We start from the raw sequence: 57,671 nt of genomic DNA on the forward strand, positions 1-57,671 counted from the left end.
AATACAGCAACCACTTTGCGGTTGTTGTTCTGATTTGTCTGAAAGAAATTAAATTTTACATTTCGTGTCGCTTATATTTTTGTGTCTGCAAATGTACGAACTTTTTCTTTTAGCACCGTCGTTTTTAATATGGCAGGTAACTTATTTTTATGACCCCTTTCTGTCTATTAAATGACCCAAATTTGGTACAATAGGAAGACATTTTGTCTTTTTACTGAAGTTTTCATGTATTGTTTGTTTTTGTTTCATTTGTCAAAAATAATTAAATTTCCAAATCATCCACCCAGGCCATATCTTTCAGAGCCTCAAAAATGCTGTTCAGTTTAAAATCGCTTTGGGCAATGTACCAAAAGCCCCGGCTTTGGCTCCAGGCAGCTCCTTTGAGCGTTTTTACTTTGGCGATGAGCGTAAAATCCTTCTCAAAACTCAGGCGCACCGCTGATGTGCCGTGGTGAAAGTCGTTAGCCAATGTGATGACAGGAGCCTTCATTTGCCTGGTTAATTTAATTGCGCGGTAAATGTACAACTATTTCGTTTGGATGGATTCTAAATTTCATGTTGGGAGGCATGGCGCATGGCGCAAAGAGCAAAGCGTATGACGCAACTGATTCAAGGGTTGGCATCCCTTTGTCTGCCGATGTGGATGAAGAAAGCGGCCAGCCACCAATTATATTTCGCTTTGCCATATTTCCGGCGCGACTCAATTTGTCAAAAACGGTTACATCAGGAAGGTTAATGAATGGTTGTAATATTCAGTGCGGAAATGGTGATTAAGCCCAGATGTTCCCAATGTTTAAAAGAGTAGGGATAGGGCATAAAATGTCAGAGTTTTGAGGCTTCTTATTTACCTATGTTTGCGCACTTTTAAAACATACGGTTAAGGAACATGAGACGAGTTGTTGCTGCAATATTATTTGCATTTCTTTTTTTACCAAACATCCTTCTGGCGCAGGATGCATTCCCTACTGTTCGATTGAAATTCGATACCCGGTTTGACTTTACCGCTAAAGTTCCATCGCAGGATAGCTTATCCGCCTTGTCGAGTTTTGATGGTAAGTATTTAAATATCATACTTCAAGGAGAAATCACTAAAAAATTCTCTTACAACTATCGCCAACGAATGATTTTGGACAGCAAGCCTACTTACCAGAGTTTCTTTAATGCAACAGATTGGCTATTCCTTACCTATAAAATAAACAAAAACTTCTCAGTCTCCGGGGGGAAACAAGTGGTTGCCATTGGTGGCTTCGAATATGATTCTGCACCGATTGATTTGTACTTCTGGTCAACGTTTTGGAACAATGTTACCTGCTATCAAATTGGAGGTACGGTAAACTATAAAACGACGGATGATAAACACACCATCGGGTTTCAAATCACGAATTCGCCTTTTACAGCAGAAACATTGCAAAGTCTCTATTCCTACAACCTGATATGGTACGGAACTTTTAACCGATTTAATACTATTTATTCTCTCAATAGAATAGAGGTGGAAAAGGGGCATTACATCAACTACATTACTTTAGGAAATAGATTCAGCGTAAGAAACTTTTCTGTTGAAGTTGACCTAATGGACAGATTCTCGGATCACCAGAAGAATTTGTTGTCGGATTATTCTGTTATTGGCAATTTCAAATGTTCTGTAAAGAACAAAATAAAAGTATTTGTAAAAGCAGGATATGATGAAAATAACGCGCAAAAGCCAACCGACCCTTTTATTTACGATCGTTATGTTGTGCCCGGCACGGAGCATTTTTACTATGGGGCAGGGGTGGAGTACTTTCCTATAAAAAACAGTAACGATCTGCGAATACATGCTGTTTGGTCTTCAAATAACGACCAGGTGCAATACCAAACATTTAATGTTGGTGTTCGTTGGCAAATGGATGTTTTGAAAAAAAATTAAACTAATAATACCGGTTTATGGAAAAGAAACCATTGAAATTTACGACTAAACGAAGAACAGAGGCTGGCGTATTCTTAATCATATTCTTCGGAACCTTCACGTTCATTGGGAGTAGGATGGGTTTGCCAAACATGCTTAATACCATTATGCAAACCTCCTATAGCTTACTAATCGACACTGTTTTTTACATCATGGCCATAACAGTGCTATCGGGGGCTTTGGGAAAACTCTTAACAGAATTCGGAGTAGTGCGCCTGCTCGAAGTGATATTAAAACCATTGATGAAACCGCTTTACAATCTGCCGGGAGTTGCAGCATTGGGCGGATTATTAACATTTTTATCAGACAATCCTGCAATTATTAGCCTGGCTAAAGACCAAAACTTCAATCGATATTTCAAAAAATACCAATTAATATCCCTCACCAACTTTGGGACTGCGTTCGGAATGGGATTGGTTGTGATAATTTTTATGGCTGGCAGGGGCTTTGGTTCTGCCGCTGTTGTCGGATTAGCAGGAGCTGTTATTGGCAGCATTATTTCGACAAGATTAATGCAAAGGTTTACCGTTAAACAGTTCCCTGAATTGGAAACGGAACAAGTTGAAGGTGGAGATGAGCAGAAGATTTCTTTTAAATCCGAAGGCAGTGTTTTTTTAAGGGGATTAAACGCAATACTCGACGGAGGAAAAACGGGTGTAGATCTTGGGCTTGCTATTATTCCAGGAGTACTTATTATCTCAACATTTGTAATGATACTTACCTTTGGCCCCAGCCCTGAAGGTTTTACAGGAAAAGCATACGAGGGGATAGCCCTGCTTCCCTATCTTGCTCAAAAAGTTAATTTTGTATTTGTTTGGTTATTCGGATTTCAGCATCCAGAGTTAATAGCCTTCCCAATAACCTCTCTCGGAGCGGTTGGTGCTGCACTTGGTTTGATTCCAAAATTTCAAAATGCCGGTTTACTTGATGGCAACGCTATAGCAGTATTTACTGCAATGGGAATGTGTTGGAGTGGATTCTTAAGCACCCACACGGCAATGCTCGATTCGCTGGGATACAGAAAACTTACAGGAAAAGCCCTTCTTTCGCACACCATAGGCGGACTTTTTGCCGGAATATCAGCACACTGGCTCTTTTACCTATTAGGCCTGTTATTTTAATGTGATATCGTTTTATCTCTGTTTCCCCATTACCACTCGGGGAAACAGAGCGTTTTACAGGGTTAAGACCTGAAACCAAATAGTAACCTAATCAACCGAAAAGAAGAGCGCAAAACAGGAACTATCAGGCTATGGCTTTTTCACCTAAGACATGCTTATTTTCTACTTCTACACTGGTATTATTGAGTCTGGCCAATACTCGGGGCACAAACCATTTGGAGAGGGTTACAAGGGTTAAAGTAGGAGGCCTTGAAGGCGCACCGGGAATAACGCTTATGTCGCAGGCAAAGAGATTTGGAATTGGGGATTCAAGGGTGTTATCCAGAACCAGTCCTACCGGACACGATCCGCCCGGATGACCAAAGGTTACCCCGCCTTGGTGGTGGCTCATTCCGACATGATGAGCGGAGCCAGGCTCACATCCCATCTTATAAAGTATCTTCTCATTCACATATCTGCAGTAGTTCATATGCTGCTCATCGAGCGGGGTAAGCGTTTTGGAAACCTTGCGGTCCCAGGCTATCCGCCCAACTCCTTCGTCGTGGATCTTGTTGAAGATGCCTACCTTGCGCTTATGCAGTTTGTAAGCTTGAATGGCAGGCTTTACTCCGCGATTCATAATCTGATACATAGCCCAGAACCCGCGTCCCCAGGCCAGGTCCGATTGAAAAAGGCAGCCGTGCTCATCATCAACGAACCCTACCGAAGTTCCGTGCTCATAGTTGGTTCCAGGGTCCTTGCTGTCTTCGGGCAAAAGAGCCCATGATGAAAAACTCGGGTCTCCGAACATGCGTATTCCGGCATGGGTAATTCCGGAATGCTGCAGAATACTCGCCGTACCAACGCCGCCAGCGGAGCAGATGATCATTTTACCGCGAATCTCGTAGAGTTGGTCGTCTTTTTCACCCCTGGCATAGAATCCAACAGCTTTTCCGTTCTCTACAATTACTCTGTCCACCTTGGTATGTAATTGCAGTTCAGCACCGTATTCCACGGCTTCCTGGGCAGCATAATAGCCCATCCACTTTGCGCCAAAGGCACAACCCATGGGGGCTGTTGTACAAGCATACTTACACTTTTCAAAGTTTATGTGCCGATGGGATTTCACAAAGGGATAGCCAAGCTCATTGGCGCTTTCCATCATCCGTCTATTGATGGGGCCTATAAACTCGTCAGGTGTTTCACTCACCCAACTCTCTTTCTTTGCAGCATCAAGATAGGGTTTGAGATCCATGCCTTGATCCTCCCAGGCAGAAAAATCAGGAAAGACTGCGATACCTGCGTAGAGGTATGAGCCTCCGCCGATGCCCTTACCCAGAACGATACCGTTGCCCTCAATACTCATCGACCAGGTTTTGCCTTTGTCCGATGTCATGTGTTCGCCGTTAAGCATTCCCTTTGAGGTGCCAATGCCTTTGAGCGAGTTGCCGCCCTGCTCAATGAGAAGCACTTTTTTGCCTGCCTTGGAGAGGTCTTTTGCCAGAACACATCCACAGGGTCCGCCACCGGCGATAACTACATCATAGCCGTCCTTAAATACCGTTTTCTTCATAGTTGCGCGATTTATTTATCAGTTTATCAATACTTCCATGATACGTAAAATATCGGTTGCTTTTATTTAAAATAGCCTAAGTTGACTTGCAATTTTTTATCCTTTGCCAATAAAAATTTACTTTCTTCAAAAGTAGGTTTTGCAAATTTGGGTTTCACATTATTCGAAAATGCAAATGGTTCTTTAGGAATTCCTAATAAGTTCTGGTTTAATTTACCATCAGAATTTTTATCGTGATAGAGCAGAAATGCGTATTCGCCCTCTGGCAAATCATCAATAATTATTGTTACAATAGTATCATTAGCAGCTATTACGTAATTTTTGAAGGTAAAACCTTGTTTTAAAAACTTTTCGCTTGTGTTAAAAACACCAATTCTAATATTCCCCTCAAGGACTTCAATATTTTGAATTTCGATAGTCAATTGAGGATTTTCGGTGGTAACAAAACCTGTTAAAATCGAAAGACACAAGAGCAGGATGTACATGGTTCTAATTTTTAATTATTTCTTTATTACTACTTTCAAAAGATGCGTTTACACAGCCGGCTTGAAAGAGGTGTGTGTACCTTTTGCAAACTTAGCCGAAAGATGAGCCCTTGATCCTTCCCCAAGCTCATGCCCACCGCCGGAGTGCCGTGGTAAGATTCAAAAGCCCATGCGATCAGAGGATTCATCATTTGCTGCGTAAATTTGATTGCACGACAAATGTAGTAGATATTTCATTTGGAATGCTTCTGAATTTTGATATGTTGCGCTCTTATTCAAAAAAATAAGGGCTGGCATCCCTTGCGCAGGAATCCTTGAACCGCAGTAGCTCGTGCTTTTGTAGTTCTATTCAGCTTTTAGCTCAATCGACAATCCGAGGGCATTCGCGACCAGGGCGAAGTTCGATAAACGAATATCTTCCCCGTTTTCGATCCGTGAGATATAGGGTCGTTTTTTCCCAATTTTTTCAGCCAAATTTTCCTGACTCATTTGCAATTCTTTTCTGCGATTCTTTATAATCTCGCCAAAATAATAGGAAAAAGCCTCTTCCCGGAATTTCTCACGTTCTGCTGACCCCTCTTTCCCATAGCGATTGGCAATCAGTTCTTTTGCATTTATTGTTTTTCCCATGATGATTATTCTTTTAGGTATTCTTCTAATATTTTCTCAGCTTGCTTTATAGCTTTTTTGTAATCGTTGGTTGATTTTTTCTTAAATCCACAGAGGCACACAGCTTTAGTACACTCAGCAAAATTCAAATGATCAATTGCAAAAATTACTATTCGATATTCATTGCCTGCTTTAATCCGTAATTCATAAAATTGGGTCGATTGTAGCTTTTTCAGAAAGTTGGCATTTATGACTTTAATCTCTCCAATAACTTCAATGAGTTGGAAGATTTTCAGCGAAAATCTTTGGTCTTGATTGTCTATAAATTCCAGACATTCTTCTGTAATATCGATTTCTCTCATATTAGAGGGTGTAACGAATTAGTTTCAATTTAATTTCGTTTAGAAAATATTTCATTTGGAATGCTTCTGAATTTTTAAAGCATGGCGCAGGGCGCAAGGCGCAGGAGAAAGGGTTCGCAACCCCACAGGGGATGCAACGCTTAAGTGTTCCTAAAGATAATTCCAGAAGGCTGAAAAAAAACATGGCGCGTGGCGCATGATGCAGATGCAATAAATCCAGGGTCGCCATCCCTTTCAGGGCTGGCATCCCTTGCTCCGCTGATTGTTGGCTATGGCCTGAGAACGGCCGACTGCGGACTGCCTGCTTCCTGCTACCGCACAACAATCTCGTCGGCAAAAATCCAGGTGGTGTCGCCGGCGCCCGGATGCCACGCGGGGCAAACGCCGCCATTGGTGGCCTTTACGCGGATAAAGCGTGCGGGAGTTTCGGTAAACTGAACCTTAAGCTCTTCCCTGAAGGCGAGGTCCTTTTTGCGGTCGGTGGTGGTTGTAGCTGTGCCAGCCTCCGAATAATTGATGCCATCTTCCGAAAGGGAAACTTCCATGGTTTCCGGCAGGAAAATCCAGACGTTCTGAAATTGCATAAACGATCCTGTTACACTGCTGATGGTTCGCGGTGCACCCAAATCTATCTCCACTTCCATATCGTCACCATAAAACCCTTGCCAAAAGCCGTCGTGGTGGCTCATGCTTCCCTGTAGCCCGTCCACCAGCGTGGTTGTGCCTTGGCCGGGATATTTGTTGGAGGGCGGGCGGGTATATTTTACCGTTGCGCCAAGCGCCTGCTGATAGGCAATCCTTTTTTCCGAGAAGGTCTCATTTATCACGCCACCGATAAAAATTGCTGCACGCAAAGTTACCGAGCTGTCGATGGCCAGTGGTTGTTTGTAAAGTTTCGATTGCAAAGTCGGTACCGAGCCGTCGGTGGTGTAGCGGATTTCGGGCGAGAGCTGTTCGGTAGCAAATCCGATGGTAAGTTTCCCATTGATGGTGTCGTAGTTGGTTTTAAACTCTACCGCATACGATCCTTCGGAATAATTAACACCCATAACATCAAAACGGTCGAACTGTGTCTCGAGGCGCTCTCTGAAGCTGTCCCAGCATTTTTGTTGTGGTGCCGTCCAGAGTGCTTCGGCCAGCGCTGTCATACGTGGTACCGCCATGTATTCGGCGTGTTCAGGCGTGGGAATATATTCTGTCCACACATTTCCCTGACCTCCCAAAATATGTTTTGCTTCTTCGGCGGTAAGATCGGCAGGAACGGGATCGAAGGAGTAAGACCTTTTCAATGTGGTGAGGCCACCAATGGCGGTGGGTTCAAAGTCTGCATTGGCCTGGTAGTAGTCGAGGTAGCAATGCGTAACCGGACACATCACCACATCGTGGCCCTCGCGGGCAGCCTGAATGCCGCCATCGATGCCGCGCCACGACATTACCGTAGCTTCGGGTGCCAGGCCGCCTTCGAGGATTTCGTCCCAGCCGATGAGTTTTTTGTCTTTGCTGATCAGATACTTTTCGATGCGTTTTACAAAATAGCTTTGCAGCTCGTGGGTGTTGGCAAGCTTCTCGTCGCGTATGCGCTTTTGGCATTTGGGGCATGTTTCCCAGTGCGTTTTGGTGGCTTCGTCGCCGCCGATGTGGATGTATTTCGCCGGAAAAAGTTCAACCACTTCGTCGAGCACTCCTTCGAGCACCTCGAAAGTTTTTTCGTTGCCGGCACAAAAAATATCTTCAATCGGCCAATAACCGCCGGGCATTACAAAGAAAGGGCCGTCGGTACAAGCCAGCTCAGGATAAGCAGCCATGACGGCAGAAGCGTGGCCGGGCATCTCTATTTCGGGCACCACCATGATGTGTCGCGCTGCTGCGTAGGCCACCACTTCGCGAATCTGATCCTGTGTATAAAAGCCGCCATAAGTAGCTTTTTCGCCGGGCTGTGGTGGCGTGGCATCATTCCAAGGCAGCGATTCCCGATTGACGCGCCAGGCGCCCACTTCTGTGAGTTTAGGATATTTTTTTATCTCAATGCGCCAGCCATTGTCGTCGGTGAGATGCCAGTGGAAAACGCTCATCTTGTGCATGGCAATCAGGTCGATGTATCGTTTTACGAAATCAACATCGAAAAAGTGGCGCGAAACGTCCAGGTGCATGCCTCGCCAGCCAAAGCGTGGCTTGTCGAATATTTTTATGCTGGGAATTCTCCAGGATATGTTGTGCGCATCGCTACCGTAAATTGCCGGTGGCAGGAGTTGATAAATCGTTTGTATGGCGCGGAATAATCCGGCAGGTTGATGGGCTGAAATATTTACCACATTTTTGCTTACATCCAGCAGGTAACCCTCGTCGCCAAGAGTATCGGCGGCAGCCAGCAATTCAAAAACAAAAGCCTGCTCACCGGCATATTCGTCCGCAGAAATAGTTTGTAACAGCATGCCTGAGCTTTTACTGATCTGTTGCTGTAACATATCCACCGTGGCGGCTACATTGGCATCTGCCTCAGCAAATACGAGTTTCGTTTCAGGAGTTATTTCAAAATACCCCTTTTGAATTTCAACCTGCAACGGTTGCGGAATGATATCGACAGGAAGCTGATCATTACCAGATTTGCACCCTGACATAAAAAGCGTAGCTACAAAGGTCGCCACCAAAAGCCATGTGAGATTTTTCATTTTCTTTTTTAATATTAAAATATGATTTGCAAAAATAAGCCGAAAAAGTGAGGTGTGGAAAACAACTTGTCGGGGGTGCTGGCAAAGAAGAAGTTGTAAGATTAGCGGGTTCGGCTTAGCTTTTCAGATTTGAAAATAGAAGATGCCTTTTCTGGTGATTGTTTAGGTGGTCGATTTTAAAAAAAGCTATAAATGATAAATCCAATAAGTTTTGGAAAATCCATCGCATCCCCCCAGCCCCATGAAGGGGGAGTTGCCAACGCACAATCAAGTGTGAGCTGGCTTCTCCGCCAGCTGGCGGAAATGAGGGGTAGCGTGGGGCATTTCGAAAATATAAATTCTTATCTGAAAGTTGAGTTTTAAAGAACATCAGCTAAACAGTTACTTTTTTTAAAAACCTTAACAGACCTCCTTCTGGGTAAAGTGGTAATATTGCAGCCAAAACAAGACAATGGGGATTTTTGCAAATTTATTTAAAGGAAGTGGCAAGGCCTCCAAGGCTGACATGTCGGCCATCGGCACCGACATGCACTCGCATCTCATCCCCGGCATCGACGACGGCTCCTACAATCTGGAAACCTCCATCGAACTCATCAAAGGCATGCAGGCGCTGGGTTACAAAAAGCTGATCACCACGCCACACATCCAGGGCGAATTTTATTGCAACACACCGGAAACCATTTTCCCGGGTCTGCAGCGCGTGAAGCGTGAGTTGGTGCGGCAGCAAATTCACATCGAGTTGCAGGCTGCTGCCGAATATCTCATCGACGACAAGTTTGAGCGGAAATACAAATCGGGCGAGCTGCTCACCTTTGGCCAGAAGCATCTGCTGGTAGAGTTTTCGTTTTTCAATGAGCATCCGCGTTGGCGCGATTTCTTTTTTGATTTGCAAATTGCCGGGTACAAAATCGTCCTGGCGCACCCCGAGCGCTATTCCTATTTTTTCAGAGATTTCGGTAAATTTGAAGAGATCAAAGACCGTGGTGTGCTTTTCCAAATTAACATCAACTCGCTCACGGGTTACTATTCAGGGGAAGTAAAAAAGATGGCCGAACGTTTCATCGACGCAGGTATGGTCGATTTGGCTGGCAGCGATCTGCACAACGAACATTATCTTCAGGCTTTGCAACAAGCCGTTTCTAATAAATATTTGCGCAAGCTTATCGATTCCGGGAAGCTGAAAAATAATACACTTTAAATTGATCAATTTCACTGGCTTTTAAAGGCCTTTCTCAGTAACTTATTTTGAGGAAGGTTTTTCATACTACCCAACGTTTTCAATCATTGTTGTCCGGTAAACATAATTTCCTTTGAATAGATTCTTCTCCGCCAGTTGGCGGATCAGAATGACAGGCCGTTAGGGTTTTTGGGAGGGCTAAGTCGGCGGCTCCGCCGCCGACTTAGCCCTCCCTCCTCTAAACCATCGCAAACCATTGTCTTTCTGAGCGTAGCGAAGAATCTGTTGTTTTTAACCAGACGCCAATATTTTAGAATTAAAACCCGGCAACTGACTTGTTCCTGTTCGCAACGAACTATCATTATTCATTGGTGATATTAACAAATGATTAACAATTCGTTGGCAAACAATCATTTTCTGTTGGGTGTTAATCAGGTTCAGTATTCATCCAAAAAAAACCTAAGCAGTATGAAAATGAGCATATTTACATCCTTTATTATTTTGTTGTTCACTATTCCGGTTTTCGGGCAGTTGGCTGAGCCAACAAACAGAATCATTGTGAAATTAAAAAACGACAGGATTCCTGAAAATTATGCCGGAGAAAAATCACTAACCGGAAGTAGTAAAATCGACAACCTTTGCATCGATTTGAATGCTGTCAAAATTCAAAAACTTATTACAGGCCGGAAAATAACCAACCAAAGCTTTGTGGTTCAATTCCCGGAAGGGGCAGGCATTCAGCAAGTAATTGATGAATTTTACGCTACCGGCGACATCGAATATGCTGAGCCCGACTTCAAAGGTTCGACGGGTGGCGCGGCTACTGGTTCACCGAACGATCCATTTTATTCACGACAATGGTCATTGAAAAACGATGGGACTTTTCCATTATCACCTGCCGTGGCCGGAGCTGATATTGATATGGAACTCGCCTGGGAAATCCAGCAGGGCGACAGCAATATTGTGGTTGCCATCATTGATAGCGGAGTAAAATTGGATCATCCTGATCTGGCCGGAAGAATCTGGACAAATTATAACGAAATACCCGACAATGGGATCGATGATGATGGCAATGGCTACATCGACGACGTGCAGGGTTGGGATTGGGCTTATAACGATAATCTGCCAATAGACGACTTTGGGCACGGAACCAACGTGGCGGGGATTGTTGGTGCCAACGCAAATAACGAAATTGGCTACGCCGGTGTCGATTGGAACTGCAAAATCATGGCTTTGAAAGCTCTTACCAGTGACAATTTTGGCTATTACTCGTGGTGGGCTGGAGCGATTTATTATGCTGTCGATAACGGAGCACATGTAATCAACATGTCGTTGGGCGGAGAAGAATTTTCCGCTACTTTTCAGGAGGCAGTGGATTACGCTTTGGACAATAATGTGGTGGTGGTAGCATGTATGATGAATACCAATTCGAATACAACCTTTTATCCTGCCGGGTTCCCGGGGGTAATTGCGGTAGGTGCAACCAACCCGAACGACGAAAGAGCGCATCCATTTTATTGGAGCGCTACCAGCGGTAGCAATTACGGCGAACATATCTCGGTGATTGCGCCCGGCAACTTTATTTATGGGTTGCACTATTTATCCAACACCAATTACAATACCTATTGGGGCGGGACTTCCCAGGGCACACCCCATGTGGCAGCGCTTGCCGCCTTGCTTTTGGCGCAGGATAACAGCAGGACGCCGGCGCAGATAAAATCAATCATCGAATTATCGGCTGAAGATCAGGTGGGAGACCCCGCCGAAGACACTCCCGGCTGGGACCAATATTACGGTCATGGCCGGATAAATGCCTACATCGCCCTGCTGAATGTTGGTGTAAACGAGGTGCGCACTGATGTGGAAAAGATATCTGTTTTCCCTAACCCCGCACAGCGCGAATTCACGATAACTTTCCCTGCGGAAACACAGCAGATTGAAATTATAAATTTACAAGGACAAGTTGTTTTGCAAAAGAAAACCTTTGGCGAAACCAGTTACAGCGATCACCTTTCCGTTAATGGAACCTACATCATTCGTATCACCACCGATAAAAATACAATAGCGAAAAAATTTGTGGTGAACCGATAGTTGGTTTAGCTTTAAGGAAAAAATGAAACCGGCAATCTCTCAAGGGTTGCCGGTTTTGTTTATTAATCAGGGTTCTTGTCAATTCACTGATGGAGCTGGGTTAGCAGTAGTTGCAAAAAATTGTAAGCGCAGAAGTGGTAAAATAACACTTCTCCTTTTTGATTACAATCACAAAAAGTATTTTCTTTGTTCGCAAATCTACGAACATTATGAGTATGAAATCAGTTGCAACAGAAAGCCAAATCAGACTTGCCCGTTACGCCAAAGCAATGGGGCATCCTGTGCGGATGTATGTTCTGGAATTGCTCTCAAAACAAAGTTGTTGCTACAGCGGTGATTTGAGTGAAGAGCTGCCCATTGCGAAATCTACTTTATCACAGCACCTTAAGGAGCTGAAGTCCTCCGGGCTGATTCAGGGGGAAATTGAATTACCCAAAATAAGGTACTGCATTCATAAAGAAAACTGGAAAGAAGCACAGCAGCTTTTTAAAGGTTTTTTGGGATTATAAAAATTTTTTGCAAACAATGTTCGTTGTTTTACGAATTACGAAATGAAACAGAGTCAACTAACTTTTTAAAACTTACAAATATGGAAATCAAAGTTTTGGGTACCGGATGTACAAAATGCAAATCACTCGAACAAGCCACCCGCGAAGCCATCGCCAAAACCGGTGTGGAGGCCAACGTGACAAAAGTGGAAGATATCCTTGAAATTATGCAGTATGGCATAATGTCAACGCCTGCTTTAGTGGTCGACGGCCAAATTGTGGTGAAAGGTAGAGTTCCGTCAGTTGATGAAATCTCTAAAATATTAACCAAATAACACCTTAACAACATGAAAAAAATCATCAGTAGTTTAAGTTTTATCCTCTTTGTAGGAATAGCAATGGTTTCTGCACAAAACGCTGATCGCGTAAAAGCTGCTCAGCCAACGGATAAAAAGGTAACAGCAGCTGATCAAAAGGCCAATAGCCAGGTGCAGGTTTACTATTTTCATGCTACACGCCGCTGCGCCACTTGTCAGGCAGTAGAATCAGTTACCGAAAAAACCATCAAAGAAAATTATGGTGAGAAGGTAAGTTTCGAGTCGATTAACAACGAAGAAGATAAAGACAATCCCCTCATCGAAAAGTATGAAATCAGTGGGCAAACCCTTTTAGTCATCAAGGGCGATCAAAAAGCGGATCTGACCAATGAGGCTTTTCTGAATGCTCGTACCAGTCCCGCTAAGTTTGAAAAGAAACTGAAAGCCGCCATCGACAAGCTGTTGTAAGCATGGAGGAGGCACTCAACAACTTGTTGGAAACGTCACAGTTTCCGATACTCACAGCATTTATTCTGGGGCTTATGACTGCCATTAGTCCGTGTCCGTTGGCAACCAACATCACGGCCATCGGTTATATCAGCAAAGATATCGAAAGCCGGCGCAAGGTTTTTACCAACGGGCTGATTTATACGCTTGGGCGCGCCATCTCCTACACAGTCATTGGTTTAATCTTCTTTTTTGGCGCAAGCCGGTTTGCTCTGGAAGGATTTTTCCAGGCATGGGGCGAAAAGATCCTTGGCCCGCTTTTGATCATAATCGGATTGTTTATGCTTGGCGTATTAAAGCTCAAAATCCCCGGCTTGGGTTCTTTAAGCGAAAAAATGGAGAGCAAGTCGAATAGTGGCTTTTGGGGCGTACTTTTATTGGGAGTGGTTTTCGCTCTGGCATTTTGCCCTTACAGCGGTGTGCTCTATTTTGGAATGTTGATGCCCCTGACCATTAGCAGTGCAAGCGGTTTGTATCTGCCGTTGGTTTTTGCCATTGCCACAGGTATTCCGGTGATAATATTTGCCTGGCTCATTGCTTTTAGCATAGGTTCCATTGGTAACGTTTACAACAAACTAAAAACCTTTGAGGTGTGGTTCAGGCGCGGAGTAGCCATTCTGTTTATTGCAGTGGGGACGTACTACATCTTTATTCTTTTTTTCTAAAAAAGCATCAATAAAATGGAAGTTAAAAAAGAGATAAAAATACTGCTGTGGATTGCAGCAGTGTTTGTATTTGTTTATTTCATGCCACTCGAAAATGATCGTTTTACGGAAGCGCTGTTTTCGATGTTCGACCTTGCCAAATGGTATGCGCAGGAGCACGTTATTTTGTGTTTGCTTCCAGCATTCTTCATCGCTGGTGTAATCTCGGTTTTTGTGAGCCAGGGCGCCGTCATGAAATACTTTGGGGCAAAAGCAAAAAAATGGGTGGCCTATACCGTGGCATCTGTATCAGGAGCCGTATTGGCCGTTTGTAGTTGTACCATTCTTCCTTTGTTTTCGAGCATTCACAAAAGAGGAGCCGGCTTGGGGCCTGCCATCGCATTCCTGTATTCCGGTCCGGCTATCAACATTCTGGCAATCATCCTTACTGCCCGGATTTTAGGCTTTGAGATGGGTGTTGCACGAGTTGTGGGTGCTGTGTTATTTGCTGTTGTAATAGGCTCAATAATGTCATTAATTTACAGGAAGGAAGAAAATGCCAAACGGGTAGAACAGATGAATTTCCCCGATATCCCGGAAAAACGTCCGATGTGGCAAACAGCTTTTCATTTCTTTACCTTGGTGTTAATTCTTGTTTTTGCCAACTGGGGCAAGCCGGGCGAGGGTATTACAAGCGGCACATGGTTTTGGATCTGGGCCAACAAATGGTACATCACCGCTGGCTTCGGCTTGCTGTTGATCTATTCGCTTATCGCAATCCTAAAAATAAAATGGTATTGGGTAGCTTTAGCAGCTCTTATTACAGCAGCCTCCGCTTTCCTAAGTTCTTCTCCTCTGATACCAATGGTCGTCGGAATCGCAGGCCTTAGCATTGTTACGCTTACGGATAAGAAAAACCCGGAAAATAAAGACTGGACAATTTCTTCGTGGGAGTTCACAAAACAAATAATACCCATGCTGGCAATTGGCGTTTTGATTGCCGGCTTTTTGCTTGGTTCAACCCATGACGACACGGCAATGGCGGGGGTAATCCCTAACGAATGGATTGCAAATCTTGTGGGCGGAAACTCGGTGTTCTCTAATTTCTTCGCTTCCGTTGTGGGTGCTTTCATGTATTTTGCTACGCTCACCGAAGTTCCAATTTTGCAAGGATTACTTGCTGCCGGAATGGGCAAAGGTCCTGCGCTGGCCTTGCTTTTGGCCGGCCCATCGCTTTCACTTCCCAACATGCTGGTTATCCGTGACGTAATTGGGACACAAAAAACAGTAGTCTATGTGCTTCTTGTAGTAGTAATGGCAACGATTACGGGGTTGATTTATGGGGCAATGTAATAGAAGTCGAAAAAATAAAGAAAGATTAAAATACAATGGCCGGATTCCATTGAACCCGACTTGAATTATTAACCCATCTGCCGAACAGGCGGGCAATTAAAAATTAAAATTATGAGTACACAAAAATTTCAAGTACCGGACTGGGCATATGAATTTCACGGGCACCAATGTCCTTTTATGCCCATTGGATACCGCATGGCCACCGTGGCTATGGAAAAATTAGGTATCGAACGTTGCAAAGACCACGAAATGCACGTTTTGTCAGAAATGGGCGTGGGGCATCCACAGGGATGTATGCAGGATGGAATCATGTCTGCCACTTCTGCCACCTTTGGCAAAGGGATGATGGAAAAATTACATTATGGTAAAATAGCCGCTACCTTCTGGTATCCCGATAAAGGAGGCGTAAGGATTTTCCTGAAAAACGAATTTCAGGATAAATTAGCGCCACATGAGTTTTTTACTTATCGCAAAAAAGGTGTAGAGCCTTCGCAAATACCAGCCGAAGTTAATCAGGATATTATCGACATTGTTTTAAATGCATCCGTTGACAAGTTATTCACCATTGAGATGTTGCCCGGTTTTGTTTACAAACCGGTGAAAGGCACCTTCGCCAAAGCCAAATGCGAAGTTTGTGGCGAATATACTTTTGAGCGCTACCTAAGGGTAAAAGAGGACAAAAAGGTTTGTATCCCCTGTTCGGGACAGGAACCGGCGGAACATGTTTTTTATCGCCCGATAGCAGAAAATAGGTGAGAATGAAACGGGAATGATAACCTGATTTTATTGAATATGGAATTTAAAATTTAATCGCATTGACAAACGAAATAAAAATAATATGTCCGCCCTTCGATTGCAGCAAATGCCGCCGTTTGAAAAAAGTAGTTCTCCAGGCGATTGAAATGTCAGGGGCAGAAGGGAACATTGAAGAAATCCGAAAGCTTAGCGAGATTTTAAAATTCCCGACCTGGATTTTCCCTACCCTGGTTGTCAATGGAAAGGTGGTCGCCCGGGGGTACACTCCAAAGGTGGAGAAAATAATGGAATACCTGAAAGTCGAAAATTAAAGTATGCTTTACACCATCGTTTTTCTCATTATCGCCGCAGCCTCTTTCGTGTTTGCCATGCTGGGTTTGGGAGGCGGAATGGTGTATGTTCCGGTTTTGAACTGGGCAGGTTTCGATATGGTTTCGGTGGCAATTCCACTGGGGTTGCTACTGAATGGGTTGAATACGGCTCTGGTTTTAATACCCTTTACCCGAAAAAAAATGGTCGACTGGAAGGGGGGCGCAGTGATGGCTGCTACGGCTTTAATCGCATCTCCTTTAGGGGCAATGACCAGCGAACATCTCCCCGTTCAAACCCTCAAAATATTGTTTGCTGCAATGGTAGTCGCCGCAGCATTAAGAACTCTTTGGGCATCCAGGCTGGCTGAACCGGACAAAATGATGTCGATTAAAAAGCGTAGCATTATTGGTTTTTTTGTAGGTGGATTTGCCGGTTTTATTGGCGGCATGTTAGGCCTGGGCGGCGGTTTTATCATTGCTCCCATTCTGATGATGATGGGCTACAAGACCAAGGAAGCCGCAGCAACTACAGCTTTTGTGGTTACTTTTTCATCATTTTCGGGCTATCTCGGGCACGTTTCACAGGGACAAATGAACTGGTGGCTTACCGCTATTGTGGTGGTGGCAGTTATTATTGGCTCGCAATTAGGCGGACGGTATATGACCCAGAAAGCCAAATCGAAACAGGTGAAAATAATTTATGCTGTGGTGTTGTTATTGATTGCTGCCAAAATGGTGTACGGGATAATTGCTTAAATGATGAAAACAAATTATTCATTAACAACATTGTTGCACCCAAAGAAAATACATGGATTCAAAAATCTGGCAGTTGGCTTTTTTGCACAAATTGAAATGGAAAACAATTTTAAATGTGCGTAAAGTATGAAAATCTTAATCCTGTGCACCGGCAACAGTTGCCGCAGCCAAATGGCTCATGGTTTTTTGCAGTCGTTCGATAAAAAACTAGATGTACGCTCTGCCGGAACAAAACCATCCGAAAGATTGAATCCCACAGCGGTACAGGTAATGGCTGAAATTGGCATCGACATCAGTCACCACACTTCCGATTCAGTGGATTTGTACCTTGATGATGAATGGGATTTCGTAATTACGGTTTGTGACGACGCCAACGAAAACTGCCCGGCTTTCACGGGGAAAGTGAAACACAGGCTGCATATTGGCTTCGACGACCCTTCCCATGCAACAGGAACCCCGGAATTTGTCCAAAGTGAATACTACAATGTGCGCGACGAAATTAAAGATGCGTTTTATGAATTTTATAATGAAGAGATAAAACCGAAAGTATGACCGCAAAGAAACGAATCGGATTTTTTGAAAAATACCTTACCATCTGGGTGGCATTGTGTATTGTTGGCGGAATTCTTATCGGATCATTTGCCGGTGAAACGATGCTGATCCTAAGCAAAATGGAAATTTACAAGGTGAATATCCCCATTGCGATTTTAATCTGGCTGATGATTTATCCCATGATGCTGCAAATTGATTTTTCGAGTATCAAAAATGTGGGGAAACGCCCGAAAGGATTAATCCTGACCATTGTTGTGAATTGGCTGATAAAGCCTTTTACGATGGCGTTTTTTGCATGGATTTTCTTTACGAAGATTTACGCGGCATTTATTTCACCCGAATTGGCAGGCGAATATATTGCAGGAGCTATTTTGTTAGGCGCAGCGCCATGTACCGCTATGGTTTTTGTGTGGAGTTACCTTTCCGACGGTGATCCAAATTATACATTGGTTCAGGTTTCAGTGAACGACCTGATAATCCTTGTGGCATTTGTTCCGATTGTTGGACTTTTGTTAGGGATTACCAATATCACCATCCCTTACAACACGCTAATTTTCAGTGTGATTATTTATGTGGTAATACCTTTGGTAGCCGGCTACCTGACAAGTAAAACGCTGATAAAAAAGTACGGGCAGGAATGGTTTACCGGGGTTTTACTTCCAAAACTCAAACCTTTAAGCATCTTTGCCCTGCTGATGACCCTGGTTCTTTTATTTGCTTTTCAAGGGCCAAACATCACCAAGAACCCGCTCATCATTTTATTGGTAGCCGTCCCGTTGGTCATTCAAACCTATTTTATCTTTTTTATCACATGGTTTGCCGGCAGAAAATTAAAATTACCCTACGCTATCTGCTCGCCATCAGCCATGATTGGCGCAAGCAACTTCTTTGAATTGGCCGTGGCCGTTGCCATTGCATTGTTCGGTCTGCAATCACCTGCTGCATTGGTTACCGTTGTTGGCGTGTTGGTTGAAGTACCGGTGATGCTTTCGCTGGTGGCCCTGGCAAACAAGTGGAAATACTAACGAACTTTAGCTGACTCCGTCCTTTTTTTTCGTATTTTATGTAAAAATTTCATATTTTGATTTTATGATACAAAAGATTATTACAGAACGGATTCCGATAAAATTGTGGCTCAAAGATATGGAAGAGGGCGCATTACAACAGGCAAAGGATTTGGCCAACCTCAGTATTGCCTTCAGGCACATCGCCATTATGCCCGACGCCCACGTGGGATATGGAATGCCCATAGGTGGGGTTATGGCTACCAAAGATGCTATTGTTCCCAATGCGGTGGGCGTGGATATTGGTTGCGGAATGTGCTCTTTACGAACCAATCTGGAACACATGGATGAGAAGAGATTGAAAAAGGTGATGAGCAATATCCGCAAAACCATTCCTGTAGGATTTAAGCATCATGCCGAAAAACAGGATGAGTGTTGGATGCCTCCGGTAGAGGGGGCGTTGCCAATTGTTTTGCAGGAATACAACAGCGCCATGTATCAGATAGGAACTTTGGGCGGAGGCAACCATTTTATAGAGATTCAAAAAGGTTCCGATGGCTACATCTGGATTATGGTGCACTCCGGTTCGCGGAATCTGGGCTATACAGTGGCCGAGCATTATCACCAGCAAGCCAAAGAGGAAAACAAAAAGCACCACGAAGAGGTGCCTCAGGACCTTTCGTACTTTTTGCGTGGATCAGAAGGGTACAATAATTATTTTAATGAGATGAATTACTGTATTCAGTTCGCTCTGCAAAATAGGCAATTGATGATGGAAAGAGTGAAAAGTGCTTTTGAGGAAGTTGCACCGGAGGTAGAATTCTCAAAGTTTATTAATAAACCACACAATTTCGCCGCCTGGGAAACCCATTTCGATCATGAAGTTATTGTACACCGGAAAGGCGCTACCCGTGCCGAAGAAGGTGAGTGGGGAATGATTCCAGGCTCTCAGGGAACCCGTTCGTTTCTGGTTAAGGGCAAAGGAAACCCGCTCTCTTTCAAGTCGTGTTCTCACGGGGCAGGACGGGTATTGAGCCGCAGCCAGGCCCGTAAGAAATTGGATATTAAAACAGAATCAGCAAAGCTGGAAGCGATGGGCGTAATTCACGCACTGCGTCACAAAGACGATTTGGACGAAGCGCCGGGATCCTACAAGGATATCGAAGAGGTGATGGCTCTGCAAGCCGACCTGGTGGATATTCAGGTGAAATTAAAGCCACTTGCTGTGATAAAGGCTTAAAGATTATTCCTTAGTCTTTGCCAAAAGTCACTCGCTGAAAGTAGCACTGCTCGCGTTGATGTTGCGGTCTATTTTTTTGAAAAGTCCCTGAAGCACTGTGCCGGGTCCAACTTCAATAATGGTTTTGGCGCCATCGGCTATCATGTTTTTCATAATCTGTGTCCAGCGTACCGGAGAAGTAAGCTGTGCTATTAGGTTGGATTTGATGATTTCAGGATCGTTTACAGGCTGTGCCGTAACGTTTTGGTAAATAGGGCATATACCTCGGATAAATTTTGTTGCTTCGATAGCTTGTGCAAGTTCCACACGTGCCGGCTCCATGAGTGGCGAGTGAAATGCTCCGCCCACTTTGAGTACCAAAGCTCGTTTGGCTCCTGCGTTTTTCAGTTTTTCGCAAGCCTGGTCAATACCAGCAATCGATCCGGAAATTACCAACTGACCCGGGCTATTGTAGTTAGCTGGAACCACCACTTCGTCTACCTCTTTCAAAATCCTTTCTACTTCGCTATCGTCGAGACCCAGTATAGCTGCCATGGTTGAAGGCTCTGCCTCGCAGGCTTTTTGCATAGCCTGTGCACGTTTTTGCACCAGACGCAGCCCGTCTTCAAATGAGAGGGACTTGTTGGCAACCAGCGCCGAAAATTCGCCCAGTGAGTGGCCGGCTACCATGTCGGGTTTAAAGTCGTCCTTGAGCATGCGTGCCAGGATAACGGAGTGCAGGAAGATGGCGGGCTGGGTAACGTTGGTTTGTTTCAGGTCGTCGTCGGTACCATCAAACATAAGATCGGTAATGCGAAAGCCAAGAATTTTGTTGGCTTTCTCAAATAGATCTTTGGCTGTGGAATTGTTGTCGTAAAGATCTTTTCCCATTCCGACAAACTGGGCGCCCTGACCAGGGAAAACGTATGCTTTCATAGTTGATAAATTATTTTCTGTTACCTAAAAAACGGAGCAAAAATAAAAATAAATTGATGAAATCGAGGTAGAGTGTCAAAGCTCCCATAATGGTGAGTTTGCGGCCATCTTCGGAGGCTTGTTCCACCTGGCTGCCGATGCGCTTGAGTTTTTGTACGTCGTAGGCGGTCAGGCCTGTAAAAATTAAAACACCCAAAAGACTGATCACGTAATCCATCATCGACGAGCGAAGAATGAGCACGTTTACCACCGTAGCGATGATGATGCCGATGAGCGCCATGATGAGGATGGAACCAAATTTTGTAAGGTCGGTGCGGGTGGTGTAGCCCAACAATGCCATGCCGCCAAACATTCCGGCAGTGATGGCGAAAGTGGTAGCAATGGAGCCTATCTGATAAACCAGGAAAATAAAACTAAGGCTCATCCCCATCAGGATAGAGTAGGCTACAAAAATGACGACCATCGTTGATGAAGAGAGTTTTTGGTAGCCAAAGCTGAGTAGTAAAACAAGGGCAAGAGGAGCAAAAATTACTACCCAACCCAGCACGGACATGCCGGTTTCGGTAACCAGCAGCGACATGAGTGAAGTGTTGTCGGCAAAAATCCAGGCAGTGCCTGCCGTGGCCATCATGCCCAGAAACATCCAGGCAAACACATTCGACAGAAAGGTTTTGCTCAAGGCAACCGTGTCGATGGCGTGGCTGGGATAATTCAGCGAATTTTGGTTTTGATTTGAAAACATTTTAAATCTGATTTGTTTACGATTTCTGAAAAAAGCGCAAAGATATGCGTATTTAGTGTCTGTCGATAATGCGATGACATTCCAAAGTGAGTGTTGTCGGGTTATCGGGTTATCAATTTGTCAGATCGCATGAAAATGGTCGCTTTGATATCAGAAAAATTTTTAGGTACTTTAAGATTTCATTGTTCAATTTTATAGACAACTGAACGTTCATCATCTAAATTTATTTAATAATGAAAACAATGAAAAAAATTATTCCGGTAATTTTGCTCTTTGCCTTGGTGGCTGTCTCGTGCAACCGCGGAGAGCTCGAGCGCGTCAATCAGGAAAATGAACAACTCAAAGAGCAGCTGGCTTCACGTGATGCCGACATGGAAGGCTTTATGGAAGTTTTTAACGACATCGGCGACAACCTGGCGGATATCCGTAGTCGCGAGAAAATGATTGTTAAAAAATCGGGAACAGCCGAAAATGGCGACCGGGTGACATCGGTGAAAGACGACATCCGTGCCATTGATGAGATGATGAAACAAAACAGGGAAAACCTGGCCAGGCTTACCGAACGCCTCAAAAACTCCACCGGCGAAAACAACCAGCTCCGGCGTATGGTAGAATCCCTCCAGGCATCTATCAGTGAGAAAGACAAGGAAATTGTGCAGTTGGTTTCTCAGCTCAAAACGCTTAATATCGAGGTGCAGGACCTCTACTCCTCGGTGTCGGATTTGCGCCTGGAGACTCTCGAGCAGGGTAAAATAATAGAAACCCAGGTGGAAGAACTCAACACCGCATATTATATCATTGGCGACGAAAAAGCCTTGCGCGAAAAAGAGATCATCACCAAAGAGGGCGGCTTTATTGGCATAGGTAGTACTACCAAACTGAATCGTGATTTTGATGAGGATGGTTTTACACAAATCGACATCCGCAAAAAAATGGTTTTCGATCTTGACGCTAAGAAGTTAAAGCTTATTACCAGTCATCCTTCTGATAGTTATCTGCTGCGGCGCAACGACGAAACCAAAAGGTTCTATAGCTTCGAGATCATCGATCCGGAGGCTTTCTGGAAAAACTCGAACTACATGGTGCTGACCATCGAATAGGCAATAAAGGATATTAGAAAAAAAGCATGCCCTTCAACCGGAGGAGCATGCTTTTTTTATAGGAATTATCACAACAATTAATGTAGTCTCGATCCGATAAGATGGATAAACTCGGCGCGTGTTTTCTCGCTCAGGAAAGCTCCGGTGAAATCGGAAGTAGTGGTTACTGAATTTTGTTTCTGAATGCCGCGCATCGACATGCACATATGCTGCGCTTCGATTACCACAGCCACTCCCAGCGGCTTTAATGTGTCCTGGATAGCTTCTTTGATTTGCGTGGTTAGGCGTTCCTGAACTTGCAGCCGGCGGGCAAAAGCATCCACCACCCGGGGCAATTTGCTCAGCCCCACAATGTGACCATTGGGGATGTAGGCCACGTGCGCTTTGCCAAAAAATGGTAGCATGTGGTGTTCGCACATTGAGTAAATCTCAATGTCTTTCACCAGCACCATCTGCCTGTAGTCTTCGGCAAACATGGCCGAGCGCAATATTTCGCGCGGATCGAGGTCATAGCCGTGTGTAAGAAATTGCAACGCTTTAGCTACGCGCTGCGGCGTCTTGAGAAGCCCTTCGCGGTCGGGGTTTTCACCTATCAATTTTAATATCTCGTGATAATGATGCGCCAGTTTATCGAGGGTGGCCTGGTTGTACAAATCCATTTTTTCGTAACCATCCATCTCGTTCTCCCGCGCCATCTGCATCTGCAGGTCATGAGCTTCGTCCATTACGGACGTTAATACCTTTTCCGTTTTCATGATAAAATTCTTTATTAAAAAGATGAATCCGGCCACTGGTTTTTATAGGATTCACCTTTGTCTGATTTATTAATAAGCAACAAAAATAAAGATTATTGCGGCACCAGTGTTTCAAATTAAAAAACCCCTTGCAAATGGAGCCCTTTTTTAAATTAAGACTAGAACAAACCTGAGTCTGGCACTCCAACAAAAAAGCCCGACAATATTTGCCGGGCTTTTAGAAATTATAAATTCAATGATTGCTTAAACGTCTTTGAGTGCTTTGATGAGTTTTTTGCGGCTGAAGAAAATCCGGCTTTTTACAGTTCCTATTGAAAGATCGAGATGCTCAGCGATTTCCTTGTATTTAAAACCTGCGTGATGCATCTTGAATGGAATTCGGTGCTCGTCCTGGAGCGAATCGACTACATTGCTCACCTCTTTGTGCGAAAGTGTTGATTCGGGTGTAGCTTCTTCTGATTTATTGCTGGAGTTTAAAAAATAGAGGTCGGCGGTGTTGTCGACAATCATGCTCACCTTGCTGTTGCGACGATAATTATTAATAAAGGTGTTCTTCATAATCGTGTAAGTCCATGCTTTCAGGTTGGTGTTTGCCTGGAACTTATCGCGATATGTAAGTGCTTTCAGGTACGTCTCCTGAACCAAATCGTTGGCATCTTCTTCGTTCTGTGTAAGGGTGTTGGCGAAATACTTCAGATTAGGCTGGAGACTCGTGAGTTCTTGGTCAAATTTCTGATCTTCCGTTTTCATAACAACAAAAGTTTATTTGTTAAACATGTGGTTTTCTAATAAATGGAACCACAAAAATAACGGAAGCATCCTTTGCTTATTTAATATGCTTCTAAATAATTCTTAAATTTACAGGTTTTTAACTTCCAGACTTCTAAGAATTCCCTGAAAATTGAAGGAAACATCTTTGCTAATCATCTTTATAATCAGCGTTTTAGCATCATTCGACCTACTATTGGTGACCTTCGAGTTTGTTCATCAGCTTTTTGCGGCTGAAGAAAATCCGGCTTTTTACCGTACCGATTGACAGGTCGAGTTCTTCAGCAATTTCGCGGTACTTGTAGCCATTGTGGTGCATTTGGAAAGGAACACGGTGCTCCTCCGCGAGATTATCGACAACCTTACGAATTTCTTTGTGCGAGAGCTGTGCCTCCGGGCTGTACTCTTCGATAAACTTACTTGAGTTGATAAAAAAGTTGTCGTTGGTATTATCTGATATTACCGTTGTCCGGCTTTTGCGGCGGTAGTTGTTGATGAATGTGTTTTTTAAAATGGTGTACGTCCAAGCTTTCATGTTGGTATTCTCTTCGAATTTATCACGATATGTCAGCGCTTTGAGAAAGGTGTCCTGAACCAAATCCTTGGCTTCTTCTTCATTCTGCGTGAGCGACTTGGCGAAATAATGAAGATTATCTTGTAAGCTCGTAAGTTCCTGAGTAAATGAGTATGGTTTCATGATTTATCGATTTATGTGTTTAATAAATATGACGCAAAGATAAACATAAATGATGAACCGTTAAACACAAAAAATCTAAATAAACACTAAAATACTGGAAATAAAACATTTAAACAATACTGAATCAGTAAGTTATGTTGTAAGCTTTTATTATTAAAATGTTGATGATGTAGTAGGAATAATTAGACAAATCGACCTGAGTAACTATTGGATCAGGTTTTTTAGCGTTTTCATATCATCAAAAACGGTAACTGGAGGAGGAATGATCAGGTTATTCATTTTGAGCTGCAATCCGGTGATGAGTATCTGTTTTTGACCGAAATCATCTGCCAGGCGATTGATATGATCCTGAACATTATGCAGCGAAAGTCCGGAGGTAATTACCGTCAGTAATCCTTGGAATGGAATACTTTGGGCAACTTTTAATAAATCTTCATAAGGTACCATCTGCCCGAGGTAAATCACTTTGTGTCCGGCTTTCTGTAAAATGTAGGAAGCGAAGAGCAGGCCTATTTCGTGCAGTTCGTTTTGGGGAAGATAGAGTAGGAACGTTTTGAGCTGCGCCGGAGTTGACGTGGGAATCACACCGTCAATGGCAACGATCATTTTTTGCCGGATGAGGTTGGTCATAAAATGCTCTTGCGCAGGATGTACAGCGCCAATTTGCCAAAGGACACCTATTTTGTCGAAAAACGGAATGATAATCCGCGTAAAAGTATCTTCAAACCCCTGGCTGATAATGAGCTTGTTGAGATCTTTCTCAAACTTTGCCTCGTTCATGTCGATCATCGACACCACCAGATTTTCGATGTGGCTTCCGGCATCGGTGGTTTTGTTGCAGATGGCTACGATATTATCTACCAGTTCATTGTGCGACATTTTGGCCAGCAACGAAATCTTGATCCCGGCCCGGTTAAGTATCGAAATGTTGAGGAGCTTCTTTACGTCGTGGTCGGTATAATAGCGGATGTTGGTGTCGGAACGATTAGGTGTAACGATATTGTAACGCTTTTCCCAGATGCGCAGCGTATGTGCTTTTATCCCGGTAAGCTGTTCCAGATCTTTGATAGTGTATGTTGCAGAAGTCAAAGTTTTAATGGTTTTGATTAATGCAAGAACACGCACTGGTGCAAAATGTTTAAGGTTGGCTAATTAAAACTAAACAGTGATGCTATGTTAATCCAATTCAGAAAAAAGAAAAATCAGGGTACTTTATCAATAAATCACAAACGAAAATAAAATAAGACATCAGTGGCTGTTTGTAAAAAAAAACGGCTGTATGCTTTTATATTCCGGCTATTTGCCCTTCAGTTTGCGTTGCACCTTTTGCTGGTTGATTACTTCCAGTGGTGTAAATATGAGATAAAGTATCAGGAAGGCGAAGATGAAGTTGACCGCGTCGTTTCGGTTGAGCAGTGCATAAACGACAAGTATTATCAGAAAAAGCAGCAACTTGAAGCTTGTCGATAGCAATGCCACACTCACAAACTTAGTGTTTCGGCTTTGTGTTGATTTTAATTGTAAAAAGTAAACAAGATTAAAAATCACAACAAAGAAAATGAGCAGCCAGGGGATGGCTGGCGAAAAATAGTGGGCCAGGGATGTGTTGATGGCGATAACGTAGATGATACCAAGAATGACGGCGGTTGCCAGTGTGTAGATCAGGAACCGGCGAATAGCGGCGCGAATGAGCGTGTGGATGTCTTCCTTCATCAGATAAAGTCTTTGATGGCGTGATAGATGGCCGTGATCATGGCAAGTGTGGAGAGTATGATGAGTAAAATGGGAAATTGGTTGTCCAGCCATTTGTCGAGCTTGTAGCCTCCAAATACGCCGGCAGCAATGATTATCAGCATTTGCATGCCAATGCCCGAGTATTTTATGAAATTATCGAATTGCTTCTTCTCTTTTTTTAATTTCTTCATGATGTGCCGGTAGTTCAAAATCCTCGTCTTCGGGGATGTCGTTCATGTTGCAAGAGCCGGTAAATCTAGCGCCGGGTTCTATTGCAAGCTTGGTCACAAAGATGTCGCCGGTGAGCTTGGCCGCTGCCTTGAGTGTGAGCAACTCGTGCACCACCACCTTGGCTTTTATTATGCCACTGAAGTCGGCATTCTGACAAATGATTTCTCCCTCTACTTTTCCTGAAGCGCCTATTACCACTTTGCCTTTGCTGTTGATGCTGCCCATCAGATGCCCGTCGATACGGTAGTCGCCGTTTGATTTTATGTCGCCTTTTATGATGGTTCCGTTGCCCAGAAAGTTGATGGATGGTGAGCTTTCGATAATGTTATTTTTCCCCATGATACCCGTTTCTTTTGTTTTGAGAATCACCCGCAAAAATACATTTTTCAAAAATCTTCGCGAGAATCAGTTTTTAGTTCGGGAATACCCCTTTGGTTTTTACAGGCAACGAATTGTCGCTGTGTGGGTTTATTCGCCCGTAGTTTTGTTGAGATAATGTAGATTAAAGAATTTATAATAGTCTTCGATATTCTTTTCTCGATAAAAAATTGGATAATTATCTACCGAAATGGCAAAGATACTTTTTTCGATATCTCTTATTTGCGTGTTGACGTATTCGTTGTCCTGGACAGCCCGATAATAGTTTAGTGCTTTTTCGGCGCTCTCGAAATTACCCACCGTGATCATTTGTATGTCTTCCATAAAAACGATGCTGTTAATCTTGAGTTGTTGGGTAATAAAATATTTGGTATTAAAGTCAGAAATCCTAATCTTAAGTGCGTTGATGTTGGTGTTTCCGCCATCCACCAGCGCCATAAAAATGTGCACCGATGCGAGATTTTTGGTGTAAAGGGACGCAACGGCTTCGGGTTCCTTCATGGGTTTTCCGGTGCTGTCGTAGGCTACCGTAGTTTCAGTTTCCTGCAGCGCCATATTCCCATCCTCGTCGGGACGCAAACGGTTTAGGATGTCCATGGCAAGCGGTTTTACATCGCTTTCGGGATATGTAGCCACCAAATACTCAAGTGAGCTGGCCAGCGTGTCGAGGTTCTGAACATTGCCCAGCGACATGGCTTTCAAAAACTCGAACTTACTCAGCAAATCGCTCTCCTGGTATTTCTCCACCGCTTCGTTGTAGTTATTAATAACCAGATAAAACTGGTTGTTCATGTAGGCGTTGTAAGTGTTCTGATAAAGTGTGGAGGCAGCATTGCGCTGGGCTTGCAGCACAAGGTTGTAGTTGGGATCGATGATGATTTTGGCATAGTCGCTCTCCGGAAAGTCGCGCACAATGAGCTGCCGGTAGTACTCGGCACGTTCGGCATCGGGCAGATCTTCGTTGTTTTTGTACAATTGGTAATAAACCTGAAGTTTGTGTTCGTGCTCCGGAAATTTATTCAGTAGGATTTCAAAGGCTTCAATCGACTTGGCGTCGTCTTTCAGGCCATCTTTGTAAATGTATCCGATGTTAAAATAAGCTTCTTCGATGAGTGCGTTGGAGGCCTCCATTTTTTCTTCGGTCATGGGTAGATCCTGCAAATAAAATTCGCGTTTTTTTGGATCGGTTACCAGGGCCACTGCGGTGCTATCGGCGCCCAATGAGTCGGCCTGCGCTATCTCTGGGTCATCGTCAAAATCGGTGACTATTTGTTTGTTGCTCAGTCGCCACAGATCTTCAAGTTTACGCCGGCCCCATTTTTTCTGAAATTCTGTAAAACCAAAGCTGACGGCTTGTGGGTTAGAAAAATACCAACTGCCCGACTGTTGCATACTGCGGCCTTCCTGGCGGCTGGCTTGTTCCATCATCGAGAGGGTCTGGCGGCGTTCGCTTTCTTCTTCGCGTTCACGCGCCTCTTCTTCAGCTATCTTTTTTATCAGCACATCCAGTATCGCGTTACGCTGATCTTCCGGCATCAGCGCCATGCGTTGCAAACTGTCCTGTAGGGCAATGTTTTGCAAGTTGTCGATAAGTTCGGTAAGTGTTGCCGTTTTGGCGCGGATGGCTTTATAGTTGGGAAACTCTTCGGGCAAAAACTGCATAGCTGTATCGTAATAGGCTCCTGCCAGAGTATATTCAGGTTGTTTAAAATGCAACTCTGCCAGGTCGAGCGATGAAACGGATTTTTGAAAATCGTTTTCCACACTCGAAGCTACCGACAAGGTGAGATATTCGATCCCTTTTTCAATTTGTCCGTCCTTTAGAAAAATTTCCGCCAGAGCGTAATAAACCTGATCGTAATATTCCTTGTTTTTGCTGTCGCGCAGCATCTTGTTTAATTTCTTAACAATGGCGCTGCGGTTGCTCGATTTAATGTTGTAAGTTTTGGCAAGGTTTATCTTGGCATTGAACGACATTTCATAGGTTGGATTTTTGCGTATCACCAGGTTATAAAGTCTGGCAGCATCATCCATCTCACCCAGCTCCTGATAAATCTGTGCCAAAATAAACCTAAGCCGGTTGAGGTCCTTTTTTTTGCGGTTAAGCTCAATAGCACGTTGCAGGTATTTGATGGACTTGCCATATTGCTGTTGCAAAATGTAATGGTTGGCGTAGACTTTCACAAATTCCTTCTCAAGACTGGCCGGCGCTTCGTCCTTTTTCAGGCTGCTGTTGAGGTTGTCGAGAATGGTAACGGATTTCTCAAATTCTTTGTTCTGGTTGTAAGTGCGTGCCAGCCAGAGTTCGGCCTGGTAGCGGCTATCTTCCTGGCTAAAACGGTTGGTGACAAATTCAAAAGTACGCTTTGCATTGGGGAACTCCTTTTTATAAAGGTAGGCTTTGCCAATAAGCAGATAGCTGTCGTCGATCCAGCGAACGTACTCTTTGCGCTTGAAATACATCGAGTGGCGCTGAATAACCTTGGAGGACTTTTCGATAGCCCGGTCCATATTGGGAATCACCGACTGTGCATCCTGCTGCGTACCATATTTATAAACCGGCAACACGCTCGTGTAGTTGTCTTTCACGTTTTTGTCGAGCGAACGCACACCTTCCTTAAAACTTTCGTTCCCATTCCAATAGGCGTTATAGTGCGCCGTCAGATTGTGATACGTCCGCCGGGTAAAGGTATTTTTCTTGGTAGAACAACCACTAAGGCCTACAGAGAGAACCATCCAGCCGATAAGGATGATTGCAAGGTTTCCCCTTACAGAGAATGGTTGAGAAGGAAATATGATGAGCCGCTTTTTCAAATTCCTGTTGCTGATAATTCTTAAAAACAATATGACGTCACTGAATTGGTTAATAAACTACCATTCGCCAAAAATATTATTAAACTAAACAAAAGCGCGATATTTGCCGCCCGATCGTTATCAGGAAAAACGTTGTAAAATTGAAACAAAACCGTAATAATAGTAGGACAATCAGCCGGTTAAGGCATAAGTACAAGCTGGTGCTGATGGATGCCGGCTCTTACGAAGAGAAATTCTCGTTTCGCCTGACGCGCCTCGGCGTGTTTTCAGTAGCCGGTGCTTTGGTCATCCTGTTGGTTTTTCTCACCCTTTATCTGGTAGCCTTCACCTCTCTGCGCGAATACATTCCCGGCTATGCTGATGTTAACATGCCCAAAAAAGTCTATGAGCTGCAGCAGAGAGCTGATTCGCTCGAAACCATTTTCCGGCAACAGACTCTTTACATTACCAATCTGAAGCAGGTCCTGCTCGGAAAAGAAGTTTCCGGCACCATGCCTCCCGGTAAGAATGATTACGTAAGTTACGATACCATCACCATGACCATTTCGGCCGAGGACTCGCTGCTACGTGCCGAGTTTGAGCAGCAAAGCAAATACAACTTGAACCAGAATCAAACGCGCAGCTACAGGTATGCCCCTGCCGATCTGGGAAACATGAATTTCTTTCCACCCATCAAAGGCATTGTCACGCGGTCGTTTAATAGCAAACTCGATCATTACGGGGTGGACATTGTAGCCAAAAGCAACTCAGCCATCAAAGCTGTGCTCGACGGCACGGTGATTTTTTCTGACTGGACGCTCCAAACTGGTTACATTATCGGCCTTCAGCACAAAAATAATTTGATCTCCGTGTACAAACATAATTCAAGCCTGCTCAAGCAGGAGGGCGCCTACGTGAAAGCCGGCGAAACCATTTCAATTGTGGGCGCATCCGGAGAACTAAGTACTGGCCCGCATCTGCATTTTGAACTATGGCACAACGGCAGTCCGGTTAACCCTGAAGAATTCATCGCTTTTTAGTCTTTACATAATTTCTACTTTTGCAGCCGCAAAAAATCCGCGGACATTTTGAATAAGCAACTGGCAATTCTTGGATCAACAGGCTCCATCGGGCAACAAGCTCTGGAGGTGGTACGACGCAATCCGCAGCGTTTTGGAATTACTGTGCTCACTGCCCACAGCAATTACCAATTGCTCATACAACAAGCTTTGGAATTTAAGCCAAAGGTTGTTGTAATAGGCTGTAGCGCGAGTGCCACCGTGGTTCGGGAAGCTTTGAAAAGTACCGGAATAGAAGTGTTGGCTGGTAACAAACATTTGGAAACGGTGGTTACAATGCCCGAAATCGATCAGGTGTTGGTGGCGTTGGTAGGAGTTGCTGCGCTTACGCCTTTGGTGGCGGCTATCAAAGCTCACAAGTCGATAGCTTTGGCCAACAAAGAAGCGTTGGTAGTGGCCGGCGATATCGTGATGCGGCTTGGGCGCGAACACCAGGTTCCTATTCTGCCGGTCGACTCGGAGCATTCGGCCATATTTCAGTGCTTGCAGGGAGAGCAGAGCAGCAGTATCGAAAAGATTTACCTCACCGCATCAGGAGGGCCTTTTTTTGGAAAATCTGTCCAAAGTCTCCGTCAGGTAACACCTGAGCAGGCACTGTGTCATCCCAACTGGAATATGGGTAGTAAGATTACCATCGACTCGGCTACCATGATGAACAAAGGGCTGGAAGTGATCGAAGCAAAATGGCTTTTCGATCTCGAACCGCATCAAATCGAAGTGGTGGTGCATCCGCAATCGGTGGTGCATTCCATTGTTCAGTTTACTGATGGAAGCATGAAAGCACAAATGGGCCTGCCCGATATGAAGCTTCCCATACAATATGCCCTCGCTTACCCTGAACGTATTGCTGCCGATTTTGGACGCTTTAGCTTTATGGATGTTTCCAAACTTACTTTTGCCAGCCCCGATGAGGAAACCTTTCGATCCCTGCGGTTGGCCCGGCAGGCATTGTTGAGTGGCGGTAATCTTCCCTGCATTCTCAATGCTGCAAATGAAACAGCTGTAGAGGCTTTTTTGAAGCATCAGATCGGCTTCGTGCAAATACCCGAAATTATTGAACAAACAATGGATAAGGGAGTTTTTATTGCCAATCCTTCGCTCGATGAGCTGATCGAAACAAACAGGCTGGCTAAAAACTGCGCCAAAGAAATTATCAAATCAAAAGAAATACTATTCGTTTAAATGGAAATATTAATTCAGGTTCTTCACCTGCTGCTCAGCCTATCGGTTTTGGTCATTGTTCATGAGTTTGGACACTTTATCGCAGCAAAGATTTTTAATACCCGCGTCGAGAAATTCTATCTCTTTTTCAATCCCTGGTTTTCGATTTTTAAATTTAAAATTAAAGATACCGAATATGGCTTGGGATGGCTGCCCTTGGGCGGATACGTGAAAATTTCAGGAATGATAGACGAATCGATGGACAAAGAGCAGCTCAGTAAGCCGCCTCAACCGTGGGAATTTCGTAGCAAACCAGCCTGGCAGCGCCTCATCATCATGCTTGGCGGAGTGTTTATGAATGCTTTGCTGGCATTCGTGATTTATTCCGTAATCCTTTTTAGCTATGGCGAAAAATATTTGCCTACCAAAAATCTTACCGACGGGTTTTGGGTAACCGATTCTGTTTTAATGGATGCAGGCCTTAGAACCGGCGACAAGGTAATTTCCATCAACGGGCAGGCTCCTCCGTTACGCTACAACGAAATTCTTCTCGAGATGCTTTACAGCGATTCGATGGCTGTGGAGCGTAACGGTCAGCGCGTGTACCTTACTATTCCGACCGACCTGGCCGGTCAGCTCAGCGAAAAGCGCGGAGCCACCCTTTTGCCACGCTATCCTTTTGTAGTGGCCAATGTTCCCGAAAACTCGCACAATGCTGGTGCAGGCCTGCAGCACAAAGACCGCATTGTGGCCATCGACGGGCAGCCGGTGAAATATTACGATCAGTTTCCGGAGCTTGCTATACAACATGCCGGTGATACCGTAACTGCCGAAGTTGTACGTGACGGCCTGCATCTGCAATTGCCGCTGGCCATCGACGAAAACGGAAAAATCGGCGTAGAGTGGGGCCTGTTGCCTGCCGATCAACTCGAAGAGATGGGCATCTACAGCTTTGCCCAGAAAAGCTTTTCGTTAATAGAATCCATTCCTGCCGGTTTAAAAATGGCCAACAATCGTACGGTTGACTATGTGCGGCAGTTCAAATTGCTGCTCAACCCCGAAACGGGCGCTTACAAAGGCCTCGGAGGTTTTGTTACTATCGGAAGCATCTTCCCGACATCCTGGAACTGGCGCATCTTTTGGGAGCTTACCGCTTTTCTCTCCATCATGCTCGCAGTGTTGAACATATTGCCAATTCCCGCCCTCGATGGGGGACACGTAATGTTCCTGTTGTATGAATTAATTGCCCGGCGCAAACCCAGCGATAAATTCCTGGAATATGCACAAGTGGTTGGCATGGTTATCCTCTTTGGATTGTTAATTTTCGCCAACGGCAACGATATTATCCGCCTGTTTCAATAGGTTACGGAAAATATATTCATTTAGTTAATGACATTTGGTTTACCTTTGTGTCTGTTAAAAAATTGCACAATTTATTCCCTATGTCAGAAACGAAGCAAGATATTGTAGCCTCCATCCAGCAGCAAATTCTTAATGCAGTTCCTGCGCTTATTTTTGTTAAGGATACCGAAAATCGCTTCATCTCGGTCAACAAAGCCTATGAGGATGTTACCGGGCTAAAGCTTGGGGAGATAATAGGTAAAAATGTTTTTGACATCATTCCCAATCAGGCTTTGGCCGAGGAGTATTTCAAAGATGATTTGGAGGTGCTCGAAACTGGGGTGCCCAAGCGCAACATCATCGAGCCTATGCTCACCGATGAGTCCAAATGGTTTATCACCGACAAAATCCCATTTCGTGATGAAAAGGGTGAGATAAAAGGAGTCATCGGTTTTTCTATTGATATTACCGAGCGCAAAAATGCCGAAGATGCTTTGGTGCGGAGCGAACAAAAATTTCGCATGTTATTCGATTCTGCGCCGGAGGCTATCGTGATAACTGATTTGAAAGGGCGCTTCATCTCGGTAAATAAAACTTTTACAGAATTGCTGGGTTATTCGTGCGACGAAGCCATGTCGTTAAGCTTTCGCGATATTACGCCCGAATGGCTCGTGGATTCAGAGATGGATTATTATCGCGATAACCATTTTCATTCACAGCCCGTTATCAATATCGAAAAAGCCTACATCTCCAAGTCGGGCGAAATGATACCTGTGTACATTATCTACTGGCTTATTTACGATGAAACCGGCGCCCCATTTCGTTTGGGGGCTTACGTGAAAGATCTTTCTGTGAATAAAAAGGCCGAGGAACTGGAAACATCGCTTTATGAGGCCGAGAACGAGCAGCTTAAAAGCGAACTTGATGCTAAATCTCAAATGATCACCCTGAAGATGACGCAGCTTGTCGAAAAAAATGCGCTCATCGTGAATCTGATGAAACGCCTTGAAGACCTGAAAACGGTTGACCCCGAAAATCTGAAAGATAGAATTGACGAGATTATTAAGGAAATGTCGGAGAGTGGAAAAGAAAAAGAAGAAGTTTGGGGGGAGTTTGAGGCTACTTTTGGCAGTATCAATTCGTCGTTCTATGGCAACGTGAACAAAGCTTTTCCTTCTTTGACCAACAACGAGCGACGTCTGGTAGCTTTTTTCAAAATGAACCTCTCTACCAGAGAAATTTCGGGAATCACGCATCAATCGATCAGAAGCATCGAAATGGCACGCTCACGCCTGAGAAAAAAATTAAATATCGATCGCCAAACTACGCTTTCAAGCTTCTTTAGTCAGTTTTAAGTCAAAATGTGCAAATTTTTGCTGTTGGCGCCCAGCCATTATTTTAGCAGCAATAGTCCCGGAATTCTTTTAATGATCTGGTTTTTGATTGATTGCCACTTCCGGTAAATTAATTTTTTAAAATGTTTTTGTGCAAAAAAATTTTTTTTTCTTGGTCATTTCAAATTATGATATTATGTTTGCAACGACTAAATCATGGTTGTTTTTTAATAATTGGTTTTAAGGGGTAGTTTGGGAGTCAACCTAAAGCAGGGGGATAAATTCACAAAACTTTTTCCAGATTTAGCATATATCCCCCCGCTCCCAAACTTTTTTTTATACTCTTTGTTCCTTTCTTCTCTCTTTCTCCTACGAATTCCTATTTTTGCCGCAGCATTCATGTTTCACAAAATTAATGATTTAGCAGATGATTCCATTAGGGTTGTGGCTTAAAAAGCTGCTTTACGGAAAATATTCTTTGGCGTTTCAGCAACACATCAACAATCTTGATTCGCGCAGGAATTTTAAAAAAAACTACACCACGGCATGTTCCAAAACCGATCCGCTTAATCATTATCACAAAGTTATCGAGTCGGATGCCGGTCTTAAGGTATTTCAGTCCATCCATCCCATTGTTTTTAATGAGGTAGCTTTTGGGTTGCAATTTCGGAAGGTCGCTGCAAAAATCGGCAAATACAATTGCTACGACAGCCAGAACTACAACGGCGTGGTGTGGCGACGCCTGGGCACAAGAGAGCGCATCTATAACCACGGCGTTAAGAGGATTTATCATTTTATCGACAAGAAATACTTCTTTGGAGAATTGTTCTTTTCAGATCTGCGCAAAATCGATCCCGCTGTTATTGCAGGTTCCCTGCTTAAAAAGTACACCGGAACGAAGCAATCCGTCACTTCTGAAAATTTCAGGATAGAGGGGGAAAACGCTTTTATTTTTTTTGAAAATTCCGGTATCAATCTCAGCATCAAATACATTTCGACGGCTGATGTACAGATCAACGAGAAGTTGATTGAAGTTCTCAGGCCCATAACACTTCCCGAATATTCTGCACGCGAACTGACAGATGAATTGTAGCAAATCGGGTTGTCGGGTTGTTGGGTTGGGTTTTAAGATTTTATGGTAAGCTGTTAATTATTTTTGTTTACATTCAGCTACAGAGTAAACTTGCAATATCCCTACAGCGGGCTGCGTTAGCTGCTGACATTTTGGAACAATCTTAAGCCTTCTCACATTTAAGGTACTCACAGGATATGGCCGGATTGAGAGAAAATTGTTTTATTTGCAATGCTTTTACAAATAGGTCACGCAGTAGAAAAAATATGCTCAAACGGTTATTCATAATATTGATGTGTACAATCCTGGTTTTGCCGCTGGTAGCACAGCAGTTGCCACAATACACACAGTACATGTTTAACAAGCTGGTGATCAATCCGGGCTATGCCGGTGCCGGCAACGGAATTTGTGTTTCAGGAACCATCCGGCAGCAGTGGGTCGGGTTTAAAGGAAAAAATGACGACGGCAGCTCATTCAACTTGGGGCCGGAAACCTATCTCATCTCTGTTCATTCGCCCATAAAAGCAATTCACGGCGGCATTGGCGCCACAATTATCCAAGACAAAATCGGGCCTTTCAACGACATTTACTTCAACGTAATGTACGCTTACCAAACTACTCTGGGCGCCGGCGATCTGGGCATTGGTGCGCAGCTTAATATTCTAAACAAAACCATCGATTTTGGTAGTTTCAATGTCTCCGACAGCGACCCTGCGTTGAGTGGAAACGAGGAAACCGATATGTATTTCGATGCCGGTATCGGTGTTTACTACCGCGTGCCCGACAATTATTATGTTGGGTTGTCGGTGTTGCAGTTGTTGCAAAGTAATAAAAGCGAAGGCACACACTTTAAGATGCGTCGTGAGATAGATCTGATGGCTGGCTACGAATTTGAATTTCCCAACCTTCCCGCAATCGACATACTTCCATCGGTATTGGTAAAGATCACCAGTGGCTCCATACAATACGACGTAACGGCATTGCTGCGTTACCAGCGCAAGTTTTGGGGCGGTGTTTCATGGCGTTATCAGGATGCAGTGGCGCTTATTGTGGGCTTTGATTACAAGAATTTTAATATTGGCTATTCTTACGATTTTAACACTTCAGCCATTAGCACCACAGGGTCGCACGAAATAAGAGCAAGTTATTGCTTCAAAATTGAGGTGGACAAGATCAAAAAGATTTACCGAAATACGCGGTTCCTGTAATTTTTTGATAATGTCGGCGTTTAATCAAAACTTTCAACCAAAAACATTTTTACTAAATCATCGGTATCTTCTATTTTGTAAGGCTTTCCGTTGGGTTTTGGTTTTTTTTGATGCGTAATGATTACAACATAATCATGAATTTTTTTGAGTTTTTATTAACTATACTAAAGAATGGGCAAAGTCGTTAAATTGTTTGTAAAATCAGCCGTTCACATGAAAAAATTATTTTTTTTCCTATTAATAATTGCCATCATTTCCAGTTGTAGCAACAAAGGCAATGGTGAGTTAACAGGAGTTCAGAATCGTCCTAAGTTTTACCAACCCGATCCCACCGGCATGGCATTCATTCCATTGGGCACTTACGTGATGGGAGTAGGAGAGGAGGATGTTCCTTACACGCAAATGAACAATCCCAAGCGTGTAACGGTCAGCTCATTTTATATGGACGAAACCGAGATCACAAACAACGAATACCGGCAGTTTGTCTATTGGGTGCGCGATTCTATCGCCCGTGATCTGCTTGGAGAGACCAACCCGGAAGAATTCCTGATAGAAGAAAATGCAAAAACCGGTGAATTGTACGATCCCGCATTTTTGAACTGGAAAACCAAGATAAATTGGACTGAAGAAGAAACCGCACAGACGCTTGAAGATATGTATCTGCCCGAAAATGAGCGCTATTTCCGTAAAAAAGAGATTGATACCCGCAAGCTCCGCTACCGGTACTTCTGGATAGACCTGAATGCTGCTGCCCGAAAGGATTATAGCCAGCCGGCTGATGCCACCGACGCAGCATTTGCGAATCGTCCGCAGGGACGCGAAGACCGCTCTGTGTATGTTCATCAGGAAGAAATTAACATTTATCCCGACACGCTGTGCTGGATTCACGACTTTCCTTACAGCTACAACGAACCCCTTACGCAATCCTACTTCTGGCATCCTACCTATGATCACTATCCTGTTGTTGGCGTCAACTGGAACCAGGCACGTGCGTTTTGTGTCTGGCGCACCGCTTTATTCAACAACTATCTTCAGGCGAAAAAGCAGGCCGGACTCAACGATTTCCGTTTGCCCAGCGAAGCTGAGTGGGAATGGGCTGCACGTGGCGGCTACGAAGCCAACCCATTTCCGTGGGGAGGTCCTTACAGCAAAAATGAGAAAGGTTGCTTACTTGCCAACTTTAAACCTAATCGCGGAAACTATGTCGACGACGGCGGAACGACACCGGTTATTGTAGGGCATTATCAGGCTAACAGCTTTGGATTGTATGATATGTCGGGTAATGTGAGCGAATGGACACGCAGCGCTTTCGACAAAGCTGCCAACATTATTACCTGGGATCTTAATCCCGATTATGTTTACAATGCCAAACCCGAAGACCCTATCTCCATGAAGCGAAAAATAATAAAAGGCGGGTCGTGGAAAGATATCGAATACTATTTATTGGTTTCTACGCGTGATTACGAATATCAGGATACGGCTAAATCTTATGTTGGCTTCCGTTGTGTGCAGCCCTATCTTGGGCGCTCTAAAGGTGATAATCCTTCAAAAGCATCGAATGTTTATTAATCCCCCGATCATTTATCATCAATCTTTCACAAATAATAGAAAACACCACATTTTTTAAGCGATGAATACAGTGAACAAAAAAAACAAAACAGGATTTGCTAAATTTGAAGATGCCCTCGACAGTAGGTTCTTCAAACGTTTTATGGCGGTAGCCTATGGTTTAGGTGCATCTATTGTAATTACCGGGGCACTCTTCAAAATCACTCATATTCCGGGTGCTAATCAGGCGCTGTTTGTAGGTATGATTACCGAAGCCGTTATCTTTGCCTTATCAGCATTGCAAAAACCGCACGTGGAACCCGACTGGAGTAAAGTCCATCCGGAGTTGATTCCTGATTACCATAATGTGAAACCTGGCGAAGTGGTGCACTCCGAACCCAGACCCACTGCGAAAATTTATGGGCAATCCAACCAGCTGGATGTAATGCTACATGATGCCAATATCGACAGTGATCTTATTTCACGTCTGGGCTCAGGTTTGCGCAATCTGAGCGATACTACCGCGCGGATGAATGATATGACCAAAGTATCGGTGGCCAACGATGAGTATGTAAATAATTTGAAGAACGCTTCACAAGGTGCTTCCAGCCTTTCGAAATCTTATGGAAAAGCAGCCGAAGCCCTTGAGCGTGATCTGACAGTATCCAACGAATTTTCGCAAAATGTTCGCGGTGCTTCTCAGGCAGCCTCACAGCTCAAGCAAGTTTATGTGGATACCGGTACCTCGATGCGTGAGGATATTCAGGCATCACAAAGCCTTTCCCAAAGCATCCGTAGCGCTTCGCAGTCTGCATCGCAGCTTGCAGAGAACTACCGCAAATCTTCCGACAGCATTCTTGAAAACATACAACAACTGCATCAGTCCACAGATAAAAATACACAGTTCAACGATCAGCTCAAAAAGCTTTCACAGAACCTCTCTTCGCTCAACGCTCTCTACGAGATGCAACTTAAAACATCGGAGCAACAATCCAATGCGTCTGCTAAGCTGCAAATTACCATGACCAAATTCCTCGACGACATCGACCGGTCGGCACAACAAACCAATCAATACCAGAATCAGATGGATAGCCTGACCAAGAAAATGTCTTCGCTAAATAACATCTATGGAAACATGCTTACGGCCATGAACGTAAAATAAAGGCAAGTTTTTCTAACCTAAAAATGTACTTTACAAATGGCTGAATATAAAGAAACACCGAGGCAACAGATGATCGCCATGATGTACCTGGTACTCACGGCGCTTCTCGCCTTGAATGTGTCGAAAGAAATGCTTGACGCTTTTCTGGTAGTAAACGAAAGTGTAGAGCTTACCAACGAGAACTTCACCAGCAAAATTGAAGATACATACATAGCTTTCAATAAAAAGCATTCGAATGACCCGGTGAAGGTGAAACCTTTTTTGGATAAGGCGCAGCAAGCTAAGCAGATGTCGAACGAAATGATTGCGTATGTCCAGGATATGAAATACGACCTCATTTCCCGTACTGAGAAAATATCGATAGATTCTGCAAAAGTGGTGAAGCTGTCAAAAGTTCTGAACAAAGACGATTATGACACACCTACCAACTTTTTTTTGGGTGGTAGCGAGGATGGTAGCAAAGGATATGGCAGTGAGCTGAAAAGTAAAATCGACAGTTACCGACAAAACATGCTTGATTTGCTCAGCCCCGAAGAACAAACAATGGTAAAGCTGGGGCTGAAAACAGATGGTGAATACGAAGATGCTAATAGTAAGCCGCTCAATTGGATACAGTATAATTTTTACCATACTATTCTTGCCGCTGATGTGGCTATCCTCAACAAGATTATCTCCGAAATTTACAATGCCGAATTTGATATTGTGAAGTTTCTGTTTGACGCGGTTGATGCCAAAGACTTTAAATATGACAGGGTTGACGCCAAAGTGCTGCCGCAAAAAGACTATGTTTTTATCGGTGATTCTTACAAAGCTGAGGTAATTGTAGCTGGCTACAGTACCACCCAGGATCCGGAAGTTTTCCTAAAGCTTGGTGTCGATTCATTGCCTCTTAGCCAGTTGGCTTCTGCACGTGTCGTTGAAGGCAAAGATGGCATAGTGAATATTTCATTGCCAGCTAACAGCGAGGGGCTTCAAAGATATGCTGGCGTCATCAGGTTGAAAAGTGGTACCGGCGAAGTTCAGAATTATCATTTTAATAATGAGTTTACAGTGGGTCGCCCTGCCACTACCATTTCGGCTTCCAAGATGAATGTGTTTTATATTGGTGTCGATAATCCTGTTGAGATCTCTGTGCCAGGCGTCCCGATTGATCAAACCCGTGCCGAGATTAGCTTTGGAACGTTGAAACGTAGTCCTTCAGGCGACAGCTGGATTGTACACGTTGCCAAGGCGCCAACGCAAGGAAAGAGTCAGGCAACCATCAGTGTATTTATGCAGGAAAACGGGAAAACCAAGAAAATGGGCGAAACGATCTTCCGGCTTAAAAAAGTACCTGATCCCATTGCCAAAATTGCCAACCAAACCGAAGGCAACATTAGCAAAACAGCGCTTAAATATTCGCCTACTATCGTAGCCAACATGCCCGAAGATTTCGACTTCGATCTTAGCTTTCGTGTTGTATCCTTTGATATGGTTTACACACGTGGCGAAACGGTAATGAGAGAAACCGTTACCGGAGCCAAATTTTCAGATAAGATGTTGCAATACATCGACAATACCCGAACAGGCCAGCGCATCACTTTCGAAAAAATCATTGCACGTGGACCTGACGGTACTGATCGGCATTTGAACCCGATCAACTTAACGATAAATTAAAAATTTAAAATTCAAAGATATGAACAACAGCGTTTTGAAAATTTCACTTCTCATACTGTTTTTGGCAGCCATGAGCCTGGCCAAAGCGCAACCTGCCAATCAGGTACAACTGGTCGGCAACATCCGCGACAAGGCCTATGAGCGTGTACATATCGACGACCATCAGCCTATCGCTTATCCCTATCTGCGCGAATCGGATGTGTTTTGGGAAAAACGTGTTTGGCGTGTGATTGATCTGAAAGAGAAAATCAATCAGCCGCTTTATTTTCCTGAAATTCCACAAGGACGTTGGCGCAGCCTGATGCAGATATTGTACGATGCCCTACTTGGTGGCGAAATTACGGCCTATGAATACACATTGGCAACCGACAACTTTGAGGAGTTGATACCAATGACAGCCAGCCAGATGGAAGCCACACTTGCCGATACCATTACTGTTCCTGTACCCGATCCCAACGATCCTGGCAATTTTATCAACGAGCGAGTTGCGAGGGATTTCGAACCAAAATCGGTAACACGGTTTTTGGTTAAAGAAGATTGGATTTTTGATAAGCAGCGCTCCGAAATGCAGATACGCATTCTGGGTATCTGCCCTATGCGGCCGGCGCAATTGGAAGATGGAACCTTTGCGGGATACGAAAACCTCTTCTGGCTTTACTATCCCGACATTCGCCCGCTGCTGGCTCGTTTTGAAGTGTTCAACCGCCGAAACAGTGCCAGCCGCCTCACCTACGACGAGATGTTGCTCTCTCGCCGCTTTGGCAGCTATATCGTTAAAGAAGATAACGTCTACAATCGCGAAATTCAGGAATATGCCAAAGGTGTTGATGCACTGCTCGAAGCCGAGCGTATTAAGGAAGACATCCGCGACTTTGAAAGCGAACTTTGGGTGTATTAAGCTCAATGTGGCTACTCTGGTAGCTTTCGCTAAATTTTGATAAATCTTTACGAAACTCCTTGCCCTTTGCGGTGAGGAGTTTTTGGTTTAAATTTGCACCTTATTAATAAGCGGCATGGCAGGCGATTTTTTTTCTACACCAATCGAATTCCTCAAAGGCGTCGGGCCTGTGCGTGCTGAATTACTCCGCAAAGAGCTTGACATCCACACCTTCGAGCAACTGCTTCATTATTTTCCATTTAGATACATAGACCGGAGCCAATTCCTGCTGATCAGCGACATTGACAGCGAGGAAGTGTGGATTCAGATAAAGGGGCGCATCAGTCAGCTCAGGGAAACAGGAACAGGCCGTGCCCGCCGTCTTACCGGGGTGTTTACAGATAGTAGCGGAAGTGTCGGGTTGGTTTGGTTTCAGGGCGTTAGGTGGGTGAAAGAAAAAATAAAACCCAATCTGGAATATGTTGCCTTTGGAAAACCTACGCTCTTTAACGGGCAGTGGCAGTTGGCGCATCCCGAAATAGAAGCTGTAATCGATTTGGAAGCCGGGCCGGGAGCCACATTGCAGCCGGTGTACAACTCTGGTGAAAAGCTTCGTCAGCGTGGCCTCGACAGTCGCGGGCTGGCGCGCCTGACGCGCACATTGGTGTCGATGATCGCTGAGCCAATGCCCGAAACATTACCCAAAACCATCATCGATCGTCTGCGCCTGATTTCCGGCCACGATGCTTTGATAAACATCCATCATCCATCTGATCAAAAAATTCTCGACAGGTCCATCGCACGGCTGAAATTTGAGGAGCTGTTTTATATTCAGTTGCTTTTGCTACGGCAGAAATTCATGCGCTCCCATTTCACCCGAGGACATTCCTTTAAGGTGGTGGGCGATCATTTTAACAACTTTTTTCATCACTATCTTCCTTTCGAGCTTACCGACGCACAAAAGCGCGTCATCCGTGAGATACGTGCCGATATGGGAACGGGCCGCCAGATGAATCGTCTTTTACAGGGAGATGTGGGCAGCGGCAAAACGCTGGTGGCGCTGATGTGCATGCTTATCGCCATCGACAATGGTTTTCAGTGCGCACTGATGGCGCCTACTGAAATATTGGCGCAGCAGCATCTTGCTACCTTGCAGCGCTTTCTTAAAGATTTACCGTTGGAAGTAAAACTGCTCACAGGTTCCGTTAAGACTGCTGCCCGCAAAGTGATTCATGAAAATCTCGAATCTGGTCAGCTTAATATCCTTGTCGGGACGCATGCTTTGATAGAAGATACAGTGGTGTTTCATAACCTGGGGCTGGTGGTCATCGACGAGCAGCATCGCTTTGGTGTGGAGCAGCGCGCACGGCTTTGGAAAAAAAATGACATTGCTCCGCACGTGCTGGTGATGACGGCCACGCCCATACCACGCACGCTGGCCATGACTGTGTATGGCGACCTCGACACTTCGGTAATAGATGAGCTGCCGCCGGGAAGAAAGCCCGTTAAGACGGTGCATTATTTTGATAACAAACGGGCGCAGCTTTTCAACTTTATGCGGCAGCAAATTGCTGAAGGGCTTCAGATTTATGTGGTCTATCCGTTGATACATGAATCGGAAACACTCGATTTGAAAGATTTGATGGACGGCTATGACAGCATTACCCGTTCTTTTCCGTTGCCGGAATATGCAGTGAGTATTCTACATGGCCAGATGAAACCCGCCGACAAAGATTATGAGATGCAACGCTTCGTGTGTGGCGAAACGCAGATAATGGTGGCTACTACTGTGATAGAAGTAGGCGTGGATGTGCCCAACGCTTCGGTGATGGTGATAGAAAATGCCGAACGGTTTGGGCTTTCACAGCTTCACCAGTTGCGTGGCAGGGTGGGGCGCGGCGCCGATCAGTCATTCTGCATTCTGATGAGTGGCTACAAACTTTCCAAAGAAGGCAAGCTGCGTTTGAAAACCATGGTGGATACCAACAACGGCTTTGAGATTGCCGAAGTTGACATGCGGCTGCGTGGCCCCGGCGATATGCATGGCACGCGGCAAAGCGGTGTTCTCGAGCTTAAAATTGCTGATCTTATCAAAGACGAAAAAATATTGCGCTACGCCCGCGACCTGGCCACCGAAATTCTCACTGATGACCCACAACTGCAAAAAGCTGAAAACGCCATCCTTTCCACACAGCTTTTTCAATTACAGAAACATCGACACGACTGGAGCCGCATTAGTTGAGCCGGAAATCCAGTCCTCAGTCCTCAGTCCTCAGTCCTCAGTCTTCAGTCTTCAGTTCCCGGTCTTCAGTTCCCAGTCGGCAGCAGGGAAGATAGTTCACCAGCAGCACTCTTCCTTTCTTGCGCCACGCGCCCTGCTTAAATCTATCGAAATTCAAAAGTACCAGCCCATTTTATTACTTTTGCACCTTTTATTACTAATCGCTAAAATTGTATGAAGATTTCTTATAACTGGCTGAAGGAGCATGTAGATGTCGATCTGGCACCGGAGGAGATAGCCGAAATTTTAACCGACACCGGACTGGAAGTGGAGGGTTTTGAAAAAATAGAAACCATTCCTGGCGGGTTGGCTGGTGTAGTTATCGGCGAGGTGATGACCTGCCACAAACATCCCGATGCCGATAAACTAAGTGTAACCACCGTGAATGTCGGTGGTGAGCGCTTGCTGCCAATAGTTTGTGGAGCGCCCAATGTGCAGGCCGGTCAGAAAGTGCTCGTGGCCACCACCGGCACCACATTGCCCACCAGCGACGGGAAATCGTTTGAGATAAAAAAAGCAAAGATCAGAGGAGAAGTTTCCGAAGGGATGATTTGTGCCGAAGATGAGCTGGGGATAGGTGAGTCGCACGAAGGGATTATGGTGCTTCCCCCGGAGGCAGAGGTTGGCACACTGGCAAAGGAATATTTCAACATCACCGACGATTATGTTTTTGAGATTGGCCTCACGCCAAACCGAAATGACGCAATGGGGCACGTGGGTGTGGCGCGCGATCTGATTGCAGCGCTCAACTTTATGCATCCGCACGAAGACCCGAAACAACTTTTCATCGCCTGCACCGATAGTTTTAAGGTGGAGAATGAAAATTTAAATATCGAAATCCAGATTGATGATCCCGAGGCATGTCCGCGCTATTCTGGCGTTACCATGACCAACGTTAAGGTGCAGCCTTCGCCCGACTGGCTTAAGAATTATCTGCTCGCCATTGGGCTGCGACCCATCAACAATCTGGTGGACATCAGCAATTTTGTGCTTTACGAAACCGGCCATCCGACACATTTTTTTGATGCTGATAAAATTGCCGGCAAGAAGGTCATCGTGAAAAAACTCCCGGAAGGAATCAGGTTCACTACGCTCGACGAGGTGGAACGCACCTTGTCGGGAAATGATCTAATGATTTGTGATGCCAACGGAGGCATGTGCATGGCAGGGATTTATGGCGGCCTCGATTCGGGAGTGACGGAGCAAACGCGAAATATCTTTATCGAAAGCGCCTTTTTCGATCCGAAAACCATCCGCAAAACGGCGCGGCTGCATGCGATGAACACCGATTCTTCTTTCCGCTTCGAGCGGGGTGTCGATCCCAATGCAACGCTATGCGTTTTGCGCCGGGCTGCTATGCTGGTGAAAGCGCTGGCCGGCGGCGAAGTGTCGTCGCAGGTTAAAGATTTTTACCCCGAGCCGGTGGAGCCTTTGCAAATTCCAATGACCTATAAAAATATCAATCGCCTCATTGGCATCAGCATCGACCACGAAAGTATCCGCGACATCCTGACGTTTCTCGAAATGGAAATCATCAGCCATGACGACGAAGGCTTTACGGTAGAAGTGCCCACCTACAGATCGGAGGTTACGCGCGAAGCCGACATAGTGGAGGAGGTGTTGCGTATTTATGGCTACAATAACATTCCTTTTCCTGATCAGTTGCGGGTTTCTCTCTCGTCGGTGCCTCAGCCCGACAGGGAACATATTCAGGAGTTGACGGGCGATTTTTTGAGCGACAATGGCTTCAGAGAGATTATTAACAACTCGCTCACGCGTGCGGCATACATCTCGCGGTTTGATTTCGTGCAGGAAGCCAGCGCAGTAAAAATCAATAATCCCCTGAGCAACGACCTGGGTGTGATGCGACAAACCTTGCTGCTTTCAGGATTGGAAAGCATTCTTTATAATCTTAATCATAAAAATCATGACCTGAAATTTTATGAGTTTGGAAAGATTTATTTGCAAAATCCTGAAGATCAAAGTAAGAATGTAACCAAAAAATACAATGAGCAACAGCATTTGGCACTCTTTATTACCGGACAGTTGTATCCCGAAAACTGGCATGCATCGCAGCAGCCGGTTGACGTTTATCTGCTTCGTTCGTATGTAGAGGGCATCCTGCGTCAGCTGAATATTTCAGTGGAAAATTTGACAACTTCGCCAGCTAAAGCCACTTATTTTGAAACAGGACTTCAACTTGAATCCAACGGAAGAAGTGTGGTGGAATTTGGAATAATCAAACGCTCCATTTTGCAGCACTTCGATATCCGGCAGCCTGTTTTTTATGCTGATTTCGATTGGGAACTTGTTTTGACAATGCTGAAAAATCATCAGATTAAATACCAGCCAGTGCCAAAATTCCCGGAGGTACGCCGCGACCTGGCGCTGCTGGTTGACGAAAATGTGACTTTTGCAGAATTAAGAAAAATAGCTTTGAATACCGAAAGAAGCATATTGCAGCACGTCGGCCTTTTCGACGTGTACGAAGGTGAGAAAATCCCTAAAGGCAAAAAATCGTACGCCATGAGTTTTGCTTTGCAGGACGAGCGTCGCACCCTTACCGATAAAATCATCGACAAAACGATGAACCGCATTGCCGATGCATTAAAGCAAAAAACCGGCGCAGAGCTTAGGAAATAACCAGCAAAGGACTATAAAGAGAGGCTTTCCTAACTAACCCCGGACTTAAGGCAGGGGATAAAAGGCTGCAATATTTCAGTGGGCTTTAGCCCATAAAAAAACCCACACGTCAATCGGCGGTGGGTTTTTTTATTACGCTACAGCGTAATGGATTTCTGTTTTAATTGATGTAAACATCGAATGGCATGCGCATCTGTGCGCCGGTAGTGTTTTGCCAATATTTCATGTATTGATAGAGACGGTAATTATCGCCAAGCTCACTTTTAATTTTTGCATCAATCCGGGTGCTGCCTGTCAGCTCGTCGATAATTTGCTGGAACGGGTCTTTCTGCTCGGGATATTCTTTTATCGACCATGTTTCTAATCCTGCGAGCGAAATGGCTTCGTTGATAGCTTCTTCCATGCCGCCAATCTCATCCACCAATCCAATGCGCAAAGCATCGCTGCCCGACCATACGCGTCCCTGACCGATTTCATCCACAGCCTCCCAGGTCATGCCGCGGCCATCGGCCACATGCTGTACAAAGGTGGAATAGATGTCTTCGATGGATTCTAAAATCACATCATGCTGAAACGGTGTGAGCGGACGCATGGGCGTCATCATATCGGCGTTTTCGTGTGTTTTCACGTAGTCGAAGGTGATGCCCAGTTTGTTGCGCATGGTATTTTGCAGGTTAGGAACCATCCCCAGCACGCCAATGGATCCGGTGATGGTGGTAGCGTCGGCGTAGATTTTGTCGGCTGCACAGGAGATATAATATCCGCCCGAAGCAGCCACATTGCCCATGGAGACGACAAAAGGTTTTTCCGCTGCAGCAAGTTTCACTTCACGCCAGATGACGTCGGAAGCCAACGCACTGCCGCCCGGAGAATTTACACGCATCACAATGGCTTTTACTTTATCGTCTTTTCGTGCGAGGCGGATGGCTTTGCTGATGCGTTCTGATCCGATGGTCAAGTCGTCGCCATTGCCGCTGTTGATCTCTCCGATGGCATAAATTACAGCAACGCGGTTTTTACGATCGATTTTCGGACTATCAGGATCGGCAGCGTCACTATATTTGGCAAGCGACACCGTTTTGATATCGTCGTCATCTTTCAATCCCAATCGGCCTTTGAGGATGTTTAGTACCTCATCTTTGTACACCAGCGCATCTACAAAATGATATTCCAATGCATCTTTGGCGGTACGAAGGCGATAATTTTCGGCTATATCATTGAGTTGCTCTACCGGCAGGCTGCGTGAATCGGATATGCCGCCCGATATGCGTGTCCAAACCGCATCAAGGATTGCCTTCATTTGTTCGCGGCTTTCGTCGCTCATCTTCTCCAGCAAAAAAGGCTCTACAGCACTTTTATATTTCCCGTGGCGGATGATCTGCATCTCGGCATCGAGCTTTTCGAGTGTTCCTTTAAAAAACATTGCTTCGGAATATAGCCCTCTAAAATCCACACCACCTTCGGGATTAAGATAAATGGTGTCGGCGGTGCTGGCCAGATAATATGAGCTTTGCGAATATCCCTCGCTGTAGGCCAGGATAAATTTCCCTGACTTCTTAAATTCCAGAAGTGCATTACGCACCTCTTCCACGGTGGCCATGCCAGCTTGCATGCTGGTGAGGTCGAGATAAATTCCTTTGATGTTGGAATCGCGGGAGGCTTTATCCAGATTTTTGAGGATGTCGTTAAGACCAATGGATTTACTAAAATCCATCGCTCCGAAATTGAAACTAGAAAAAGGGTTGTTCGAGGTACGGTCGATCAACGCTGCGTCGAACTCGATGTGCAAAAGGCTGTTTTCAGCTACCTTTGTTTCCTGCGATTGCATCATAGCCGTCAGGCCGGAGATCATTCCCAGAAAAACGAAAAACATGATCACTGACATGATCAAAAACCCCAGCATTGAGGCAAACATAAATTTGAAAAATTCTTTCATAACATATAATTTTAGGTGAGGCTACAAATATGCGAATTTCTTTCGGAAAAGAACCCTATTTTTGAATCTTCTAATTTGTACAGGTTATGATGCACGAAAGTTATTTACTGCTGGGCAGCAATCAGGGGAACAGGGAGCAAAATATCATAAAAGCGATAAGAGCAATTGCGCAGCAGGCTGGCATCATCAGTAAAATGTCGTCGTTGTACCAGTCGCAGCCCTGGGGTTTTAATGCCGAAAAAGATTTTTATAATCTGGCGCTCCTGCTGCAAACACCTCACGAACCACATGCATTGTTAAACATTCTGCTGGAGATAGAAAAATCAATCGGGCGGGTTAGGAATGACAAGCCGGGCTACAACTCGCGCATCATCGACATCGATATTTTATTTTACGACCAGTTGATAATGGAATCGCCGGTACTTATCCTGCCGCATCCGCGCATTCACGGACGTCGGTTTGTGCTTGCGCCAATGATGGAGCTGGATATGGATTACAAACATCCCATTTCGGGTAAGTCTGTTTTGCATATGCTAATGTTTTGTGAAGACTATTCTAAAGTAGAAAAAATTAAAGAATTGAAGAATATTTTTGATTGATACAATGACCCTTACACGCTACAATTTCATCTCCATCGAAGGCAACATCGGCGCCGGCAAAACCTCGCTGGCCACCCGCATTGCCAACGATTACAACGCCAAGCTGATCCTGGAACAGTTCGAGGAAAATTCGTTTCTGCCCAAGTTTTACCGCGAGCCTGATAAATATGCGTTTCCGCTGGAGCTTTCGTTTCTGGCCGAGCGCTACGAGCAACTCAAGCGCAGCCTCGCCGCCCGCGATCTCTTCAAGAGCTTCACGGTGTCAGATTATCTCATCGATAAGTCGTTCATCTTTGCCCGCAAAAACCTTCCGGAAGACACTTTCGGTTTGTACAAAAAGTTGTTTGAGATCATCAGTGAGTCGCTGCCCAAGCCCGACCTGCTGGTTTATCTTTATCTGAACATCGACAACCTGATGCACAATATCCGGCATCGCGGGCGCAGCTATGAGCAGGATATGAAACGGGAATATCTTGAAATGATTCAGGAAAGTTATCTGGATTTTATCCGACAAAAAACCAACATGCGCATTTTGGTCATCGACACCAACGACCTCGATTTTGTAAACCAGCAAAAGGATTATGAAAAAATCTTAAGCGCGATCTCCGAAGAGTATCCCATAGGGCTGCATCGAATCAGGCCGTGAAAATAGTAGGAATGATTACGGTAAAAGAGGTGACGAAAACAATCTTTGTCTTCTTCCAGACAATACTAGCACTGCTGATACCTTAAGAATAGCACTTATCGTCCTCTTGTTTAAGCCAATTTTGAACGTTTTTTGTTTTTAATTCTCAGCATATTTAATGGTCAGCTCGTCTTCAAAATCAAAAATTGTAAGAGCTTGTTTAATCCTGTCGAATTTTCCTTGATTATCAATATTTGTTTCGATGAAATACGTGTCATTGATTGGAACTGCTTGCCTAAGCCCTTTTTCAGTTGGGGTCTTAGTTAAACATATTCTTTCCCCTAATTCTGTTGTGAAGAATGTTTCAGGTTGAAGCCCAAAAAGTTGCTTAAAAATTTCCACGTACAGTTTTGTAACTTGATTTACTTGAATTTTTTGGTCAAAGAAAATCGCATATTCTAACTTTTTATATTTTGGGTCATCTGCTTCAAATATGTTCAGCTCTCCGTTATCTTCATTTGTTTCAATCTCAATTTGAGGATATTCCCATATTTTCAGAAATCTTTTAGACAACAGATCAAATCTATTTTCAATTTCTGTTTTATCCCACTTGTCAAGACCCGAAAGGTTTTTATTCATCCACAAGCGACTTTCTTTATACCCTGCTCCGTCTAAATCCCTTTTGTCTTTAAACGCCTTATTGCCGAGTTTCCCATTGTTGCCTGATAAAGTCAGATTGCCAATAGTGTTGAGGTAATTTTCCTTGATGAAATTATAATCTTCAATACCCAATTCCATCTTCCATTTTGGGTCAGGGTTTTGAGGAAAGATATGTTCAATCGTAATGTCCGGATTACCTTCAATGGAGACTCTCTCAATATTTTCGAAATTTTCAAGTCTTTCGAGAAAGTAAATTCTATTCTTGGATTTTATGTTGTAAACGTCTTTGACTTTTAGTGCATCAATGACTTCACCGTTTTTGGGAAACCTCTGTATGCCTGTTCTTTGAAGTAAAGACTTTTGAATAGAATACAAATAATTTTCTTTCTCTACTTTATCATAGAGGCTCATAAAAATCTTATTTAATGCATTGGTCGGTAAGCCAAGAATGAACCTTCTCCAAGTAAATGCCTGCACTAAATTAAGGACTTTTAAAAAAGTCTCTTTGTCAATTATTGATGAAATGTAATCATCATAAACTTTCATTAAGAACGGAAATGCAACATTAATTTCAAGACGATTAATGTACTGTAATTGCAACCTAATTTCTTTATCCGTTTCATTTTTCGGATTAATGAGTTTGTTGTAGTGTCTTACTAATCCTTTAATTCCTGTGAGATTGTTTTCAAGTTCATCAACTGATGATGTTGGATAATTGGCTTTAAACTCAAAATAAACCTTTCCCTTATTTGGAATATTCTTGTTTATCAATGTCAAATAGTCTCGAATATAATCAGAAACACGGCTAACGTTTAGAGTTTCATCTTTTGCGAGTTTTTCAATGACTTCCCAGTAGTTTTGATAAATTATGTTTTGTTCTTTGGGCTTTAGCCCCATGAGAATATAATTACGGATTAGGTCAGCTTGTGATAATTCTAATCCCGTTGAGTTAAGGCTTTCAAAAATTCTTTGTGGATTGTCTTTTCCACGCTCAAGTGAGACTTCTACAAACATCAATTTTGAAAGACCTTTCAATACAAATTGATAATTTTCTTCAGTGATTCGCCCTTTAAAATAATTGAAATTGTCAATAAGTTTCGAGAAGTCTGTGAAATCTTCTTTATCGTCACCTCTTAATAGATACTTTAATGCCTTATCATTGTTTTCTGCTGGCCTTAATTTTAGCTTCTCCTCTTCTGGAGCAAACTTGTTTATCAAATAGGTTTCGCTAATCTCGTTTTCGAGTCCTTCGTCTTTTAATTCTTTTGCAAGTCGATGCAGAACCAGGTAAATGAGCGTTAATGTTGTTAATCTCTGTTGTCCATCAATTACTGTCAGCTCTTTAATCCTTGAAGCAGTATAGACGTCATCATGAATAAAGACTATGCTCCCGATAAAGTGAGTATTCATCTTTTCCGTTCCAACCTCAAGAATATCATCAAGGAGCTGTTTACATTGTCCTGTTGACCAATCGTAATTTCGTTGGTAGACAGGAATGATGAACTGTGTTTTATTGGATGATAAAAAATCCTCTACTTTAGTTTCGGTTGCTTTCATTTTTATTTTTCTCTCTTTAACTATTTAAGATTTTTACCTCTCCTCATACTGCTGCTGATAATAATTTTGGTAGTCGCCCGAAGTGATCCGTGCCATCCATTCGCTGTTTTCGAGATACCAGTCGATGGTTTTCGAAAGCCCTTCCTCAAATTGCAACGAAGGTTTCCATCCAAGCTCGTTTTGCAGTTTTGCTGAGTCGATGGCGTAGCGCAAGTCATGGCCGGCGCGATCTTTCACGTAAGTGATCAGTTTTTCGGAAGTGCCCGGAGTGCGGTTTAGTTTTTCGTCGAGCAGCTTGCACATCAGTTTTATCAGATCAATGTTCGTCCATTCGTTGTGCCCACCAATGTTGTAGGTTTCGCCCACTTTGCCACGATGAAAGATATGATCGATGGCGTCGGCATGGTCTTCTACCCACAGCCAGTCGCGCACATTTAAACCCTTACCATAAACCGGCAGCGGTTTGTTGTGACGGATATTATTAATAAAAAGCGGAATTAATTTCTCCGGGAATTGATTTCCGCCGTAATTGTTGGAACAGTTGGAGATTTTAACCGGCAGCCCAAAAGTGTGATTGTATGCGCGCACCAGATGGTCGCTGCTGGCCTTTGAAGCAGAGTAGGGGCTTTTGGGATCGTAGGAAGTCTCTTCCGTAAAAAAACCTGTGTCGCCTAATGAGCCGTAAACTTCATCCGTGGAAACGTGGAAGAAAAGCCGTCCTTCAAAATTATCTTTCCAGTAATGGCGCGCTGCATTCAGCAGGTTGGCGGTGCCCACGATGTTGGTATAAATAAACTCCATCGGGCTGCTGATCGACCTGTCCACGTGCGACTCGGCGGCCAGGTGGATTACCGCATCAATACTATATTTTTCAAAAAGCGACTGCATCTTTTCGGCATCAGTGATGTCGGCTTTTACGAAAGTGTAATTTGGCTTTTTCTCCACATCCGTCAAGTTTTCAAGGTTGCCGGCATAGGTGAGTTTATCAACATTTACGATGTGATAATCCGGATATTTATTTACGAAAAGCCGCACCAGATGCGAACCAATAAAACCGGCACCACCGGTAATCATGATGTTTTTAATAGGATGTGTCATTGCTAAAGTGTTTTAATTATTATCTGATTTATGAGTTTAGTCTAACCCCCCAAACTACTAATTTTCAGCCCTTTTTACCCCGGACCCTAAAGAGAGAAGTACTGAAAATCAGTAGTTTGGGAAAGTCCCCTTTAGGGGATTTAGGGGTTTTGAGATTTTTTAGACTGGTCTCATTTATTCTTTTTTTGTTCGGCCAACGCCAATTCCCACCTCCAGGCCGAAAGCATCATCTCGTCGAGATTTTTTTCCGCTTTCCATCCCAGCACTTCGTTGGCCAGTTGCGTGTCGGCCCAAACAGAAGTGATGTCGCCTGCACGGCGTCCCACAACTTTATAGTTGAGTTTTTGATTTGAAACGCGTTCAAAACTTCCGATCACCTCTAGCACTGAATAGCCGGTGCCCGTTCCGATATTAAAAATTTCGACATTTTCTTTTTGCTTGTTCTTCAGCATCCGCTGCAGTGACGCCACATGTGCTTTTGCCAGGTCACTTACGTGGATATAATCGCGGATGGGCGTGCCATCGGGGGTGGGGTAGTCGTCGCCAAAAACTTTGAGTCCCGGGCGCAGGCCGATGGCCGTTTGCGTAATGTAGGGCACCAGATTGTTGGGAACACCCAGCGGCAACTCGCCGATTTTTGCGGAAGCGTGGGCGCCAATTGGATTGAAATATCGTAGGAGTATCGCGTGCAGCGGCGACACCAGTGACTGCTCGCCAATGATCTCTTCCGAAATTTGCTTGGTATTGCCGTAAGGCGACATAGCCTTTTGTATTGGCGCCGATTCTTTTACAGGCAACTGTTCCGGCTGGCCGTAAACTGTACACGACGATGAGAAAACCAGATGCTGCACCGCATGATGCTGCATTTGATCCAGCAAATGAACCAACGAAAAAAGATTGTTGTGATAATACATCAGCGGTTTCTCCACCGATTCGCCCACCGCTTTGGAAGCTGCAAAATGTATCACCGCCTTTACCTCAGGGTGGCTGTCGAAAAATGAACACACACCGTCACCGTCAGTAAGATCGAGCTGCACAAAAGCTGGTCGTTTGCCGGTGATGGCAGCAATCTGATCCACCACTTCGATGCGCGAGTTGGAGAGATTATCAACGATTACCACCTCATAGCCTTGTTGCTGCAGCTCTACCACAGTGTGCGAGCCAATGTAGCCCGTGCCGCCTGTTACCAGTATTTGTTCTTTCATTACCACACAAAAATTTCAAAACATTAATAAATTATAAACTCCAATAGGTAAGCTCTTTTATCTTGTTGCGATAAATACCTTTTATGTCGAAAAGAATTCCTTTTTCGCTGCTGATGTTTTTAAAAAAAGCTTCGTCCAAACAGACATATTGGTCGTGATTTACAGCAACGACAACAGCGTCGTACTTTGTGCCATTTTTCTCTTTGAGTTCGAAACCATATTCACGATTCACCTCATCGCTTACGGCATAGGGATCTACCACGTCAACTTTTACGCTGTAGGAGCGAAGTTCGCTGATAATGTCGGGCACACGTGAGTTGCGGATGTCGCTTACGTTTTCCTTAAAAGTTACGCCCATCACCAGAACTTTGGAATCGGCAATATTTTTATGTGCCACGATAAGTTTTTTTACCAGTCGCCTGGCTACATAATACCCCATCGAATCGTTTACGAAGCGTCCGGAGTTGATGATCTGTGGATGATATTTGAGTTTCTTGGCTTTGTATGCCAAATAATACGGGTCGACGCCGATGCAATGTCCGCCTACCAGTCCCGGGAAAAACTTCAGAAAGTTCCACTTTGTTCCGGCGGCTTCCAGCACGTCGTAGGTGTTGATGCCCATGCGGTTGAAGATAATCGATAGTTCGTTCATCAGGGCAATGTTCACGTCGCGCTGGGTGTTCTCGATAATCTTGGCAGCTTCGGCCACCTTGATGGAAGCGGCACGGTGCACGCCCGCCGTTACAACCAACTCGTAGGTTTTGGCGATCACGTCGAGTGATTCTTCATCACAACCCGAAACCACTTTGATAATGGTTTGTAGCGTGTGTACCTTGTCGCCGGGATTGATGCGTTCGGGCGAAAATCCTACTTTAAAATCCACCATACATTTTAGCCCCGAAAGCTCTTCAAGAAGTGGGATGCACTCTTCTTCGGTAGCGCCGGGATACACCGTGGATTCGTACACGACGTAGTCGCCTTTTTTAAGAATTTTGCCAACGGTGCGGGTGGCGGCCATAAGCGGTCTGAGGTCGGGCATATTGCTGTCGTCGATGGGTGTAGGAACCGCCACGATATGGAAATCAGCTTTGCGCAAATCTTCGGGATTTGCCGTAAAGAATATGTCGCAATTCTCGAAATCTTTCGCCTCAAGTTCCTGGCTGGGGTCTATTTTGTTTTTCATCATTTCGATGCGCTCGGGTTTGATATCGAAACCGATGACGGAGGTTTTGCGCGCAAATGCCAAAGCGATGGGCAGCCCAACGTAGCCCAGACCTATCAGCGATATTTTCGCTTCCTTTTTTAAAATTTTGTCGTAAAGTGTCATGTTGTTTATCTCCTCAAAAAGATCATCCATGATTAATCAGGATGGGAATGGTTTTATTAATTAACTGAGTTTTTTTAAATTTTTGATACGCAATCATCTTTGATTTCGTATTGTTCCTTGCTTTCCGGGCAGATAGCCATTCCGTTTTCGTCGAAATGCAAACGGTGACCGCACTCGCTCATCCAGCCGATCTGACGCCCCGGATTTCCCACCACCAGCGCATAAGGAGCCACCGTTTTGGTAATAACCGTTCCGGCGCCGATAAAGGCAAACCCGCCGATGTCGTGACCGCAAACGATGGTGGCGTTGGCGCCGATAGTAGCTCCGCGTTTCACCACGGTGCGTTCATAGCTGCCACGGCGCACGACGGCGCTGCGCGGGTTGGTTATGTTGGTAAAAACCATCGAAGGCCCCAGGAAAACGTCGTCCTCGCAGGTTACGCCGGTATAAATCGAGACGTTGTTTTGCACCTTTACATTATTACCCAGCACCACCTCGGACGAAATCACCACATTCTGACCGATGTTGCAGTTTTCACCTATCCGGCAGTTGCTCATCACATGCGAAAAATGCCAGATTTTGGTTCCTGAACCAATTTCACATCCTTCGTCGATCACTGCCGTGGGATGGGCGAAATATCCTTTTTTTTCTGTCATAATGATTATCTGTTGGCAAATTCCAGCACGGCGTCGGTGATGTATTTCAGTTGTTCCTCGTCGAGTTCAGTGTGCATGGGCAGCGAGATTACATGTTTGGAAAGATGCTCCGTTACCGGGAAATCGCCTTCTTTGTAGCGTGGATCCTGATAGGCTTTCTGCATGTGCATCGGCACAGGATAATAAATCATGGCCGGAACGTTTTTGGAAGCCAGGAATTTCTGCAGCTCATCACGATCCAAATCTTTAGTAACCAAAGTGTATTGATGATACACGTGCGTAGTGAAAGGTGCTGTAACGGGAGTTTTCAGTTTGGGATGATTGGCAAAGGCCTTGTTGTAAAAGGCGGCAGCTTTCTGGCGGGCTGTGATGTATTCGTCCAGACGGGCTAACTTTATTTTGAGCACTGCTGCCTGAATGCTGTCCAGGCGTGAGTTTACACCAATATAGTCGTGGTGATAGCGCACCACCATACCATGGTTTACCACCGAGCGAAGTTGCTTTGCCAGCGCGTCGTCGTTGGTAAAAATGGCGCCGCCGTCGCCGTAGCAGCCCAGATTTTTCGATGGGAAAAACGACATTCCGGATGCATCA

The 57,671-nt window shown here is 44.5% G+C and carries 54 protein-coding genes (1 of these 54 running past the window's edge); 31 read left to right on the forward strand and 23 right to left on the reverse strand.

The window, feature by feature from the left end; genetic code table 11:
- Nucleotides 1-262: 262 nt before the first annotated feature.
- Entirely contained in the window at nucleotides 263-490 is a 228-nt protein-coding gene (locus VFC92_09615) for a hypothetical protein (GenBank protein HZK08446.1), read from the reverse strand.
- Nucleotides 491-886: 396 nt separating this feature from the next.
- On the opposite strand from VFC92_09615, the gene VFC92_09620 reads away from it, so the two are divergent.
- Both VFC92_09620 and VFC92_09625 read left to right on the forward strand, forming a co-directional pair.
- A complete protein-coding gene (locus VFC92_09620) occupies nucleotides 887-1,906 on the forward strand; it encodes a porin (GenBank protein HZK08447.1) in 1,020 nt (339 codons plus the stop codon).
- 17 nt (nucleotides 1,907-1,923) lie between these two features.
- On the forward strand, nucleotides 1,924-3,066 hold the full coding sequence (locus VFC92_09625) for a nucleoside recognition domain-containing protein (GenBank protein HZK08448.1): 1,143 nt from the start codon (nucleotides 1,924-1,926) through the stop codon (nucleotides 3,064-3,066).
- A 124-nt stretch (nucleotides 3,067-3,190) separates the two neighbouring features.
- Here the strand turns inward: VFC92_09625 and VFC92_09630 are convergent, their stop codons facing one another.
- The 5 genes from VFC92_09630 to VFC92_09650 form a co-directional block, all read right to left on the reverse strand.
- Nucleotides 3,191-4,618, reverse strand: coding sequence for a GMC family oxidoreductase N-terminal domain-containing protein (locus VFC92_09630; GenBank protein HZK08449.1), 1,428 nt, complete (start codon nucleotides 4,616-4,618; stop codon nucleotides 3,191-3,193).
- Between the two features lie 62 nt (nucleotides 4,619-4,680).
- Nucleotides 4,681-5,103: a DUF2141 domain-containing protein gene (locus VFC92_09635; GenBank protein HZK08450.1), complete on the reverse strand. Its 423-nt coding sequence runs from the start codon at nucleotides 5,101-5,103 to the stop codon at nucleotides 4,681-4,683.
- A gap of 345 nt (nucleotides 5,104-5,448) precedes the next feature.
- Nucleotides 5,449-5,733, reverse strand: coding sequence for a helix-turn-helix transcriptional regulator (locus VFC92_09640; protein HZK08451.1), 285 nt, complete (start codon nucleotides 5,731-5,733; stop codon nucleotides 5,449-5,451).
- Between the two features lie 5 nt (nucleotides 5,734-5,738).
- Entirely contained in the window at nucleotides 5,739-6,074 is a 336-nt protein-coding gene (locus tag VFC92_09645) for a type II toxin-antitoxin system RelE/ParE family toxin (GenBank protein ID HZK08452.1), read from the reverse strand.
- A 311-nt stretch (nucleotides 6,075-6,385) separates the two neighbouring features.
- Nucleotides 6,386-8,743 carry a glycoside hydrolase family 20 protein gene (locus tag VFC92_09650; GenBank protein HZK08453.1) on the reverse strand — a complete coding sequence of 786 codons (2,358 nt, stop codon included), beginning with the start codon at nucleotides 8,741-8,743 and terminating at the stop codon, nucleotides 6,386-6,388.
- A gap of 192 nt (nucleotides 8,744-8,935) precedes the next feature.
- Here VFC92_09650 and VFC92_09655 point away from each other — a divergent pair, with 192 nt between their 5' ends.
- From VFC92_09655 to VFC92_09720, 14 genes are all read left to right on the forward strand, one after another.
- Nucleotides 8,936-9,106: a hypothetical protein gene (locus VFC92_09655; GenBank protein ID HZK08454.1), complete on the forward strand. Its 171-nt coding sequence runs from the start codon at nucleotides 8,936-8,938 to the stop codon at nucleotides 9,104-9,106.
- An 88-nt stretch (nucleotides 9,107-9,194) separates the two neighbouring features.
- Entirely contained in the window at nucleotides 9,195-9,941 is a 747-nt protein-coding gene (locus VFC92_09660) for a CpsB/CapC family capsule biosynthesis tyrosine phosphatase (protein HZK08455.1), read from the forward strand.
- 447 nt (nucleotides 9,942-10,388) lie between these two features.
- On the forward strand, nucleotides 10,389-12,011 hold the full coding sequence (locus VFC92_09665) for a S8 family serine peptidase (protein HZK08456.1): 1,623 nt from the start codon (nucleotides 10,389-10,391) through the stop codon (nucleotides 12,009-12,011).
- Nucleotides 12,012-12,220: 209 nt separating this feature from the next.
- On the forward strand, nucleotides 12,221-12,520 hold the full coding sequence (locus VFC92_09670) for an ArsR family transcriptional regulator (GenBank protein ID HZK08457.1): 300 nt from the start codon (nucleotides 12,221-12,223) through the stop codon (nucleotides 12,518-12,520).
- 80 nt (nucleotides 12,521-12,600) lie between these two features.
- On the forward strand, nucleotides 12,601-12,834 hold the full coding sequence (locus VFC92_09675; GenBank protein HZK08458.1) for a thioredoxin family protein: 234 nt from the start codon (nucleotides 12,601-12,603) through the stop codon (nucleotides 12,832-12,834).
- Between the two features lie 12 nt (nucleotides 12,835-12,846).
- On the forward strand, nucleotides 12,847-13,284 hold the full coding sequence (locus VFC92_09680; GenBank protein HZK08459.1) for a nitrophenyl compound nitroreductase subunit ArsF family protein: 438 nt from the start codon (nucleotides 12,847-12,849) through the stop codon (nucleotides 13,282-13,284).
- 2 nt (nucleotides 13,285-13,286) lie between these two features.
- A complete protein-coding gene (locus VFC92_09685) occupies nucleotides 13,287-13,988 on the forward strand; it encodes an aromatic aminobenezylarsenical efflux permease ArsG family transporter (GenBank protein HZK08460.1) in 702 nt (233 codons plus the stop codon).
- Nucleotides 13,989-14,003: 15 nt separating this feature from the next.
- On the forward strand, nucleotides 14,004-15,320 hold the full coding sequence (locus VFC92_09690) for a permease (protein HZK08461.1): 1,317 nt from the start codon (nucleotides 14,004-14,006) through the stop codon (nucleotides 15,318-15,320).
- Nucleotides 15,321-15,431: 111 nt separating this feature from the next.
- Nucleotides 15,432-16,076: an FmdE family protein gene (locus tag VFC92_09695; protein ID HZK08462.1), complete on the forward strand. Its 645-nt coding sequence runs from the start codon at nucleotides 15,432-15,434 to the stop codon at nucleotides 16,074-16,076.
- Nucleotides 16,077-16,135: 59 nt separating this feature from the next.
- On the forward strand, nucleotides 16,136-16,387 hold the full coding sequence (locus VFC92_09700) for a thioredoxin family protein (protein ID HZK08463.1): 252 nt from the start codon (nucleotides 16,136-16,138) through the stop codon (nucleotides 16,385-16,387).
- A 3-nt stretch (nucleotides 16,388-16,390) separates the two neighbouring features.
- Complete coding sequence (locus VFC92_09705) at nucleotides 16,391-17,143, forward strand: sulfite exporter TauE/SafE family protein (GenBank protein ID HZK08464.1); 753 nt, start codon at nucleotides 16,391-16,393, stop codon at nucleotides 17,141-17,143.
- Nucleotides 17,144-17,269: 126 nt separating this feature from the next.
- Entirely contained in the window at nucleotides 17,270-17,695 is a 426-nt protein-coding gene (locus VFC92_09710; protein HZK08465.1) for an arsenate reductase ArsC, read from the forward strand.
- Nucleotides 17,692-18,720, forward strand: a complete 1,029-nt coding sequence (gene arsB, locus VFC92_09715; GenBank protein ID HZK08466.1) for an ACR3 family arsenite efflux transporter — start codon at nucleotides 17,692-17,694, stop codon at nucleotides 18,718-18,720. The genes VFC92_09710 and arsB overlap by 4 nt, the downstream gene beginning before the upstream one ends.
- A gap of 64 nt (nucleotides 18,721-18,784) precedes the next feature.
- Complete coding sequence (locus tag VFC92_09720) at nucleotides 18,785-19,939, forward strand: RtcB family protein (protein ID HZK08467.1); 1,155 nt, start codon at nucleotides 18,785-18,787, stop codon at nucleotides 19,937-19,939.
- A gap of 27 nt (nucleotides 19,940-19,966) precedes the next feature.
- On the opposite strand, the gene fabD is transcribed toward VFC92_09720, so the two are convergent.
- Complete coding sequence (fabD, locus tag VFC92_09725) at nucleotides 19,967-20,854, reverse strand: ACP S-malonyltransferase (protein ID HZK08468.1); 888 nt, start codon at nucleotides 20,852-20,854, stop codon at nucleotides 19,967-19,969.
- A gap of 10 nt (nucleotides 20,855-20,864) precedes the next feature.
- The gene (locus tag VFC92_09730; protein ID HZK08469.1) at nucleotides 20,865-21,596 is read right to left on the reverse strand and encodes a Bax inhibitor-1/YccA family protein; all 732 of its coding nucleotides are present in this window, start codon (nucleotides 21,594-21,596) and stop codon (nucleotides 20,865-20,867) included.
- A gap of 242 nt (nucleotides 21,597-21,838) precedes the next feature.
- Here VFC92_09730 and VFC92_09735 point away from each other — a divergent pair, with 242 nt between their 5' ends.
- Entirely contained in the window at nucleotides 21,839-22,696 is an 858-nt protein-coding gene (locus VFC92_09735) for a hypothetical protein (GenBank protein HZK08470.1), read from the forward strand.
- Nucleotides 22,697-22,773: 77 nt separating this feature from the next.
- On the opposite strand, the gene folE is transcribed toward VFC92_09735, so the two are convergent.
- From folE to VFC92_09775, 8 genes are all read right to left on the reverse strand, one after another.
- Entirely contained in the window at nucleotides 22,774-23,355 is a 582-nt protein-coding gene (folE, locus tag VFC92_09740; GenBank protein HZK08471.1) for a GTP cyclohydrolase I FolE, read from the reverse strand.
- Nucleotides 23,356-23,694: 339 nt separating this feature from the next.
- The gene (locus VFC92_09745; GenBank protein HZK08472.1) at nucleotides 23,695-24,201 is read right to left on the reverse strand and encodes a sigma-70 family RNA polymerase sigma factor; all 507 of its coding nucleotides are present in this window, start codon (nucleotides 24,199-24,201) and stop codon (nucleotides 23,695-23,697) included.
- A gap of 211 nt (nucleotides 24,202-24,412) precedes the next feature.
- Complete coding sequence (locus VFC92_09750; GenBank protein HZK08473.1) at nucleotides 24,413-24,916, reverse strand: RNA polymerase sigma factor; 504 nt, start codon at nucleotides 24,914-24,916, stop codon at nucleotides 24,413-24,415.
- Nucleotides 24,917-25,120: 204 nt separating this feature from the next.
- Nucleotides 25,121-26,005, reverse strand: coding sequence for a MerR family transcriptional regulator (locus VFC92_09755; protein ID HZK08474.1), 885 nt, complete (start codon nucleotides 26,003-26,005; stop codon nucleotides 25,121-25,123).
- 207 nt (nucleotides 26,006-26,212) lie between these two features.
- Nucleotides 26,213-26,629 carry a hypothetical protein gene (locus VFC92_09760; protein ID HZK08475.1) on the reverse strand — a complete coding sequence of 139 codons (417 nt, stop codon included), beginning with the start codon at nucleotides 26,627-26,629 and terminating at the stop codon, nucleotides 26,213-26,215.
- The gene (locus tag VFC92_09765) at nucleotides 26,629-26,841 is read right to left on the reverse strand and encodes an AtpZ/AtpI family protein (protein ID HZK08476.1); all 213 of its coding nucleotides are present in this window, start codon (nucleotides 26,839-26,841) and stop codon (nucleotides 26,629-26,631) included. Before VFC92_09765 ends, VFC92_09760 begins: the two co-directional genes overlap by 1 nt.
- A complete protein-coding gene (locus tag VFC92_09770) occupies nucleotides 26,804-27,220 on the reverse strand; it encodes a polymer-forming cytoskeletal protein (protein HZK08477.1) in 417 nt (138 codons plus the stop codon). Before VFC92_09770 ends, VFC92_09765 begins: the two co-directional genes overlap by 38 nt.
- A 129-nt stretch (nucleotides 27,221-27,349) precedes the next feature.
- A complete protein-coding gene (locus VFC92_09775; protein ID HZK08478.1) occupies nucleotides 27,350-30,073 on the reverse strand; it encodes a tetratricopeptide repeat protein in 2,724 nt (907 codons plus the stop codon).
- Between the two features lie 140 nt (nucleotides 30,074-30,213).
- On the opposite strand from VFC92_09775, the gene VFC92_09780 reads away from it, so the two are divergent.
- The 12 genes from VFC92_09780 to pheT all read left to right on the forward strand — a co-directional run bounded on the left by VFC92_09780 (nucleotide 30,214) and on the right by pheT (nucleotide 47,414).
- A complete protein-coding gene (locus VFC92_09780) occupies nucleotides 30,214-31,092 on the forward strand; it encodes a M23 family metallopeptidase (GenBank protein ID HZK08479.1) in 879 nt (292 codons plus the stop codon).
- A gap of 48 nt (nucleotides 31,093-31,140) precedes the next feature.
- On the forward strand, nucleotides 31,141-32,313 hold the full coding sequence (locus VFC92_09785; protein ID HZK08480.1) for a 1-deoxy-D-xylulose-5-phosphate reductoisomerase: 1,173 nt from the start codon (nucleotides 31,141-31,143) through the stop codon (nucleotides 32,311-32,313).
- Nucleotides 32,314-33,654, forward strand: coding sequence for an RIP metalloprotease RseP (gene rseP, locus VFC92_09790; GenBank protein HZK08481.1), 1,341 nt, complete (start codon nucleotides 32,314-32,316; stop codon nucleotides 33,652-33,654). It abuts the gene before it with no gap.
- Between the two features lie 80 nt (nucleotides 33,655-33,734).
- Nucleotides 33,735-34,988 (forward strand): PAS domain-containing protein, encoded by a 1,254-nt coding sequence (locus VFC92_09795; protein HZK08482.1) that lies wholly within the window; start codon nucleotides 33,735-33,737, stop codon nucleotides 34,986-34,988.
- Nucleotides 34,989-35,394: 406 nt separating this feature from the next.
- A complete protein-coding gene (locus VFC92_09800; protein ID HZK08483.1) occupies nucleotides 35,395-36,060 on the forward strand; it encodes a hypothetical protein in 666 nt (221 codons plus the stop codon).
- A 245-nt stretch (nucleotides 36,061-36,305) separates the two neighbouring features.
- On the forward strand, nucleotides 36,306-37,247 hold the full coding sequence (locus tag VFC92_09805; protein ID HZK08484.1) for a type IX secretion system membrane protein PorP/SprF: 942 nt from the start codon (nucleotides 36,306-36,308) through the stop codon (nucleotides 37,245-37,247).
- A 213-nt stretch (nucleotides 37,248-37,460) separates the two neighbouring features.
- Nucleotides 37,461-38,816 (forward strand): SUMF1/EgtB/PvdO family nonheme iron enzyme, encoded by a 1,356-nt coding sequence (locus VFC92_09810; protein ID HZK08485.1) that lies wholly within the window; start codon nucleotides 37,461-37,463, stop codon nucleotides 38,814-38,816.
- Nucleotides 38,817-38,886: 70 nt separating this feature from the next.
- Complete coding sequence (gldL, locus tag VFC92_09815) at nucleotides 38,887-39,957, forward strand: gliding motility protein GldL (GenBank protein ID HZK08486.1); 1,071 nt, start codon at nucleotides 38,887-38,889, stop codon at nucleotides 39,955-39,957.
- Nucleotides 39,958-39,993: 36 nt separating this feature from the next.
- Nucleotides 39,994-41,613: a gliding motility protein GldM gene (gene gldM / locus VFC92_09820; protein ID HZK08487.1), complete on the forward strand. Its 1,620-nt coding sequence runs from the start codon at nucleotides 39,994-39,996 to the stop codon at nucleotides 41,611-41,613.
- A gap of 19 nt (nucleotides 41,614-41,632) precedes the next feature.
- Nucleotides 41,633-42,511, forward strand: coding sequence for a gliding motility protein GldN (gldN, locus tag VFC92_09825; GenBank protein ID HZK08488.1), 879 nt, complete (start codon nucleotides 41,633-41,635; stop codon nucleotides 42,509-42,511).
- 115 nt (nucleotides 42,512-42,626) lie between these two features.
- Complete coding sequence (gene recG, locus VFC92_09830) at nucleotides 42,627-44,732, forward strand: ATP-dependent DNA helicase RecG (GenBank protein ID HZK08489.1); 2,106 nt, start codon at nucleotides 42,627-42,629, stop codon at nucleotides 44,730-44,732.
- 213 nt (nucleotides 44,733-44,945) lie between these two features.
- Nucleotides 44,946-47,414 carry a phenylalanine--tRNA ligase subunit beta gene (gene pheT, locus VFC92_09835; GenBank protein ID HZK08490.1) on the forward strand — a complete coding sequence of 823 codons (2,469 nt, stop codon included), beginning with the start codon at nucleotides 44,946-44,948 and terminating at the stop codon, nucleotides 47,412-47,414.
- Between the two features lie 160 nt (nucleotides 47,415-47,574).
- On the opposite strand, the gene sppA is transcribed toward pheT, so the two are convergent.
- Complete coding sequence (gene sppA, locus VFC92_09840) at nucleotides 47,575-49,350, reverse strand: signal peptide peptidase SppA (GenBank protein ID HZK08491.1); 1,776 nt, start codon at nucleotides 49,348-49,350, stop codon at nucleotides 47,575-47,577.
- 86 nt (nucleotides 49,351-49,436) lie between these two features.
- Here sppA and folK point away from each other — a divergent pair, with 86 nt between their 5' ends.
- Nucleotides 49,437-49,949: a 2-amino-4-hydroxy-6-hydroxymethyldihydropteridine diphosphokinase gene (gene folK / locus VFC92_09845; protein HZK08492.1), complete on the forward strand. Its 513-nt coding sequence runs from the start codon at nucleotides 49,437-49,439 to the stop codon at nucleotides 49,947-49,949.
- Nucleotides 49,942-50,595 carry a deoxynucleoside kinase gene (locus VFC92_09850; GenBank protein HZK08493.1) on the forward strand — a complete coding sequence of 218 codons (654 nt, stop codon included), beginning with the start codon at nucleotides 49,942-49,944 and terminating at the stop codon, nucleotides 50,593-50,595. Before folK ends, VFC92_09850 begins: the two co-directional genes overlap by 8 nt.
- A gap of 138 nt (nucleotides 50,596-50,733) precedes the next feature.
- Here the strand turns inward: VFC92_09850 and VFC92_09855 are convergent, their stop codons facing one another.
- From VFC92_09855 to VFC92_09880, 6 genes are all read right to left on the reverse strand, one after another.
- Complete coding sequence (locus VFC92_09855) at nucleotides 50,734-52,791, reverse strand: DUF262 domain-containing protein (GenBank protein HZK08494.1); 2,058 nt, start codon at nucleotides 52,789-52,791, stop codon at nucleotides 50,734-50,736.
- 33 nt (nucleotides 52,792-52,824) lie between these two features.
- Nucleotides 52,825-53,889, reverse strand: coding sequence for a dTDP-glucose 4,6-dehydratase (gene rfbB / locus VFC92_09860; protein HZK08495.1), 1,065 nt, complete (start codon nucleotides 53,887-53,889; stop codon nucleotides 52,825-52,827).
- 170 nt (nucleotides 53,890-54,059) lie between these two features.
- Nucleotides 54,060-55,094 carry a UDP-glucose 4-epimerase GalE gene (galE, locus tag VFC92_09865; GenBank protein HZK08496.1) on the reverse strand — a complete coding sequence of 345 codons (1,035 nt, stop codon included), beginning with the start codon at nucleotides 55,092-55,094 and terminating at the stop codon, nucleotides 54,060-54,062.
- A 31-nt stretch (nucleotides 55,095-55,125) separates the two neighbouring features.
- The gene (locus tag VFC92_09870; GenBank protein ID HZK08497.1) at nucleotides 55,126-56,451 is read right to left on the reverse strand and encodes a nucleotide sugar dehydrogenase; all 1,326 of its coding nucleotides are present in this window, start codon (nucleotides 56,449-56,451) and stop codon (nucleotides 55,126-55,128) included.
- 44 nt (nucleotides 56,452-56,495) lie between these two features.
- Nucleotides 56,496-57,077 (reverse strand): acyltransferase, encoded by a 582-nt coding sequence (locus tag VFC92_09875; GenBank protein ID HZK08498.1) that lies wholly within the window; start codon nucleotides 57,075-57,077, stop codon nucleotides 56,496-56,498.
- Between the two features lie 5 nt (nucleotides 57,078-57,082).
- Nucleotides 57,083-57,671, reverse strand: partial view of a DegT/DnrJ/EryC1/StrS family aminotransferase gene (locus VFC92_09880; GenBank protein HZK08499.1) — the 3' portion only. It continues 542 nt past the right edge of the window; only the last 589 of its 1,131 coding nucleotides appear in the window; the start codon falls outside the window, past its right edge; its stop codon occupies nucleotides 57,083-57,085.

The sequence above is a fragment of the Bacteroidales bacterium genome, from assembly GCA_035647615.1.
Taxonomy (GTDB): domain Bacteria; phylum Bacteroidota; class Bacteroidia; order Bacteroidales; family 4484-276; genus SABY01.

Excerpts from the sequence above, each read along its gene's own strand:
- VFC92_09640 (HZK08451.1), bottom strand. The coding sequence starts at position 5,733 with ATGGGAAAAACAATAAATGCAAAAGAACTGATTGCCAATCGCTATGGG.
- rseP (HZK08481.1), top strand. The coding sequence starts at position 32,314 with ATGGAAATATTAATTCAGGTTCTTCACCTGCTGCTCAGCCTATCGGTT.
- VFC92_09635 (HZK08450.1), bottom strand. The coding sequence starts at position 5,103 with ATGTACATCCTGCTCTTGTGTCTTTCGATTTTAACAGGTTTTGTTACC.
- fabD (HZK08468.1), bottom strand. The coding sequence starts at position 20,854 with ATGAAAGCATACGTTTTCCCTGGTCAGGGCGCCCAGTTTGTCGGAATG.
- VFC92_09800 (HZK08483.1), top strand. The coding sequence starts at position 35,395 with ATGATTCCATTAGGGTTGTGGCTTAAAAAGCTGCTTTACGGAAAATAT.
- VFC92_09645 (HZK08452.1), bottom strand. The coding sequence starts at position 6,074 with ATGAGAGAAATCGATATTACAGAAGAATGTCTGGAATTTATAGACAAT.
- VFC92_09720 (HZK08467.1), top strand. The coding sequence starts at position 18,785 with ATGATACAAAAGATTATTACAGAACGGATTCCGATAAAATTGTGGCTC.
- VFC92_09855 (HZK08494.1), bottom strand. The coding sequence starts at position 52,791 with ATGAAAGCAACCGAAACTAAAGTAGAGGATTTTTTATCATCCAATAAA.
- VFC92_09765 (HZK08476.1), bottom strand. The coding sequence starts at position 26,841 with ATGAAGAAATTAAAAAAAGAGAAGAAGCAATTCGATAATTTCATAAAA.
- recG (HZK08489.1), top strand. The coding sequence starts at position 42,627 with ATGGCAGGCGATTTTTTTTCTACACCAATCGAATTCCTCAAAGGCGTC.
- VFC92_09750 (HZK08473.1), bottom strand. The coding sequence starts at position 24,916 with ATGAAACCATACTCATTTACTCAGGAACTTACGAGCTTACAAGATAAT.
- rfbB (HZK08495.1), bottom strand. The coding sequence starts at position 53,889 with ATGACACATCCTATTAAAAACATCATGATTACCGGTGGTGCCGGTTTT.
- folE (HZK08471.1), bottom strand. The coding sequence starts at position 23,355 with ATGGATTTGTACAACCAGGCCACCCTCGATAAACTGGCGCATCATTAT.
- VFC92_09805 (HZK08484.1), top strand. The coding sequence starts at position 36,306 with ATGCTCAAACGGTTATTCATAATATTGATGTGTACAATCCTGGTTTTG.
- VFC92_09760 (HZK08475.1), bottom strand. The coding sequence starts at position 26,629 with ATGAAGGAAGACATCCACACGCTCATTCGCGCCGCTATTCGCCGGTTC.
- VFC92_09685 (HZK08460.1), top strand. The coding sequence starts at position 13,287 with ATGGAGGAGGCACTCAACAACTTGTTGGAAACGTCACAGTTTCCGATA.
- VFC92_09675 (HZK08458.1), top strand. The coding sequence starts at position 12,601 with ATGGAAATCAAAGTTTTGGGTACCGGATGTACAAAATGCAAATCACTC.
- pheT (HZK08490.1), top strand. The coding sequence starts at position 44,946 with ATGAAGATTTCTTATAACTGGCTGAAGGAGCATGTAGATGTCGATCTG.
- galE (HZK08496.1), bottom strand. The coding sequence starts at position 55,094 with ATGAAAGAACAAATACTGGTAACAGGCGGCACGGGCTACATTGGCTCG.
- VFC92_09875 (HZK08498.1), bottom strand. The coding sequence starts at position 57,077 with ATGACAGAAAAAAAAGGATATTTCGCCCATCCCACGGCAGTGATCGAC.
- VFC92_09670 (HZK08457.1), top strand. The coding sequence starts at position 12,221 with ATGAGTATGAAATCAGTTGCAACAGAAAGCCAAATCAGACTTGCCCGT.
- VFC92_09650 (HZK08453.1), bottom strand. The coding sequence starts at position 8,743 with ATGAAAAATCTCACATGGCTTTTGGTGGCGACCTTTGTAGCTACGCTT.
- VFC92_09770 (HZK08477.1), bottom strand. The coding sequence starts at position 27,220 with ATGGGGAAAAATAACATTATCGAAAGCTCACCATCCATCAACTTTCTG.
- folK (HZK08492.1), top strand. The coding sequence starts at position 49,437 with ATGATGCACGAAAGTTATTTACTGCTGGGCAGCAATCAGGGGAACAGG.
- VFC92_09625 (HZK08448.1), top strand. The coding sequence starts at position 1,924 with ATGGAAAAGAAACCATTGAAATTTACGACTAAACGAAGAACAGAGGCT.
- VFC92_09745 (HZK08472.1), bottom strand. The coding sequence starts at position 24,201 with ATGAAAACGGAAGATCAGAAATTTGACCAAGAACTCACGAGTCTCCAG.
- VFC92_09690 (HZK08461.1), top strand. The coding sequence starts at position 14,004 with ATGGAAGTTAAAAAAGAGATAAAAATACTGCTGTGGATTGCAGCAGTG.
- VFC92_09730 (HZK08469.1), bottom strand. The coding sequence starts at position 21,596 with ATGTTTTCAAATCAAAACCAAAATTCGCTGAATTATCCCAGCCACGCC.
- sppA (HZK08491.1), bottom strand. The coding sequence starts at position 49,350 with ATGAAAGAATTTTTCAAATTTATGTTTGCCTCAATGCTGGGGTTTTTG.
- VFC92_09795 (HZK08482.1), top strand. The coding sequence starts at position 33,735 with ATGTCAGAAACGAAGCAAGATATTGTAGCCTCCATCCAGCAGCAAATT.
- VFC92_09735 (HZK08470.1), top strand. The coding sequence starts at position 21,839 with ATGAAAAAAATTATTCCGGTAATTTTGCTCTTTGCCTTGGTGGCTGTC.
- arsB (HZK08466.1), top strand. The coding sequence starts at position 17,692 with ATGACCGCAAAGAAACGAATCGGATTTTTTGAAAAATACCTTACCATC.
- VFC92_09680 (HZK08459.1), top strand. The coding sequence starts at position 12,847 with ATGAAAAAAATCATCAGTAGTTTAAGTTTTATCCTCTTTGTAGGAATA.
- gldM (HZK08487.1), top strand. The coding sequence starts at position 39,994 with ATGGCTGAATATAAAGAAACACCGAGGCAACAGATGATCGCCATGATG.
- VFC92_09615 (HZK08446.1), bottom strand. The coding sequence starts at position 490 with ATGAAGGCTCCTGTCATCACATTGGCTAACGACTTTCACCACGGCACA.
- gldN (HZK08488.1), top strand. The coding sequence starts at position 41,633 with ATGAACAACAGCGTTTTGAAAATTTCACTTCTCATACTGTTTTTGGCA.
- VFC92_09620 (HZK08447.1), top strand. The coding sequence starts at position 887 with ATGAGACGAGTTGTTGCTGCAATATTATTTGCATTTCTTTTTTTACCA.
- VFC92_09695 (HZK08462.1), top strand. The coding sequence starts at position 15,432 with ATGAGTACACAAAAATTTCAAGTACCGGACTGGGCATATGAATTTCAC.
- VFC92_09660 (HZK08455.1), top strand. The coding sequence starts at position 9,195 with ATGGGGATTTTTGCAAATTTATTTAAAGGAAGTGGCAAGGCCTCCAAG.
- VFC92_09665 (HZK08456.1), top strand. The coding sequence starts at position 10,389 with ATGAAAATGAGCATATTTACATCCTTTATTATTTTGTTGTTCACTATT.
- VFC92_09810 (HZK08485.1), top strand. The coding sequence starts at position 37,461 with ATGAAAAAATTATTTTTTTTCCTATTAATAATTGCCATCATTTCCAGT.
- VFC92_09710 (HZK08465.1), top strand. The coding sequence starts at position 17,270 with ATGAAAATCTTAATCCTGTGCACCGGCAACAGTTGCCGCAGCCAAATG.
- VFC92_09705 (HZK08464.1), top strand. The coding sequence starts at position 16,391 with ATGCTTTACACCATCGTTTTTCTCATTATCGCCGCAGCCTCTTTCGTG.
- VFC92_09630 (HZK08449.1), bottom strand. The coding sequence starts at position 4,618 with ATGAAGAAAACGGTATTTAAGGACGGCTATGATGTAGTTATCGCCGGT.
- VFC92_09870 (HZK08497.1), bottom strand. The coding sequence starts at position 56,451 with ATGGATGATCTTTTTGAGGAGATAAACAACATGACACTTTACGACAAA.
- VFC92_09655 (HZK08454.1), top strand. The coding sequence starts at position 8,936 with ATGATAAATCCAATAAGTTTTGGAAAATCCATCGCATCCCCCCAGCCC.